Below are 57,671 nucleotides of genomic sequence, written 5' to 3'. Positions count from 1 at the left end.
CTGGCGATGTCGCGCGGGCCGCCAGGATGCCCGGGGCATCGGTCATGGGGACCAGCCGCGCGCCAAAAGTACCGCGGCCGGAGGCGGCGAGGGTAGCGTCATCGATGATGATTTCACCGGTAAGCGGGCCATTGGACCAATCTGAGATGGTTGCTGAGCCGGCGACGGCCTGGCCGGAATCGTTGCGGATGAGCGGCACCGGGCGAACCGGGGCGGTGCGGGCGAGCTCGAGGGCCTCTTGCGGCGCGCCGGGCAGGCCCCAATTGGCGGCGGCGGCCGACTCGCCCGTGGGGATGAACGCTACCTCGGCCCACAGGTTATCGGCGCGCATGAGCCGGGTGATGACGGCGTTGAGCGCCGAATCCGAGCCCGCGACGACGACGCGCAGGCGGTCCTCTAAGTAAGGCTCCTGCGGGGCGGCGGCAGGGGCGCCGAGGTGGCGGACATCGGGCTGCGCGGCGATATCGTCAAGCGAAGGCGTGGGGTCGTGGGGGAGGAGGTTGGTGGCGGCGGCATCGACAAGCGCGAGCTCCTTGCGGGAAGGAACGGCCGAAAGATCATAGGCCTCTGCGGGCAAATCAACGTCGGGGGCGCCGCAGCGGAGGAACAAAAAACGCATGCACAACATGCTACGTGGGCTATTGCGGCCAGAAAAGTGTAAGGTAAATGCGTATTTTGGCTTCAATAATGAGGAAGTGACTTAAAAGATGGCAGCGATCGTCATTGTCGGCGCCCAATGGGGCGACGAAGGCAAGGGCAAGGCTACCGATATCCTCGGCGGGAAAGTTGACTACGTAGTCAAGCCGAACGGCGGCAATAACGCCGGGCACACCGTCGTGGTCGGCGGTGAAAAATACGAGCTGAAGCTCCTGCCCGCTGGGATTCTTTCTGAAAATGCCATTCCCGTGCTGGGCAATGGTGTGGTGATTAACCTCGAGGCGCTCTTTGATGAGATTGATGGCCTGGAAGCGCGTGGGGCGAATGCCTCCCGCCTGAAGATTTCCGCGAACGCGCACCTCGTGGCTCCGTACCACCAGACCCTCGACCGCGTGCAGGAGCGTTTCCTGGGCAAGCGCGCCATCGGTACCACCGGCCGCGGCATCGGGCCGACCTATGCCGATAAGGTCGCGCGCATTGGCATCCGCGTGCAGGATGTTTTCGACGAGTCCATCCTGCGGCAGAAGGTGGAGTCCGCGCTGGAGATTAAGAACCAGATGCTGGTGAAGATGTACAACCGCAAGGCCATCGAGGCCGAGCAGATTGTGGAGTACTTCCTCAGCTACCGCGAGCGCCTGCGCCCCATGGTCATCGACGCCGAGCTCGAGCTGAACCAAGCGCTTGCCGATGGCCACAATGTACTCATGGAGGGCGGCCAGGCCACCATGTTGGACGTCGACCACGGTACCTATCCGTTTGTGACTTCCTCGAACCCGACTGCGGGTGGGGCATCGGTTGGCTCTGGCATTGGGCCGACGCGGATTAAGACCTCGTTGGGTATTATCAAGGCCTATACCACCCGCGTGGGTGCCGGCCCGTTCCCCACGGAGCTCTTTGATAAGTGGGGCGAGTATCTGCAGACCACCGGCGGCGAGGTCGGCGTGAACACCGGCCGCACGCGCCGCTGCGGTTGGTACGATTCCGTGATCGCTCGCTACGCCACGCGCGTCAATGGCTTTACGGATTACTTCCTGACCAAGCTCGATGTGCTCACCGGCATTGGGGAGATTCCTATCTGCGTGGCTTATGACGTCGACGGCAAGCGCTTCGACGAGATGCCGGTCACCCAGTCCGAGTTCCACCACGCCGAGCCGATTTATGAAACCATGCCCGCGTGGGAAGAAGACATTACGGGCTGCTCGACCTTTGAAGAGCTCCCGCAAAAGGCGCAAGACTACGTGCTGCGCCTTGAAGAGCTATCCGACTGTCGCATTTCCTATATCGGTGTTGGCCCCGGCCGCGACCAGACCATTGTGCGCCATGATGTGATGGAGGATCAGTAACCCCCAGTGTCGCTGCCGTGAGCGCGTGCCTGGCTAGGACCGCGCCGGGCCACGACAAAGTAAAGGGCGAAGTACCAGGTTGAGGTACTTCGCCCTTTTTTGATCCTCGGCAGGTGTCGAGCTTGCTCGTGGTTTTTAGTACGAGGCGGTCAGATTGTCGTAGCCGTTGATCTTGAGCGCGTTGAGCACGCGGTCTACGGCTGCCTGATCGGTATCCGGGTTATAGGTTTCCAGGAAAATTAGGTGCGCGGTGTGGTTGTCCTGGAAATTGATGTTCAGAAACTCGTGACCAAGCTCCTGCGTAGCAAGTGCGAGCTCGCGCTGCACAGCCAATTTGCCGCTCTGCAGATTCGGCGTGGATTGCTCCTCGTCGGCGCCGTTGATGATGTCTTCTTTGTCGCCGGTGATGCGGCCCTTATCGGCGTGGGCGCCCGGCTCGGGGGACTGGTCCGTGGTGGATTGTTCCGCTTCGGCCGTGTGGTGCACGTCCGGCTCAGCGAGCTGGTCCTGAGCATCGACTGGGCCGATGCTGCCTGCTAGGGGCAGCACTGCAGCCACGGCGCTTGCAATAAATGAAGGAATAGACATTTTCGGTCCTTTCTAAAAGGTAAATTTTATTGAACCGATGGAAATATTAGCACCGTGTAAGAAGGTTAACTACACGTAAAAATCGTTGTTGACATTTCCATTAAATAGATAATTAGCTGTTGCTAAATTGATTAAATGGCAGGAAGTTCCTATGGTTATCTGGCCTGCGTTGGTCTTAGCGAAAACGTGATTTCAGACATTTCCGGATTATTAAGTGAAATGTAATATATCTCGAGCATGGGTGTCGCCCAGGCCCTATTGGTGTGGAGAAAGTGAACATTCAGGGTTTTGTTCATAGAGCTGCCGAGTTTCCCGAAAGGGAATGGAGGGCGGAGTTTTTATCGCGCGCTAGAAAAGGACTAGAAAAGATGCACGACGCCTTCACAGGGTGCAAATTTAAGTGGTGTTGTCCACGTTTAACTGTGATCTGAAGAACTTTTTTGAACTTTTCTTAATTGAGTACAGTTTTCTTGACTGGACATTAGAAGAAAAACATATGCAACTGCGCGTTAGCCGGAGCTATAAGGACGCGAACATATGGTCGCACTTGAAGAACTGGCCAAACTTGAGTCTTGGGGCCGCTTTTAAGTGGCGGGTTTCACAAAATGGGGGGGCAATCGGGGATGTCCCCTGGTGTTTCGGGTCATTTTATTCCGGAGAGTGATGAACTGGCACCTAGGGTTAACGGTGTAAATGGGGTTTTTAAATGTTCTCCAAGCCTACATTTATCTATCAGATAATAATAATTAACCCGCCAACTTCATTTTCGAACAAAGGTCTATTTGGGCCGGGTTGTCTTTTTTGTTAAGCCTCTTATTGGAAGGCATCTATTGACCGCAAAGTTGTTGATTTGCCATGCTAATAAGACTTGTCTTATGCGCTATCGGTGCCCTTATTGGTACTCTGCCAAAGGAGCAATTAAAGGCTCCTCACTGATTTTATGAACCAGTGTTGCCTACTTTGGGTTCAAGATTTCATGAGTGATGTCTGTACAGCTGAAAGGCAAGCTGTCCAGATAAAAGTTGTAAGAATGCGTCCTTTTTAAGGGGAAAAGATGAGCGGAGTGTTAGGTCTATCTCGGAAGAGATGGTCCGTCTTAACCGCGGTGCTTGCTGCAATTGCGGTTATTGCGGCAATGGTCACCGTTCCGGGAGTGAAGGCGGAGGCTGCTGAGCCTACCGATTTTACGCCCAATAGTACATTGGGCAACGAACTTAAGAAGGAGGAAAAGGATCCACAGCATTTCGCCGCGGACTACTCCTGGGGTTTGCTTGTTTGGGCGGGAGAGCCAGCAGGGCCCGGCTTTAACAATGGTGGAAACAAAAATAATGATGTGGGCTGGGCGTGGTGTATTGAACCGCACGCTAAAACCCCTCTCAATACGTTCGAAGCGTATAAGAAGAAGAACGCTACGAAACTTGAGTTCGATGAGAGGTATCACGACGCCGTCATTAATCTCGGACGGAAGATGGAAGCTGCAGCTGTCCGAGGGGATAAAAAATCGGCTGCTAACTATTACGTCTACCTGTTGATGTTCCTCAATTCGCCTCAGAACCCAAAGTATCTACCTTTTAAAACGATTGTAGGGAATAGCAAAGACTATTTCCCAGGGTTTACTGGATCGCACGAAGATTTTACGGCGCTTACGGGTTATAAAATTGAGGGAACCGAAGCTATGCCGCAGCTTGTAAAAGACTCGACGGTGGAGATAGCAAAGCAGCCTGCAGATGCATTTATTACTGTTGTGCATCCGAACAACAAGCGCAATTCAAAGGCACAGTCTGTCATTCCGGTAGACCAGCCTGGTCTGCCTGATGAGCCTGACAATGGTGGTAACTCCGAAGAGCCCACGACCTCTTCTGAGGAGAATCCTTCGGACGAGACCACTCCGGAAAACCCTGGCGGGGAGACTTCTCCGAACGAAACGACTGAGAATCCTGAGCCGTCTGATTCTGAAGAGACCACTCCGAAGGACACCACCTCCGAGACGACTCCGGATAAGACGACTGATGTAGTACCTAATCCAGAACCGACTCCTACTACTAGCGAGCAGCAGAAGGATCTTGAGCCCAAGATTGAAACGGAAGCTTCCATCAAGGACGGCAACCGTGTGGAAAAGGGTGCCACGGTTATTGACACTGTGACGTATGAGGATCTTGTTCCGGGTAAGCACTACACCCTGAAGGCGAAACTGATCTCCAAGGCCGATGGCAAGACCGTACTGGGTGAAAGCTCTACGGAGCTTGTTCCGGATGAGTCTGCTGGCAAGAAGGACGTTGAGATTGTCGTTAACGACAAGGCAGATCCTGCTGTGGACTCAGCGGTTGCCTTCGAGAAGCTCGTATCTACCGAGGTAGATAAGGACGGTAAGGACACCTCTAACTCAACTGATGAGAACACGATCGCTACTCACGAAAATATCAACGATGAGAAGCAGACCGTCAACACTGAGTGGAAGCCGGAGATTCATACCAATGCTGACTTTGACAACGCTACTCAGGTAAAGGCTGGCGTTACTGTCAAGGACACCGTCGAGTACACCGACCTGGTGCCGGGTAAGGAATACACCCTGAAGGCAGAGCTGCGAAACAAGGCAGTGAATGACAAGGGTGAGCACGAGGTCGTCGGCAAGGGCGAAGCTACCTTCACCCCGGATAAGTCTGCTGGTGAGCAGGTAGTTGACATCAAGGTCAAGGACGATGTTGAGGGAGTCATTAAGGCTGCCGTCGCATTCGAGGATCTGTACTCCAAGCAGGTCGATGAGAACGGTAAGGAAACTCCGAGCTCTGATGAGGAGAAGATTGCCGAGCACCGCGACATCGAGGATGAAGCTCAGACCGTAACCTCTAAAATGAAGCCATCCATCGGCACCAAGGCTGAGAAGGCTGAGGGCGATGAGATTAAGTCTGGCACTGTCATCACCGATAAGGTCGAGTACCAGGACCTGGTCCCTGGCAAGGAATACACTCTGAATGCTGAGCTGCGTTCCAAGGTGAAGGATGAGAACGGCGACTACGCGGTAATTGGCCACGGTGAGAAGACTTTCGTACCTTCCGCTTCCAAGGGCAGCGAGGAAGTCGAGATCACTGTTGATGAAGGTGTTATCGAGACTGTTGATGAGGCAGTTGCTTTTGAGTACCTGACCTCTACCGCAGTGAACAAGGACGGCGAGGATTCCAACACTGGTAAGAAGAATGACATCGCCGACCACACCGACATCAACGATAAGGATCAGACTGTAAAGTCTGAGAAGCCTTCTGAGACTACTACCCCGCAGACCACCACTACTACCGAGGAGATTCCGGGTAAGCCTGGTGATGGTGGCGAGGGTGAGACCTCTGCGCCTTCTTCTGAGGATTCTTCTACCCCGAAGACCAGTGAGACCTGTGAGTCTGAGGAGCCGGGCGACTCGGAGAGCGAGAAGCCTTCCGAGTCTGAGGAACCGTCTTCGTCTGAGTCCAGCGAGCCTTCTGAGTCCGAGTCTGTAGAGACCACGTCCTCTGAAGCTTCCGAGACCTCTGAGTCTGATAAGCCTTCGGATTGCGAGTCGACGACTCCGAGCAAGCCGGATGAGCCAGGCGAGCCTACTGATGGCAACGACGAGAAGACCCCGAAGGTTTCCACTAATGCTGACTTCGAGGGCGACCTGCGCGAGGTTGTTGCTGGTGCCAAGGTTGTCGACCAGGTTTCCTACGAGGGTCTGGTTCCGAACAAGGAATACGCTTTGGATGCCCAGCTGATTTCCAAGGAAGACCGTAAGACCGTTCTGGGCGAGACCAAGGGCCACAAGTTCACTCCGAAGAGCGCTAATGGCACTGAGGCTGTCACTATCGTTGTCAATGAGGATGTAACTGAGCCGGTTGAGGCTGCGGTTGCTTTCGAGACGTTGACTTCCACCGAGGTGGATAAGCACGGTGAGAATAAGCCGACCGATGAGGACAACCCGAACCACGTTGGTGAGCACAAGGACATCAATGATGATGACCAGACTGTGACCTCCGAGGGCTCTGAGAAGACTCCGAAGATCACCACTAACGCTGACTTCGAAGAGGGCTCCCACGCTGTTATTGCTGGTGCCAAGATTGTCGATGAGATTACCTATGAGGGTTTGGTTCCGGGTAAGGAATACACCTTGAACGCTGAGCTGATTAACAAGCAGGACGGTATGACTGTTCTGGGCGCTGGTGACAAGACCTTTGTTCCGGAAAAGTCTGCGGGCAGCGTTGAGGTGGAGATCACTGTTGATGACGATGTGACGGAGCCGGTTGAGGCTGCGGTTGCGTTTGAGGAGTTGACCTCCATCCAGGTTGATAAGAACGGTGAGGAGACTCCGGATGTTGAGCAGCCGAATGAGATTGCTGAGCATAAGGACATCGACGATGCAGACCAGACTGTGATTTCCCACGGGGACGAGGACACGACTTCGTCTGAGGATGAGCCGTGGATTTCTACCAACGCTGATTTTGCTCACGGTTCGCATGAGGTTGTTGCCGGTGCTGAGGTTGTTGATGAGGTCAGCTATGAGGGTTTGGTTCCGGGTAAGGAATACACCTTGAACGCTGAGCTGATTAACAAGCAGGACGGTATGACTGTTCTGGGAACCGGGCACAAGACCTTTGTTCCAGAGAAATCTACAGGCAGCGTTGAGGTGGAGATCACCGTTAACGATGATGTGACGGAGCCGGTTGAGGCTGCGGTTGCGTTTGAGGAGTTGACCTCCACCCAGGTTGATAAGAACGGTGAGGAGACTCCGGATGCTGAGCAGTCGAATGAGATTGCTGAGCACAAGGACATCACTGACGAAGATCAGACGGTCGCGTCCAAGGATTCTGAGACCCCGGGCAAGCCGTCTAAGGGCAAGATTCCATGGTGGGCAATCCTGATTCCGGGCATCGGCTTGGGCAAGATCATCCATGACCGTCACCACAGCCATGACCATTCCACGGAGCAACCAAAGGAGCAGCCGAAGGATCAGTCGGAAGAGCACTCCAAGAAGCAGGACTCCGAGGGCCAGGGGGACCACAATGCTCCGGAAAGCAATGGTGAGGATAAGCCCGGCGATGCTGGTCAGCACGCTGGTAAAGAGCACCACGGCTCCGAAGCTAACGGCCACGTGCCAGGCCAGACTGGTAACCCGCTGCCATCCGATGCCGGACGTGCAGAAATTAAGTCCGTGCCATCTGGTGCTACCCAGCTCGAGTCGGGCATGCAGAGCTACATTCAGTAGCCTGCCCACGCTGGACAGCTAATAGGCAATAGCGCCTAGATGTAACACGATAAGTCCCCTTCAGGGTGTAACCGAACACGCTGGAGGGGACTTTCCATTTGAACTCAAGCGACAATTAAAAGGAGTCGGGGCAATGTCTGAGGAGACCGGCCGCAAAGACCCCATGAGCCGGGGCAAGATCATCGGATTTATCGTCTTGGTAGTAGCCGTAATTCTGGTGCTGATCCAGTTAGCGCTGTATTTAAGCAGCGATAAGGAGGGGGATGAGGGTGATGCGGGGGCATCGGCAAGCGCATCGGCAGATAAAGATGCAGGCGTTGCGGACAAGCCCGATGCTTTTGTTGATGATTCGGGCGCGCAGGAGCACGAATTCGAGCCGGCTCCGGGCGAATTCCACGGCTTCGAAGGCATGTCCGTGGGCATCGACGGAGACTACGCGGCCGTAGATCCGGTCCAGGTCACGGACCAAGGCGTGCTGCTGCCGCCACACGATGTCTCCCGCCTAGGCTGGTACTCCGCCTCGGCCGTGCCGGGTGATCCGGGCAATGTCGGTTCCAGCGTGATCACCGGCCACGTGAACTACCAAGGCCAAGGCACCGGCTTCGCGGAGAAATTCACTCGGTTGCAGGAAAACCAGGAATTCACCGTGGTCATCGATGGTGAGGAGCGCACCTTTCGCGTGACGGAAAAGCCGTACCGCCTGGCCAAGGGCGCGGATATGCCCGAGGTGGTTAACGATAGGGATGGTGTCAACCGCTTGGTCCTTATCACCTGCGGCGGCCAGTTCGTCGGTGGTGCGTTGGGCTATGAGGACAACATCATTACCGTGGCAGAGCCAGTCGATGCCCCGGTCCCACCGGAACAACCGCAGGCATAGCTTGTAGCCCTGTGGCTTAGAAGCGCCCGGCTCGAGGAAGATTTTCCCGGGCCGGGCGCTTGCGTTTGTGCACTTCACGCATGTGCGTCCAGGCTGCGGCGGGCATCTATGAAATAATTTGGGGAAGTATCTGCTGCTCGGAGCGGAATTAAAGGAGCAAAGTCATGGATATTCCAGGCAAAATCGCCGGTCATATCGGCACGCCGCTGACGGGCAATGCCACGAAGGTATTGCTGCTCGGCGCGGGCGAGTTGGGAAAGCAGCTGGCTATTTCCTTCCAGTCCCTGGGCCTTGAGGTGCACGCGGTGGATAAGTACCAGGGGGCGCCGGCGCACCAGGTTGCGCACTATAGCTATGTCGCGGATATTACTGACGCCGCGCAGGTATCGGAATTGGTGCAGCAGATTCAGCCGCACTACGTGGTGCCGGAGGTGGAAATCGTCGCGGTGGAGGCCCTGGAGCAGGTCGAGCAGTCTAGCGACGCCGTCGTCGTGCCCACGGCGCGCGCCTGCGCCCTTACCCAGGACCGCGAGCGGGTGCGCGCGGTGGCAGAAGATATTGGCCTGCCGACCTCGGCCTACCGCTTTGCCACCTCGGTAGAGGAGCTTGAAGAGGCGGCGACGGAGCTGGGGTTTCCGTGCATCGTGAAGCCGGACGTATCTACCTCGGGCAAGGGCCACATGCTGGCGCGGGATGTGGAGGACGTGCGCGAGGCGTGGGAGACGGTGCGCCGCGTGTCTTCGGATTCGCAGCGCGTGGTGGCGGAGCGCTTCGTGGATTTCGACCTGGAGGTTACGCTCTTGGCCATCCGGTCCATCGATCCGGCCACGGGCAAGTTGGCCACGTGGTTTAGCGAGCCCATTGGCCACCGCCACGAGAAGGGCGATTTGATTGAGGAGTGGCAGCCCACCGGCATGAGCGAGATTGCGCTGGAGAACGCGCGCTCGGTTGCGGCGCGCATTTCCAATGAGCTGGGCGGGCGCGGCGTGTACGGCGTGGAGCTTTTCGTCGCCGGCGATGATGTTTACTTTTCTTCGGTCTCCCCGCGGCCTTCGGATACGGCGATGCTCACTGCCTATACGCAGCGCTTTTCCCAGTTTGACCTGCACGCCCGCGCCATTTTGGGCTATCCCATCGACGCCACGTTGATAACCCCGGGCGCCAGCATGTTTTTGCACGCGCAGGAGCCGCTTGCCGATGTCGCCTTTACCGGCATCGCCTCCGCCCTCCACTATGCCGAGACGGACGTGAAGCTCTTTGGCAAGCCCGATGCCTATAAGGGCCGGCGCATGGGGCTTGTGACCACGACGGCGGAAACGGTGGAAGAGGCCCGCGACCGCGCCGCGCTGGCGGCGCACAAGGTGAGCGTGACCTCCACGCCTGGCCTGCTCGCGCAGGGCGGTGCGCGCGGCATCGACCCGCAGGCGGAAAACGTGCCCGATATCGAGGTCGTTGAATACGAGGGCGGGGTCGAGCTCGACCCCAAGCTGACCTCAGGCGTAGACGATACCGACTAGCGCGGCGCTGGTTAGCGCTGCGGGCCTGCGTGCTTGACCATCTCGTCCCACTCGACGATCTTGATGCGCTCGCGGCCGTGGGGCTCGCCGGCGGCTTGCTCGGCGGAGTTGAGGCGGTGCCAGCCGGCCCAAGTGGTCACGGCGATATCGCGGGACTCTAGGAGATCCAAGATGTCTTGCGGATCGCGCTTGGTCGCAGGCTCTAAGTCGCCGGACTTGTAGTCCGCCAGCAGCATGGTGGTGGTGTCCTTGGCATCGGATTTGGTATTGCCAATAAGCCCCACCGGGCCGCGCTTGATCCAGCCGGTGGTGTAGAGGCCGGGGAGCTTTTCGCCGTCGACATTGGCAAGCACGTGGCCGCCGTCATTGGGCATGGTGGCGGTGGTTTCGTTGAAGGGGATGCCGTCAACGGACTGCGGGTGGTAGCCCACCGCGCGGTAGACCGCCTGCACGGGCCACTCGGTGAACTTGCCGGTACCGCTCACGGAGCCATCGCCATTGAGCTGGGTGCGCTCGGTTTTGATGGCGGTGACGTGGCCGGCATCGCCAAGCACCTCTACTGGGGACTCGAAGAAGTGGATGTAGAGCTTGTGCGGGGCATCGCCTGGCTCGCGCATGGCGTAGGACTCCAGGGTCTGGCAGACCAGGTCGGTGGACTTGGCGGCGCGGCGGGCCTCTTCGGAAGCCTCGTCGTACTCGATGTCCTCCGGGCTGACGATGACCTCGATGGTGGGGGACTCATCGAGCTCCTTGAGCTCCTTTGGTGTGTACTTGGCCTGCGCTGGGCCGCGGCGGCCAAAGACGTGGACCTCCTTGGCGCGGTTTTCCTTCAGGGAAGAGTAGACGTTGTCTGGGATTTCCGTAACCAGCAGCTCGTCGGCAGTCTTGGCCAGGATGCGGGACACGTCGAGCGAAACGTTGCCCACGCCCACGACGGCGACGGACTCCGCGGACAGGTCCCAGTCGCGCTCGAAGTTGGGGTTGCCGTCATAAAAGCCCACGAATTCACCGGCGCCGTAGTTGCCCTCGAGATCCTCGCCGGGGATTCCCATTTCCTTATCGGCGGTGGCGCCGGTGGCGAAGATGATGGCGTCGTAGTAATCGCGCATCTCCGTGACGGTGATGTCCTTGCCCACTTCGATATTGCCCAGGAAGCGGATTTCTTCCTTCTCCATGATGTTGTGCAGCGACTGCACGATGCCCTTAATGCGCGGGTGATCCGGGGCGACGCCGTAGCGAATCAAACCAAAGGGCGCGGGCATCTTTTCAAAGAGATCGATCTGCACGTCCACATCGGATTTTACGAGGAGGTCAGAGGCGTAAATGCCGGCCGGTCCGGAGCCGACCACGGCGACACGCACTGGGCTAGTCATCTGTTCAGGGTGTCCTTTCTTTGGGTTTTTCTCACATTCTACGCGGTGGCCATGCATTAATTGTCACGGTGCTCACAACCCCCAGTTTAGGAGGGCGCCGGGGCGCGGAAAAGCGTCTGATTCACGTACAGTGGAGACGTCACCACGTGCTAGTAACTGTGATGTACGGCATAATGTTACGGCGCGTGTTCCAAGTGTTCCCGTGACGGCAAAGGAAAGGTAATCCGCATGTCTGCATCCCAGTCCACAGTGTTAAGCTCCATCGGCCGCGGTTTCGACGGCCTCGATATTCCCGCCTTGGCGGATAGTCTTGGCGCTGAGCTGCTCCGCTTAGAAGATTTCGACCCCACCGTGGCGGATGTTTTGGCCCACGCGCCCACCGCCACTGCCGATGCCCTCCTGGTCCAAGGCACCGGTGAGATCTCCTTCGATGCGGAGGTCGCCGCCGCGCTGGGCTTACCGCTGGTCATTATCTCCGGCGCCCCAGAGCGCGCCGCGGAGTTGGCGCAGCGCAAGGCAGAGTCCCTCGGCGCCACCGTTGCCGGCGTCTTCACCGATCTGGAGGCCGTGCCAGGTGCGTTGCAGGCCGCCGAGGAGACCGCGCCCGTCATGTCTGCGGACCTCTTCCAGAAGCAGCTCATTGACCAGGCCCGTTCCACCGGCTCCCACATCGTCCTGCCCGAGGGCGATGATGATCGCATCCTTGAAGCTGCCGATGCCCTGCTGCGCGATGAGGTCGCCCGGCTGACTATCTTGGGCAAGGAATCCGATATCCAGGCCCGCGCCAAGGAGCTGGGGCTGGATATTTCGGGCGCCGATATCATTGACCACCTGGAATCGCCGCTTGCGGAGGAATTCGCCGCGGACTTCGCGGAGCTGCGCAAGAAGAAGGGCGTGACCCTGGAGCAGGCCCGCGAGACCATGCAGGACATCTCCTACTTTGGCACCATGATGGTGCACAAGGGGCTTGCCGATGGCATGGTCTCCGGCGCCGCCCACACCACCGCCCACACCATTAAGCCGTCCTTCCAGATCATCAAGACCAAGCCGAATGCCTCGGTGGTTTCCTCCATCTTCTTGATGGTCATGCGCGGTCGCCTGTGGGCCTTCGGCGACTGCGCCGTGAACCCGAACCCCACCGCGGAACAGCTGGGCGAAATCGCCGTTGTTTCCGCGCAAACCGCGTCCCAGTTCGGCATCGACCCGCGCGTTGCCATGCTGTCCTACTCCACCGGCGCTTCCGGCACCGGCCCGGACGTCGAGCGCGCCATCGCGGCCGTCGAGGCCGCCAAGAAGCTGGATTCCTCGGTGAAGGTGGACGGCCCGCTGCAGTTCGACGCCGCCTGCGATCCGGGTGTTGCCGCAAAGAAGATGTCGGATTCCGATGTCGCCGGTAAGGCCAATGTCTTCGTCTTCCCCGATCTGGATGCCGGCAATATCGGCTATAAGACCGCGCAGCGCACCGGCGGCGCCTTGGCCGTGGGCCCCATCCTGCAGGGACTGAACAAGCCGGTCAATGATCTATCCCGCGGCGCTACCGTTCCGGACATCATCAATACCGTTGCCATTACCGCTATCCAGGCTGGAGAGAAATAAATGTCATACGTACTGGTCCTCAACTCGGGCTCCTCATCCATCAAGTTTCAGCTAGTGGACCCAACCGCTAGTGCCACGGATGATCCACTCGTATCTGGCCTGGTGGAACAGGTTGGCGAGCCGAGCGGCGCTATTACCATCAAGGTCGGCGGGGAAAAGTTCACCGAAGAACTGGAAGTTCCCGATCACTCCTTTGGCCTAAAGCGCGCCTTCGACCTGATGGATGATCATCAGGTGGGAACGAAAGACGTCGATATCATCGCCGTGGGACACCGCGTCGTGCACGGCGGCCGCCTCTTTTCGGAACCGCAGCTCATCGAGGATCAAATTGAATCGATGATCGAGGACCTCATCCCGCTGGCCCCGCTGCACAACCCGGCCAACTTGGACGGCATCCGCGTGGCGCGCAAGATCCTGCCGGATATTCCCCACGTGGCGGTCTTCGATACCGCATTCTTTAATACCTTGCCGCCGGCCGCAGCGCTTTATGCCATCAATAGCGAGGTCGCCTCCAAATACGATATCCGCCGCTACGGTTTCCACGGCACCTCCCACCAGTTCGTCTCCCAGCAGGTGCCGAAGATCTTGGACCGCGATCCGGAGCATACGCACCAGATTACGTTGCACCTGGGCAATGGCGCTTCGGCAGCAGCCATCCGCAATGGCCGTGCCATCGATACCTCGATGGGCCTTACCCCGCTGGCCGGCCTCGCCATGGGTACGCGTACCGGCGATATCGACCCAGGCATCATCTTCCACCTGGTGCGCCAGGCAGGCATGAGCATCGACGACATCGATAAGCTGCTCAATAAGCAATCCGGTGTCAAGGGCATCGCGGGCGTTAATGATTTCCGTACGTTGCGCGAGCACATCGATAAGGGCGATGAAGACGCATGGCTGGCGTATAACATCTACATCCACCAGCTGCGCCGCTTCATCGGTTCTTACATGATTGCCCTAGGCCGCGTGGACGCCATTACCTTCACTGCCGGCGTGGGCGAGAACGACACCGAGGTGCGCCAGGACGCGCTGTACAACCTGGATATGTACGGCATCGACTTTGATAAGGAGCGCAACCTCGTCCGTTCCGATGAGCCGCGGGTCATCTCCACCGATGATTCGCCCGTCAAGGTCTTGGTGGTTCCCACCAACGAGGAGCTGGCCATCGCGCAGAAGTCTGCGGAGGTCGCCGCCCAGGCGCGCGAGGCCGGCCTATTTAAGTAGGCCCTAGAAGGTGGTGATGGGCCGGACCTGGTTGGCCAAGTCCACCAGCGCATAGCGGTGGCGGCTAAACGGGGCCTGGCGGGCCAGTGCCCGCAGGGTCTCGGCCAGGCCGGTGCGCAGGCCGCGCTGGGTAAAGGCGTACTCGAAGAGATCATTCGGCGAGGACGCCCGCGAGAGATCGGCGTTGCGCAGGAAATTAAGGCCTGCGGAGATGACGGCGATCTTGATTTGGAGGAAGCGCGGCTCGTTGGTGGGGACTTCTTCGAGGCGTCGGGCAGCGCGGCGAATGCGCGATTCCGATAGATTGTGCACGATAAGCTGCAGCACGGTGGTCAGCAGCGCCATACGGAAGTGACGCGAGGCATTGGGGACCTTATCCAAGGTTGCTACGGACAGCTCCACCTGCCCTTCCGCGCGCAATTGGCGGGCAAGCCCAAAAGCGGAGGATACGGTCGTGGGGTTGGTGGCCCAGACGATGCCGTACAGGCGCATGGAATTAAACCGCAGCGCGCCCGGGTCTTGGGTGACATGCGACCAGATTTCTGGCTGGCCCTCAAAGGCGGAAGAGGGGAGATCGGCCAGGGTGGAGTAGAGGTTGGAGCAGGCGCGGGCTACGGTGGCATCGATAAGCGATGTTTCACTGTAATCAATCTGCTGCAGGATGAGCTCATTGATGGCCGCGATGGCGAGCTTGGGGGCGGCCTCGCCGGGCAATAAATCGAGGACTGTGGCGAAGTATTCCTGCGCATCGATGTAATCATCGTGCAAGAGCTCGGTGATGCCGGCGTACCACTGGTAGCGCCAGTCTTGGCCGAGGCGGTCCTCGATGGAGCCTAACCACTGGCGGGCCTCGTCGGTATAGCCCAAATCAATCATGGAACGCACCACGCCGAGGGGAATCTCGGCGGAATGCTCGTATTCCGGAGTCCGCATGGCTTGGCGCAGGGTCTCGAGGGCTTCCTGCGGCTCGGCGTAGGACGTACCTTGTAGCAGGCTGGCGCCGACATCGTCGCGGTCTACCAGGGGCGTCGGCAAGGCGGAGACGACCTCGGGTGCGGTGATTTGGATGGTGCGGTCGATGCCATCGATAAGCTGATCCGTGCGAAAGACCAAGTGCTTGGTGCCGAAGGTGGTACGTTGCGGCGAGAAAAGCGAGTGCTGGGAGGGGTACTGGCGGCCGTCGCGGATGGCGAGGACCTCGCGCAGCACGCCGTAGAGCTGGGTGCGCAGCTCCTTGATGGAGCTAAACCGGCGCTGCGGGTCGCGGTGCGTCGCGCGCAGCAGCAGGCGGTAGAGGGAGAGGAAGCGTCGCAGCTCCGGTTCCGTGGACGGGTTGGGGATGCCAGGGAGGAAGACGCCGTCCTCGCTGGGCAGCTTGAGGCATAGCGCGGCCAGGGTGCGGCCGATGGTGTAGATATCGCTGGCGATGGACGGCCCCTTGGACGCGACCTCCGGGGCCTGGAAGCCCTGGGTGCCGTAGATAAACCCGAACGCCCCGATGCCGGAGACCGCGCCCAAGTCAATGAGCTTGACCTGGTCCTCGGTGACGATGATGTTATCCGGCTTCAGGTCGTTATAGACCACGCCGCGCGAGTGCAGGTACTCCAGCGCCGGCAGGATTTCCAGGATATAGCCAATGGCAATGTCAACGGGCAGCAGCTCGTTGGGTTGCTTATTGCGCCTGCTTCTTAGCGATGGCCCGCCCACGTACTCCATGACTATGAATCCACCCGGCACGCGGTCATCGTCGATAAAATTAAAAATCTTGACGATGCCCGGGTGGGTAATGTCTGCCAGAAACTCGCGCTCCGCCTCGGCCGCGGCCGTCTCATCGGCGGACTTTTGGGCCTGCATGCCCTTGAGCACCACCACGCGCCCGGAGACGTAGTGGTCATTGGCCAGGTAAATCCAGCCCATACCGCCGTGGGCGATGACGCCGAGGATTTCGTATTGCTCCGCGACCATATCGCCCGGTTCCAGCTGCGGCGGCGGAACCTTTTTGCCCTTGATCTTCTCTTTGGGGTCGATGAGGGCGGCGGTGGGATCGGCCGGGGTGATAAACGGCAGGCGCACCATGCCATCAGCAACCGGCCGCTCGGTGCGCTGCGTGCCGCGGCGCTCGCGGAAGGTATCGATCGCCTGCCGGCGCGAGCGTTCCGAGGACTTTTCCTGGGCCGTTTTCTCATCGCGCTCGCTCTCGCGCTGAGCACGGATATTCTCTAAGTCCGCGAGCAGGCTGGAGAGGTGATCCGGGTCGATGGAACCGTCGTCGTCTTCATCGTCATCGGCGAAAGGATCAAAGGCCACCGCCGAAGTCCCCGGATCCCCGCGGTGCTCGATGGGTTCGCTCGCGAATGGGTCATACGCCACGGCCGCCGTGCCCACTCCGCCGGTATCGCCGGCGTTGCCGCTCTCGTCGGCGGTGTTTCCGTTTCGCGCACCCTGGGCCGCGGTATCCTGACCAGCCGTGCTTTGGCCTGCCGTCCTTTGTCCAGCTGTGCTTTGGCCCGCCGTGCCCTGGGCAGCAGTGCTTGGGCCAGTCGTGCTGCCGTCCGTTGTTTGCCTGCTCGTTGCCTCCGTATCCGGGAAGGCAGCGGCGGGGGCTGTGCCAGGGACCTGCGCCGCGGCGGTATCGACATCAGCTTCGCTAGTGCCATTGTCGCTAGCATCAGCGTTGTGAGTGGTGGCCGCGGTATCGGCCCCGACGTCGCGGTTGGCAGGTCTGCGGTTGGCAGCGTTGGTGCTCGCGGTGGGGGAGTCCGCGCCGGCGTTGGCAGCGGCGGTATCCGAGCCAGCGGCGGCGTTGGCGGCGTTGGCGGCGTTGGTGTCAGCGTCATCGGCTGTGCTGGCTGTGTTGGGGGAATCGGCGGCGTCGCGATCGCGGTCCTGGCTGCGGTCTGGGTTGGAGTCTTGGTCGCGGTCCCGGTCGGGGTCAGCGTCGCGGTAGGAAGCCTTGGTGGGCTGCCGGAATTGGCGCTGGGTATCGAGGTTTTCGGGCTCGAGGTATTCGAGCTCGTCTTCGCTGAAATTCGGGTTATGGTTCATGACTTATCTTCCTCGATGTATGTCCCCGACGGCAGGGTGGGCTCGTCTAGGTAAGCGCCTAGCCACCTGTCAAAGATGTCGGACCACGTCCCGTCGCGGCGGATGCGCTCTAAGGTGGAATTGACCTGGCGCAGCAGCGGGCGGGTGTCATGATCCTTGTTGGGAAGGCGCGCGGCAACGCCGTAGTTCTCGGTCTTTAAGGGCTCGCCCACGATGGAGGTATAGGAATCCTGCGCGGCCATGCCGGACAGCAGGGCATCATCAACCACCACGCCATCGGCCTGGTTGAGCTGCAGCGCCATGAGGCAATCGCCCCAGGAGCGGGTGATGAGGATATCGGACTGGGGGGCGCGCTCGCGGATGGTATCCAGCGCGGTGGACCCGCGCACCCCGCACAACCTCTTGCCATCGGCATCATCGATGGAATTCATCCCGGAGCTGGTGAGCACCAGCATGCGGGTTTGCGTGGTCATATAGGGGATGGAAAAGGCCACTTCCTTCTCGCGCTCGGGGCTAATGGTCATGGTGCGCACGATGATATCGACGGTGCCATTATCCAGCGCGGCGGTGCGGTCGGAGGATTCGACGAAGCGGAAATCCACCTTATTGGGATCGCCGAAGATATCGCGGGCAATCTCGTGTGCGATATCGACCTCGAAGCCGCGGACATCGCCGGAGGCGGCATCGCGGTAGCTCAGCAGGTTATTGGAGCGGTCTACGCCCACGATAAGGCGCCCGCGCTTGAGGATGTCCGGCACCCGCTCCTTCGCCGTTTTATCATCCGGCCGGTAGGTGCCTTTTAGATCGGTCTCGTCTTCCTTTTTGGGCGCGGTGCTACCGGCTTCCTCCACGGTGGATCCCTCCGGCAGCGGCGGGCCAGGGCTGGCATCTAGTGCTTGCTGCTCCGGCGATTCCAGCGGCGGGACGGAGCGAATATCGCAGCCGGCCAGCGCGAGGATGCTGCAGGCAGCAACGATGGCGGTAAGCGGTGCACGGTAGCGCATTAGAGGTACTCCTGCAGTCGGGGACGAATGCCCAGCCACACCGCGAAGATGGCGCACAGGGTGAGCAGGAAGACAGCGGAGGAGACCGCGGTCATGGCGGTCAGTCCGCGCTCTAAGTAGGTGCGCATGGCGATGCGCGCCTGGCCGATGAGCTCTGAAAGCTCGCTATCGAGCTCATTAAAGGACTGCGCGGCGGTGGTCTCGCCATCCTCGGGATCGGTGATGGTGGCTTGGTAGACGGCTTCGTCATAGTCGCCCTCGCTCAGCGCTTCCATGAGCTTTTCGTGCGAGTCTTGCCACTTTTCGGTGGCGGCGCGGGCGCTGTGGATGAGCTCGGGATCGTTGACCTCGACGTCATCGTCGTGCAGCGCGCTTTCATAATCCCCCAACGCCTTTTCGATGGACTCGACGGATCCAGAAAAGCGCTCGAGCGTATCTTCCTCAGAGGAGCGCAGCACCAGCGCGAGGGTTTCTGAGGTGCGCGCCTGCTGGGCCTCAATGCGCGAGGCTGTCAGCGAATCCCACGGGCGCGAGGCCGTTTCAAAGCCCTGATGGCCGGTGGACCACGTGGCCAAATTAGAAAGTGCGACCCAGAAAACGGCCAAGAAGAGCAGCACCGTTGCGGTTAAAAAGCCGCGGTTAAACCGGCGGCGGGTCTGGCGCCACAGCCACCACTGCGCCACGATGAGGAAGAAGACCGCGGCCAGCAGGCCTGATAGCGGCACCCACTGCGGCGAGGTGAGCTTTTGCTGCTCCTGGTTGACCTTTGCGGTGGTCAGCTGGAAAAGCTCAGAGGCCGCCGGCAGGATATGCTCGCGCATGAGCGAGGAGGCATTGGACATATAGGAATTAGCCACGGCATTGCCGGCGCGGTGGTTCGAGCGCGCCTTTTCAATCATCGCGGTATAAATGGGCAGCTCGCGCTGGATGAAGGTAACGAGGTCGCGCACGCGGGCATCGTCAGGCGTGGTGCCCAGCACGGATTCGGTCGCGGCGATGGAGGCGGCATCGATGGCATCGTTATAGCGCTCGCGGTTGCCCTCTGATTCCACGCCGGCCTGCACGAATCCGGTGGTCGCGATGGTATCTGCCACCGATAGGGAGCTATAGAGGTGGTGGGCCGCATTGGACATCGGCTCGGTGGTATTAAGCAGCTCGTCGAGGTCGGAGTGGCGGGCGGCGGAAGACTGGGACATCGATAAGCCGGCGGCTCCCAACGCCACCGTGAGGATCAGGGTGACGGTAAAAAGCTTGCCTGGGGTGGTGGAGGCGAAGTAATAAAACCGCCGCAGCAGGCGCGCCGGGCCCGCAAACCATTCCATGGCGCGGTGGGTGAGCCCGCTTAGGGCCGGGCGAGAGGGCGCGGTAACCTCATCCAGCCAGTGATCGCTGGGGTGAGCGTCCTCATCGCGCTCTGACTCTACCCGCACTGCCTGCTCAGTCATTCACTTAGAATAACGCCCCTAGTGTGCTGGGCGCCACCATTTACCCGCGTGTGTGGCTAGGATAGGAAATATGCATAACCCTCACAGTGGAGACGGCTGGGCGGCGGGCCCCAGTGGCATTCGCGTATGGGGAAAATTCGGTGCCGCCGGCCTCTTCCTCGTCGCCGGGCGCGAGGTGCTGCTGCAACACCGCGCCGCGTGGACCAATAACGGCAATACCTGGGGGATTCCCGGCGGGGCGCGGGACTTACAAGAAAGCCCCACCCAGGCCGCGCTGCGGGAAACGCACGAGGAATGCGCCATCGCGCCTGCCGATGTCGAGGTGCTCGACACCCAAGTAACGGCCGGGCCCTATCCACCGGCGGGGGATTTGCCGGGGGAGTGGACCTATACCACCGTGCTGGCGCGCACCCGCAGCGGCCTGCGTCTGCCCACCACCGCCAACGAGGAATCGCATGAGCTGCGCTGGGTGGGCCTAGATGAGGTGGAAAAATTACCGCTTATCGCGCCATTTCGCCACGCCTTTCCCGCCCTGCGGCGGCGGGTGGAAAAATTGAACCGGTAAGGTATCCAAAAATATGGCATTCTAGTGCTCATGATTGAAGTACAAGGACTGACTAAGGATTACGGGTCTGTCCGCGCCGTTGAGGATCTCACCTTCCAAGTAAAGCCCGGTGTGGTCACCGGCTTCTTGGGTCCCAATGGTGCCGGCAAATCCACCACCATGCGGATGATCGTGGGCTTGGACGAGCCCACGGCCGGTGAGGTCCGCGTCAACGGCAAGCACTACCACGATCTCGCGCACCCGCTGCGCGAGGTGGGCGCGCTTTTGGACGCGAAGGCGGTGCACCCCAACCGCACGGCCGCGAATCACCTGAAGTGGATGGCGGCGGCCAATGGCATTCCCGCCTCTCGCGTGGATGAGGTGCTGGGGCTGGTGGGGCTTTCCGATGTCGCCGGGAAGAAAGCCGGCGGCTTTTCCCTCGGCATGGGCCAGCGCTTGGGCCTTGCGGGCGCCCTATTGGGCGATCCGGGAATCCTCATCCTGGATGAGCCGGTCAACGGCCTAGATCCAGAAGGCATCCGTTGGGTGCGCCAGCTCGTGCGCGCGCTGGCCGCAGAAGGCCGCACCATTTTGATTTCCTCCCACCTCTTGTCCGAGATGGCCCAGACCGCGGATCACCTCGTGGTCATTGGCAAGGGGAAGATGGTTGCGGATAAGCCGACCCACGAGTTCGTCCGCGGCCACTCGCAGTCCTTGGTGTATGTGCGCTCTAACCACCTTCCGGAATTCGGGGAGGCCCTCAAGAAGGAGGGCGTTTCCTTTACCGAATCCAAGGACGAGGAGGGCCGCCCGCGGCTCGAGGTCATCAACCAGACCACCGAGTTCGTGGGCGAGCTTGCCTATTCCACCGGGGTGCCGCTGCACGAGCTCACCCTGAAAAGCGCTTCGCTGGAGGATGCGTTCATGGATCTCACCGGCGATGCCGTGCAGTATCACGCCGGCACGCCTGGCGCGCAGCCAGGCCAGCCAGGCCAGTCCGGTGGGTTCGCCCGCCCCAACGAGCAGGAGGTTTAATCCGCCATGTTGAATATCTTGAAATCCGAGTGGATTAAGCTGCGTACCACCCGCTCCTTCTGGTGGACCACCGCACTATTCCTCCTGTTTTCGTGGGGCTGGGCCGGCACCAGCGCCGCGTTGATGGAGCCGCTCGAGCCGGAGGCCATTGACATGGGCTTCCAACTTATTGAGCCCGAGTTTACCGTCGTATTCCTGGTGACCTTGGGCCTGCCTGTGCTGATGATTCAGGCCATCATGCTGGTGACCACGGAATATCGCTTCGGCACCCAAGCGATTACCTTCATGGCCTCCCCGCGGCGCGGGAGCGTGGCCGTGGCCAAGCTGGTCTTATACGCGGTCATTGCGGCCGTCCTGGCCTTCATCGGCGTGGTAGGCGCGTACCTGTTCACGGATCTGCTTGCCGATAGCTCCATTTCCGCCACCTTCGACCCCTGGAACGATGAAGTAGGCCGCGAGCAACTGTGGAAGTACCCACTGGCCGCGGCCCTCGTGGTGGCCTTTGCCCAAGGCGTCGGCATGCTCATTCGCCAGACCGCGGGTTCTGTGGCGCTGTGCCTCATCCTGTACCTAGGCGTGGACCAGATGGTCAGCATGATTCCGGTCGTGGGCGATAAGATCGGCAGCTACATGCCCTTTACCGCCTTCCAGAACTGGCTGTCTAATACCCCAGTGGATAACGCGCTGTGGACGGAGGCCGCAGGCAGCGGCGTCGTATTCTTCATCTGGGCCGCGGTGCTGTGGGCCCTTGGCGCGTTCGTGCTGCACAAGCGCGATGCCTAAACGTTGCTCCCTAGTTAGGGAGCAACGGGCGACGGGGGCGGGGTATCCCCGTCGCTGGAAAGGAATCGGGGTTGGGAGGGGCATCGGCAAGCAATGCTTATTGCAGGGCCGAAGTTAGCCGCATGACGTTATCGACGTAGCGGCGGACAAAGCCGCGCTGGTTCCACTCCTCAAGGGTGAGCTCGTGGCACACCGCGCGGTAATTGGAGGCGAGCTGGTTGAACTGGGCGAGGAGATCGCCCTTGGCCACGAGCATGGTGGTCTCATAGTTGAGGCCGAAGGAGCGCGGATCCATATTGGACGAGCCGAACATGCACAGCGGATTGAACTCCTGGTCATCTGGATCCGTGATGATGAACTTGGAGTGCAAAACATACGGGTAGGGGAATTGGTAGATATGCACCCCGGCCTCAAGCAGCGCCTGGTAATAGGAAGACTGGGCGTGGTTGACCATGAACTGGTCCGCGGTATCGGAGACATAAAGCTCCACATCCACCCCGCGGTAGCAGGCGGTGGTCACGGCCTCTAAGAGGGATTCGTCTGGCACGAAATACGGCGAGCACAGCACCAGGCGCTGCTTGGCGTGGTGTACCAGGGAGTTAAACATGCGCAGGTTGGGCTCGGTGGTATAGCCGGGGCCGGAGGGAATCATCTGCAGGTAGTTGGCGTCGACTGTTTGGGCATCGTCATACGGCAGCTCATCCAGCGGGAGGTTCTCGCCGGATTCGGTGTACCAATCCACCGCGAAGACCGCGGTCATGGCGGTGACGATGGGGCCAGATAGCTCCACCATGTAGTCGATCCAAAAGCGGTCATCGGTTTTATATTGGCGCTTGATCAGGTTGATGGAACCAATAAAGCCCACCTCGCCATCGATGATGACGAGCTTGCGGTGGTTGCGCAGATCCGGGCGGCGGAATCGGCCCTTGTGCAGCTGGATGGGCAGCATGAGGCGCCAGTCCACGCCGATTTCTGTCAGTTTGTCCCCCAACGAGGAATAGCCCTTGTACTTAAAACTGCCAATCTGATCCAGTAGCAGGCGGACCTTGACGCCGCGGGCGGTGGCGCGGGCGAGGGCTTGGAAAAATACATCCGTGACCTCGTCCCAGGACTGGATATAGACCTCGATGGAGACGTACTTTTCGGCGCGGTCCACGGCCGCGGCGATGGCGCGAATGCATTCATCGTAATCCGCATGCAGGCCCAGGTTGTGGCCAATGAGCGCAGGAAAGCCGGTTAGCTCGCGGTTGAGCTTGATGACGGATTCCACCTCGGCTGACAGGATGCCCTTGGGGTGGTCCGGGGTGCGGGCGGAAATATCCTCGAGGCGCTCATTGGCCTCTTGCTGGATGCGGTGGCGGCGCCGGTTGATATACGGCGAGCCCATGAGCAAAAACAGCGGCAGGCCGATGACAGGCAGCACCAAAATAGCCAGCAACCACGCTGTCGAATTGGAGGGCCGGCGGCCTTCTGGCACGAAGCCGACGGCGATGATCTTGATGGAATAATCAACGATAAGGAAGGCCAGCTGCCAGAAGCTGAGATCGAGCGACCAGGTCATTTAACGCACGGAATCGAAATCGGGCAGATCGAAATCTGCATGAAGCGGGCAGTGATCGGAGGTTTTTTCGCCGGCGCGCTCCTCCATGTCTACGCGGGCGCCGGTGACGTGCTTGGCCAAAGGCGGCGAGGCCAGCTGGAAATCGATGCGCATGCCCTCGTTTTTGTGAAAGCGCATCCCCTTGTAATCAAAGTAGGTATAGCGTTGGTCCTCGGTAAACCGGCGCGTGACCTCCTCGAGGCCAGCCTCCTCAAGCATCTGGAAGGCGGCGCGCTCGGGTTCGGTGACATGCGTCTTGCCGCGGAATGCCTCGATATCCCACACGTCCTCATCACGCGGGGCGATATTGAAATCGCCGGTTAAAAGCAGCTTGGATTGGGCGCGCCCCGCGGCGTAGCGGGCGAGCTGGTAGAGGAAATCCAGCTTGTAGTCGTAGTGGCGGTCTGTGATCTCGCGGCCGTTGGGGATATACAGCGACCAGATTTCTACCCCGCGGATGCGCGCACCAAGCGCCCGGGCTTCGCGGTCCTGGGGCTTTTCTGGGTCCTTGGCAAAGCCAGGCTGGTGGGGGAAGCCGGTAAAGACTTCCTCTGGTTGCTCTTTGGAAATGATGGCCACGCCATTCCATTGGTTCAGGCCATGGCAGGTGACATGGTAGCCGGCATCCTCGAAGGCCACGCGGGGGAATTTATCGTCCTTGACCTTCGTCTCTTGTAAGCACAGCACGTCGATGTCGTGCGTGTGGAGTAGGTCCAGCGCCCGCTGGGCGCGGGTGCGAACGGAGTTGATATTCCACGTGGTGATGCGCATGAATAATACAGTACCGCGCGGGCAATGGCCCGGACTAGTCCAGGCCGCGGCCGGCGGGCTAGGCGGACCAGCGCAGCGAGGGGCTAGTCGCGCAGCTGCGCGTAGATCTGGCGGTGCTGCTCGATGAAGCCCAGCTTTTCGTACAGACGAATGCCGGCGGTATTAGAAGCCAAGACATCGAGGTAGGCGTGCTTCGCGCCCTGCTCGCGCCCCCAGCGCAGCATGTGCTGGCCCAAAAGCGCTCCTAAGCCCTGGCGGCGGTGCGCGGGTGCTACCTCCACGGCGGAGTATCCCAGCCAGGCGGTGCCGTCGCCGGATTCGGTGATGGTGCCGCGGGTGATGGCGACGGTCTCGCCGTCAATAACGAGCCGCCCGAAGCCCATCGTGCCCTCGATGCGGGCGCGCAGGTACTCCAGGGCCTCGGCGGGCAGCGCCTGGCCGCGGAAGTGGTACATCTGCAGCCATGCGTCATCGGGCTGGGCATCGATGCGAAACTCCGCGCCGCTGGGGTGGGACCCCGGGGCCTCGGCGGAAAGGTCTGCGAGATCGCGCAGGACCATGACGAGGATTTCGGGTTCGGTGTGCCAGGTGGCATCGGCAAGCAGGCGCTCTGCAGGCTTGCCAATGCGCTCCGGGATAAGCAGGCACACCGGGAGATCGTGGCGGCGGTAGAACTCCGTGATTTCCGCCAGCGGCACCGGATTGAAGCCCGCGGAGGGCCCGAGAGGGACGGCGGAATTGGACCGGCCCGTCACGCCATCGCCGGCGCGCATGAGCCAGGAGCCGTCCGCGGTCCACGTGTGCTCCTTGCCGGGAAAGGCCTGGGCGGTGGCATATTCGACGGCGCGGATATCGGAATTGCGCACCATGCGCGGCGAAAGGCGCTTGATAATCTTCAGCTGCTCGGGCGCGATTTCCACGGCCTCGAGATCGGAAGGGTAGCCGCCGACCAGCTGCGGGCGGATGACCAGCGGCTCGAGGCTGAGGACATGGCCGATGACATCGCTATGCACCCCGCCGAAATCGCGCCGAGCCACGACGCGATCGCCTACCTGCACGTTATCGGAGCGAAAGATGCGGGACATGATTAATCGTCGTGCCCGAAGGGGTCTTCGTCCTCGCCCGGCATCCAGGAGTAGCCCGGCTCGGTCCAGCCATTGCGCTTAATGGCCTTCTTTGCCTGGCGCTTGTAGCGGCCGATGAGGGTGTCGGTGTAGACGTAGCCATCGAGGTGGCCGGTTTCGTGCTGCAGGCAGCGGGCGAAAAAGCCGTAGCCCTCCACGGTGATATCGTTGCCGTTCTCGTCCTTGCCGGTCACGCGCGCCCAGTCGGCGCGGCCGGTGGGAAAGCCCTCGCCCGGCACGGAGAGGCAGCCTTCGTCGTCGGAGCCGTCATCGGCAGGCATGGTCTCTGGGATCTCGGAGGTCTCCAGCACCGGGTTGATAACACACCCCTTGCGCATGCCGGCCTTATCCGCAGGCAGCTCGGTGCCATCCGGGCCTTCGGTATCGGGGCAGTGGTAGACGAAGAGCCGCTTGCCTATGCCCACCTGGTTCGCCGCCAAGCCCACGCCATGGGCGACCTCCATGGTCTCGTACATGTCCGCGATGAGCTGTTGCATCTCGGGGCTGGAAATCTCGGATTCTTCCACCGGCGTGGTGGGCTGATGAAGCACGGGCTCGCCGTGGATAACGATGGGACGAATAGTCATGTTCTACAGTTTAAGCATGAACCCCTTGTCTGACCTAGACGCCGCCATTTTGGACTTTGAGGAAACCGCCCCGCGCAGCATTGGCCGCAAGGAAGAGGCCATCCGCGCGCAGCTGGATATCTCGCCGGTGCGCTATCACCAACGGCTGAACCTGCTTCTCGATGCCCCCGCCGCCGCCGAATCCCATCCCCTCCTGGTGGCCCGGTTGAAGCGCCTGCGGGAGGAGCGCGAAAATACGCGGCGCGCCGCGCGGGGAAATACCCCACCGCGTTAGAACCTGCTACTAGTGTTACTGAAGTGACTAAAGAGAATCCGGATAATCTATACGACCAGCAATTCGACGACGCCGCCGGCGAGGCCGCCGCGGCCGATTACGGCGATGCATATTATGACGACGCCTACGAAGGTGCTTACGACGGCGATTATGACGATGAGGTAGACGGCGAGGACGTTGCTGCTGGCGCTGCCGGGGCTGGGGCCGGGGCCGCCGCGGCCAGGACCGGCGGCGGTGGGGGAGGCGCCCACGCCAAAAAGAGCGGTTTACCACTGCGCGGGCTCGCCATGGTGCTTATCGCCGTGGCCGTGATGCTTGGCCTGTGGGGCCTTTATGCCATGACCTCGGAGGACGATGATTCGACCGTCGCTTCTGATTCCGAGCAGTCGAAGTCGGACGGCTCCGCCAATGGCGGCCAAGAAGGCAACGGCGCCGGTGGTGCGGCTCCGGATGGCGCGCGCGGCGACGGTTCCCGCGACGGCAATAACCAGCCGCCTCGTGAGGGCGAGAACGCGCACCCGAACGGCGGCGCCGAGGGCGAGGCTAACCGCGACGCCAACCGCGATACCGGCGCGCGCGACCAGCACGGTGCGCGCGACCAGCACGGTGAAGGCCGCGGCGGGGAGGAAGCCCGGGCCGGCGGCAACGATGCGCCGTCCGCCGCGCGCGACCGCAATGACATTAAGGTCAGCGTTCTTAATAACTCCGGCGAATCCGATAAAGCCAAGAATGAAGCCGATGTGTTGAAGGACGGCGGCTTCAAGGTGGGCTATGTGGGCAACCTGCCAGGCGATGTCCTGACCGTGCCCAAGACCACCGTCTTCTACCCTGAGGGCGATGCCTCCGCGGAGTCCCTGGCCAAGGAAGTAGCCGCGCGCTACCAGGCAGAAGTAAAGCCCATGAATAAGGACCTGCCCAAGGAAGCTACCGAGGACGGCGCCGTTGTGGTCGCCCTCGCCGTGCCACAGGCCTAAATAAAATTCATGGAAGATTACCCGCTACCCGTTAAGCTAGACCGGTGAAGATTCCGGCAGAAGTATTCGCCCGTTCCCCCGAGCCCACGCTCGGGGTGGAATGGGAAGTCGCGCTCGTGGACCGCGACTCGCGCGATCTCGTCCCGCGCGGGGCTGAGCTGATCGATCTCGCCACTGCCGCCCACCCCGATATTCATGTGGAAAAGGAATTCCTGCAGAATACGGTGGAACTAGTCACGGGCATTTGCTCCACGGTGCCGGAAGCCATTGCGGAGCTAGAAACCTCGCTGGCGGCCGTGGAAGAAGCCGCGGATAAGCTCGGCATCGATGTGTGGGCCTCGGGCGGGCACCCGTTTACGGATTTTCGGGAAAACCCGCTGTCAGATAAACCCAGCTATCAAGAGATCATCGCTCGCACCCAGTACTGGGGAAAGCAGATGCTGCTGTGGGGCACCCACGTCCACGTGGGTATCAGCCACGAGGATCGCGTCTGGCCCATCATCAATGCGCTGATGACAAAGTACCCCCACCTCTTGGCCATCTCTGCGTGCTCGCCGGGGTGGGAAGGATTGGATACGGGTTACGCCTCCAATCGCACCATGCTGTACCAGCAGCTGCCCACCGCCGGCATGCCGTATCAATTCTTCACCTGGGGCGAGTGGCAGTCCTATATGCGGGATCAGGCTATTTCCGGGGTCATTAACCACACCGGCTCGATGCACTTCGATATCCGCCCGGCCTCGAAGTGGGGCACCGTGGAGGTCCGCGTATCCGATGCCACCTCGAACCTGCGGGAGCTATCCGCCGTCGTCGCGCTCACGCACTGCCTGGTCGTTCACTATGACCGCATGATTGATGCGGGCGAGGAGCTGCCCGTCTTGCAGCCGTGGCACGTGGCGGAAAATAAGTGGCGCGGTGCTCGCTACGGCATGGATGCCCTCGTTATTACCTCGCGCGACACGGACGAGGCCTGGGTCAAGGATGAACTGGCCCAGATGGTAGAAGAACTCACTCCCTTAGCCCGTGAGCTAGGCTGCGCGGAAGAGCTGGCCGTAGTGCACGACATCATCGACGGCGGCGCCGGATACGAACGCCAACGTCGGCTCTTCCAAGAAACCGGCAGCTGGCGCGATGTCGTCGAAGAAACCTGCCGCGAACTGCACACCTTCCGGCCGGTGCGCTAAGCAGCTGACCACTAACTAGCAAACCGATGACCGGCTCTAAGCGTGCGCGCTCAGTGACCGCACGCCTAGTGCCACACAGCAGGTAGCTGGCCGCGGTGCAGGGGTTCGCAGGTGGTTACCGCACGCCCTAGCTGCGTGCGCGGTCGCGCGCCGCTTAGCCGTTGTCTCGGGCGTGGCGGCCGCCGTAGGACGGGGGAGCCGGGATATCGGTATAGCCCTCGGTGGAAGGAAACTCGCGGGTCTCGGGGTTAAATACCGGGAACTCTGCGGTTTCATCGGGGGCAGAAGCACCCTGCGAGGTAGCGCCAGACTCAGGTGCGCCAGACGCAGGTGCACCAGCTGCGGGTACACCGGAAGCCTGGGTGCGCTGCGGCTGGGCATGCTGGGCTTGGGCATGCTGAGGCTGAGCAGCGGGCTGTGCCGCGTGCTGGCCGGCGTGGGGCTCGTCCTTGCTGGGCTGGGTGCCGGGGATGAATCCCCAGAGGGCATAAAAGGCGATGTAGAGGATGCCGGAGCCGGTGAAAAAGAGCATCGCCCAGGGCTGGAAATCCCAGTGGTTGAGCGAGCGGTTCGCGCCTTCGAGCCAGAAGGCTGCGGAGACATAGGGCAAGAGCACGATGCACATGGCCGCGAAGGAGACCAGCGCTGCAACTTGCGCGCCGATGACACCGCGCAGGCGCTTGCCCAGTGCCTGGTTGACGGAGATGAGGACCACGATGGCCAGCGGGAAGACCCAGACCCAGTGGTGGTACCAGGAAAAGGGCGAGACCAAGCACGCGCTAATGCCGGCCAAGGCCATGGCGGCGGAGTTATTCTTGTGCTTCATTGCGGTGCGCAGTGCCAGGCAGGTCAGGACGAAGACGACCGCGACGGCGGCGAGCCACATCCAGCCGCCGTCGATGCCCCACGCGCGCACCATGAGCGAGCGGATGGACTGCGCGCCCGGGTTGGTGTGTTCACCCACGCGGGAGGAATTGAAGATGGCATCGGTCCAGAACACCTCGGCGTCCGGGATGGTGACGAAACCAATCGCCACGGTCACCGCGAAGGTAAGGACGCTGATGACCGCCTGCCACCAGCGTTTTTGGAATAGGAGCACCAACCCCATGAAGGCCGGGGTGAGCTTCAAACCGGCAGCGAGGCCGATGCCAACGCCGGGCAGCGCCCACTTCTTAGGAATGAGGTCGAGGGCGACCAGGAACATCAAAAAGACGTTGATCTGGCCGTAGAACAAGGTGCCGTACATCGGCTCCACGGCCGGGGCGCACAGGACCAGCAGGATGCCAACGACCCAGGTCAACGGCGATAGTTTGAGGCCGCGCTCGTGGAAGACCATGAGGATGACGGCCAATAAGGCAAGGATGGTGCCGCCTTGCCAGAGGATGATAAGGGGGTCATCGGCAAGCGAGGAAATCCACTTGAATAGCGTGCCGGCAAAGGGCGGGTAGGTAAAAGGCAGGTTGCCAATGTAGGCGTTGTCATAGAGGTTGGCGCCATCGGCAACCTCGCCGCCGGCGAGCCAGTAAATCTTCAGATCCAACGGCACGCGCCAGATGAAGGCATTGGGACCGTCGTATTTGCTATAGCGGGAGAGGCTGAAAATAAAAAAGGCAACCAAAAGGGTGGCCAGAGTAGGCAGTCCGTATAGCTTTTTCACGGTTAAAGGTGCCTCCTATTTGCGGCGCAGCGAACGGCCGGCAGGGCGATCATTGCGCGACATCGATTCCTCGGAACCGTACAGGCCTTCACGGCGTGCAATGCGTGAGGTGCGCTGCGCGGTCACCGGGCTGGTAAACATCGCAAACAGTACCAGCAAAATAAGCATACCCAAATCACCGCGCTCGGCCATACTGAATGATTCCGCCCCGGTGATGCGGATGAACGCACCCATGATGGTGAGGATGAGCCCGGTCGTCTGCGGCTTGCTCACGGCATGCACGCGGGACATCGTGTCCTTAAAGCGCGCCAGGCCAATGGCGGCGGCGAGGATGAGCAGGCTTCCGCTAATGACGAGGATGAGCGAGAGAATATCGGCGATTAGTGACCAACTCATTGGTTATCCCTCTTCCTAAACCTGGTGACGGATACGGTGGAGATGAAGCCGAGCAGCGCGATGACCAGCATGGCCGAGACCACGGAGGTATCGAGCGACCAGCACATGTAGGTCGCCAGCGCGCACTGGAACATGGCGGTAAAACCGTCCATTCCCACCAGCCGGTCGAGGGAGTTGGGCCCTACGATAATGCGCCAGACGGTGATTAATACGGAGACCCACAGCAGGAATGCGGGAACCAGCAGGATGGCGTGATAGATCTGCGGATCCATTATGGGTGGCTCCTTTCAAAGATCTCGATCATGGAAGATTCTAGGCGGGACACGGCATCGATTTCGCGCTGGATCTGCGCCTCATCCCGGGCATCCAGGATGTGGATGGTGATCATGCGATTGGCGATGTCAATATCCGTCACCGTTCCACCCGGCTGCAGGTTATATAGCGTCACGGCAAGGGAGAGGATGAACTCATTTTCTAGGCGCATCGGCAATTCCAGGATGGCGGTCTTGGGCAGCGGCTGCGGCCTTGAGGCGAGCCAGCCCACCTTGAGGGAGGCGTAAAACAGCTCCCAGAACCAGCGGAGCATGTAGCGGAAGAATTTGCCCCACGCGACCTCGACGCCGGCAATGGGCATCGCCGGCAGCGGCAGGGCAAAGACGATGACCAGGGCGACGAGGAGGCCGCCGACCACATTGCCCACCGTGATTTCGCCCATGAGCATGCACCACATGACCGTGATCCAGACGGTAAACCACGGCCGGAAACGGTAGCGCACACCGGCAAAGCGGCTCTTAGTCATCGCGGGCCTCCTTCTTTACTGGCGTAGGGCTTTCCGATGCCCCCGATTTCCCCGGCGCATCCTTGCTCGGCGTCTCCGAACTCGGTGTCTCCGAACTCGGCGTTTCAGCGCTCGGGGTCTCCGGCGCGGCGGATTTCGGATCGTGGGCCGGGCCGGGATCCGGCAGCAGGTGGCTGCGCTCTTTGTAGGAGTCCGCGCCGCCTTCGTAGCGCTCCTTCTGGTCAAGGTGCCGGGTAGGGTTATCGGCGTTTTCGCCCAATACGGCGTACTGATAAATGGAGGTATCCTGCGCGGATTCGGCCGCGCGGGAGGTAATGCCGGAAATCGGGCCGGCGAGGAAGGTAATCGAGGTGGAGGCGATGACCAGTAGTGCGGTGGCACCCAGCATGCCGAACGGCACCCGGCCGACGTCCTGGCGGGAGGAGAACTCGACCTCATCGGTGATATCGGAAAGCGGGGCGGGGCGAGCCAGGGCGACGTTACCCTCGGGGGCATCGGCGCGGTCGCGCTGGAAGCCCTTGGCCCAGACCAGCATCATGACATAAAGAGTCAGCAGCGAGGTCACCAGTGCGCCACCGATAAGCACCCATGCCAGCCAGGAGCCTTCATTGGCGCCTGCCTGAATGAGGATGATCTTGCCCAAGAAACCAGAGAACGGCGGTACGCCGCCCAGGTTGATGGCCGGGATGAAATACAGCACGGCGATAAGCGGGGCGGAATACATCAGCGAGCCCAGGCGCCGGAGCGAGGAGGTACCGGCCTGGCGCTCGATGAGGCCGACGACCAAGAAAAGCGCGGTCTGCACCAGAATGTGGTGGATGGCGTAGAAAATGGCGCCGGATAGCCCCTGGGCGGTGCCCAAGGAGACGCCAAAGATCATATAACCGATGTGGCTGACCAGGGTAAAGGACAGCAGACGCTTAATATCGGTCTGCGCGATGGCGCCCAGGATGCCCACCAGCATGGTGGCCAGCGCCACCCACATCAGCACGGTATCGAGCCCACCATTGGTAAAGATGGACGTGCGCGCGCGGATGATCGCGTACACACCGACCTTGGTCAGCAGGCCGGCGAAGACGGCCGTCACCAGCGAGGGCGCGGTGGGGTAGGAGTCCGGCAGCCAGGCGGCTAGCGGCACCACCGCGGCCTTAATGCCAAAGGCCACGAGCAAGGTGGCGAAGATGGCGGTGCGGGTGCCCTCCGGGATGTCCTGCATGCGCTGGCCAATCTGCGCCATGTTCATGGTGCCGACGGAGGCATAGACATATGCCAGCGCCAGCAGGAAGATCATGGATGAGGCCATCGAGACCATCACATAACCCACGCCGGCGCGCACGCGGCCTGCCGATGCCCCCAAGGTCAACAGCACATACGAGGCCACAAGGAAGACCTCGAAGCCGACGTACAGGTTAAACAAGTCGCCGGCCAAAAAGGAGATATTTACGCCCATGGTCAGCAACATGTAGGTGGGCAAGAAGACCGCGACCGGTTCGTCCTTGGTGCCATCGCGCACACCCTGGGAAATGGCGTACCAGATAACGGAGAACAGCACCACAGACGAGGTAAAGAGGATCATCGTGGAGAGCCGGTCCGCTACCAACGTGATGCCCACCGGCGCATCCCAGCCGCCAATTTGCAGCGTCTGTATGCCATGGAAATCCACTATTATGATCAGGCTCGCGTTCACCGCAGCCGTAATCAGCAGGGAGAAAAAGGCGATCTGGCGCTGCACATTAGGCATGCGGGCAAAAAGCAGCGAGAGCGCCGCGGCCACGGCCGGGATGATAACCGGCAGCGGGATGAGGGCGCCGACATACGGGTACATCGCCTCGGCCGCCTGGTGGAATGGCTCAGTCATCTTCGGCTCCCTTCACTGGCTCCTCGAAGGACTCGGGGCCGAAATTATCGCCTTCCTTGGTGGCCCGCCCGGTGGCGGGGTCATTGGAGGCATCATGATCCGCGCTCGCCGCGGCATTGCCGGGCTTGGAGGCCTTGGCGGCAATCGCGGTGTCTTCGGCGTCATCTTCAATGACGTCGGCGGTGCGGTAGCGGTACTGGCGGTAGGCCAAGGTGAGGATGAAGGCCGTTAGCGCCATGGAGATGACGATGGCGGTAAGGATCATCGCTTGGGTAAGTGGATCCGCAATATCGCTGCCATAAGGCTGGGCCTCGCGGCCATCGATGGGCGGCGAGCCCGCCGGGCCACCGGCCTGCAGCATGAAGAGGTTGGCGCCATTGCCCAGCAAGAGCAGCCCGAGCAGCATCTTGGTCATGGCGCGATCGAGCAAGAGGTAGATGCCCGCAGAAACCATCACTCCGGCGGCGAGCAGGAGGAAGAGGTTGGCTTGCATTTATTTCTCCTTTCCTGCGTTGTCCCCGGAATCTGTGCCGGAGGGGCTCGTTGCGGCTGGTACCTTTTCTTGTTTCTTCTCTTGTTTTTGCGCCCTTTGGGCCTTCTGCTTGGTGCTGCGCTCCCGGTTCTTCCGCGCAAGCGAACGGGCGCGGTCGCGGGCGCGCTGCTTACGCATCTCTTCTTCCTCATCCAGCTTGGCGCCGAGCGAGCTGAGCACGTAGAGCGTGAGCCCCACGACGATGAGGTAGACGCCCAGGTCAAAGACCAGCGCCGAAGGCAGCGAGACCGCGCCGATAAGCGGGATTTCGGGCGAGGTATATCCGCTGGTAAGCGGCGGGTAGCCAAAGAACATCGGCACCACCACCGCCAGGGCGGAGAAGGTGAGGCCAGCGCCCATGGTGCGCCCGGCATCGATGGGCAGGGCCTCATCGAGCTCCGCGCGGCCACCGGCCAGGTAGCGCAGGATGAGTGCGAGTGCGGCCACAAGGCCACCGGCGAAGCCGCCGCCTGGCGCATTGTGCCCGGCGAAGAAGAAGTAGAAGGACAGCGCCATCATGGAGGGGAAGAGCACGCGGGTGGAGACATCGATCATCAGCGAGCGGTTGAGCGCCTGCTCCGATTCCGCGCCCGCGGCCAGCCAGCGCCGGCCCGTGACCTGCAGGGTAGGCCGGCGGCTGTCCCTAGAGAAGGATTGCGTGCGGTAAATCAGGGAGGCCACACCGAGCGCGGCGATGATGATCACCGTGATCTCACCAAAGGTATCCCAGGCGCGCAGGTCCACCAGCAAGACGTTGACGGCATTGGCGCCGTGGCCAATCTCCTTTGCCAGCTCCGGCATGTACTGCGAGATGGGCTCGGCCGAGCGCGCGTTGATGGCGAACATCGCCACGATGGTGACGGTCAAGCCGGTGCCGACGGAGAGCCAGGCGCGCAGGCGGCCCATCTTCGGGTCCTGCTTCCACTCGGTAGACGCCGGGATGCGGCGCAGCACCAGCATGAATAGCACCATGATGATGGTTTCCGTGAGCAGCTGGGTCAGCGCCAAGTCCGGGGCACCATGGATGGCAAAGACGAAAGACAAGGAATAGCCGGTAATGCCGACGATGATGACGGCGGACAAGCGGTTATCAGTCACCGTGGCGGCAATGGCGGCCACCATCATGATGATGGCGGCGACAATCTGCCAGGGATTTTCTGCAACCACCATGCGGATATCCGTGAGATCACCGGTAATCAGCATGGTCAGCGGCAGCACCATGAGGGTGGCGAAGATGACGGTCAGGTTGAGCTGCAACGAACCGCGCTGGGTCACGGCCGTGGTGCGCAGGGAGAGCTTGCGCAGGGTGGAGATGACCTTGTCGTAGACGGCGTCGGCATCGCCAAGCGCGGGGTACGCAAACTGCCATTGCTCCAGCACCTGGCGGCGCCAGTGGACGATGATGCCGGCCACGATGATGATGGCGGATACGCCCAAGGTCACCGACCACCCGTGCCAGAGGGCCAGGCCGTGGTGCTCGCCTGCCCCGAAGGTGGAATCGAGGTGCTGATCGATGGCCGCCGAGAGCGCCTGCGGCGCGAGGCCAAGCGCGATAGTCAGCGCGGTGAGCACGGCCGGGGCGAGCCACAGGCCCACGTTGACCTTGTGCATCGTGGCCACGGCCGCAGAGACGCCGTCCTTATCGTGCGGGAGGTTCTTGGAGGCAAACGCGCCCCACAAAAAGCGCAGGGCATAGGCCATGGTGAGGATGGAACCTGCCACATAGGCCACCAGGATCATATTGCGCGGCATGCCAATGAGCAGTCCTTCGTGCATGGTGGATTCCAGCACGGCCTCCTTGGACACAAAACCAAAGAGCGGGGGAACGCCCGCCATGGACAGGGCGGAGATTAGGGCGAGGCTGTAAAGGAAGGGCTGCCTGCGGCCGAGGCCGGATAGCTTCGTAATATCGCGCGTGCCTGAGCAGTGGTCGATGGCGCCGACCACCATGAACAGTGCAGCCTTGAAGAGCGAGTGAGCAAAGGTCAGCGCCAGGCCCGCCTGCATGGCCTCCCGGGAGCCAACCGCCACGATGGAGGTAATAAAGCCCAGCTGGGAGACCGTGCCATAGGCCAAAATGAGCTTGAGGTCCTTTTGTTTCAGCGCCATCCAGCCGCCGAGCAGCATGGTAAAGACGCCTAAGGAAATGACCACGAGGTGCCAGGTGGCGACCTCGTACATATCCGGTGCCAGGCGCGCGACCAGGTAGATTCCGGCCTTGACCATGGCCGCGGAGTGCAGGTACGCCGAGACCGGCGTCGGCGCGGCCATGGCACCCGGTAGCCAGAAGTGCGCCGGCACGATGGCGGACTTGGTCAGCGCGCCGACCAGGATGAGCACGATGGCGACGGTGACGTATGGCGTTTGGGGGAAATGATCGTAGGCGTGGATTTCGCTAAATGTCCACGCCCCGGTCTGCCGGCCGAGCAGGCAGATGCCCATCAGCATGGACAGGCCACCCAAGACCGTGACCATAAGGGCCTGCTGTGCAGCGCGGCGCGAGGAGGCGCGCTCGGCATAGTAGCTGACCAATAGGTACGACAAGAGGGAGGTGATCTCCCAGAAGACGTACATGAGCAGCAGGCTATCGGAGGTGACCAACCCAAACATGGCGGTGGCAAAGCCCACCATTTGGCCGGCGAACATGGCAAGGCGGCGCCGCGTGGAATCGAAATAACCCCAGCAATACAGCAAGACCAACGCGCCCATGCCCAGGATAATAAGGCTAAAGAGCCCGCCTAGGGCATCCATGCGCAGATCCACGGCGAGGTGCGCGGCCGGCATCCACTCGATGGTGTAATTCAGCGTGCCGCCATCGCGGAAGGTACCCCGGGCAAAGTGCGCGAGGGTCCACACGAAACCGACACCGGGAACTATTGCCAATAAACCAAAGGCTGGGCGGCCCACATTCATGATGAGCAGCGGTGCAACCACGGTGGCAACGATGAGGGCACCCAGAAGTATTAGCACGTTGGAATCTGCGCTCCTTAGGTTGTGTCAAGTTCTCAGACCCTCGGTGCCGCGGTGCGTGGGCATATGCGCCGGGAGCATATACACACCAAGACAGTTCGCACTCGGCCGAGTACGAACTGTCCCACTTGTGCAAGTAGCGTGGCCGGAAACGGGGTCAACTCGTCAAAAGTTTACCGGTTTTTCCACAACTTCGAAAGATTACTTTTCGTGCACAGTATTATATGCCGCCATTGCGCGCTTTTTTAAGCGTAGCGCTGCAAGAAAAGAGCCTCCGCGGCGGCGACGTGTTCGATCTCGGTGGGATCGACGGACTCATTGGCGGAGTGGATGGTGCACTTGGGCTCCTCCACGCCGTAGAGGGCGATTTCCGCGTTGGGGTGTGCCTCTTGCAGCTCGGTGGTCAGCGGGATGGAACCGCCCATGCCTTGGGCTGCGGTGTCCTTGCCGTAGGCCTCGGAGAGGCACTGGCCCAACAGTGCCACGGCGGGCTTTTCCGGGTCGGTAGAGAAACCGGCATTGGCCTCCACGACCTCAGCCTTGACGTGCGCGCCCCACGGGGCGTGGTTCTTCACGTGCTCGCAGACGGCCTCGCCGATGGCGCGGGCATCGGTGCCTGCTGGAACGCGCAGGTTCAGCTTGGCGGCCGCGGTAGCGGGCACGGCGTTGACGGCCTCAGCCACCGGGGTAGAGGTAAAGCCGGTTACGGAAAGGGCCGGGCGGGACCACACCATATCCGCCACCGGGGTAGCACCCTCCGGGTCCTTGGATCCCATGATCTCGGTGCCCTCGAGCAGCTGCGCATCGCCGCGGAAGGCCTCGGCCGGGTATTCCTGGCCTTGCCAGTGGGCGCTGGTATCCACGCCATCGATGGTGGTGCGGCCGTATTCATCCGTCAGCGAATCCAGCGTGCGCATGAGCGCCTTCACCGCATCCGGGGCCGCGCCGCCGAATTGGCCGGAGTGTACGGGCGCGGCCAGGGTATTGACCTCGACCTCAATCTGCGCGCCGCCGCGCAGGGAGGTGGTCAAGGTGGGTTGGCCCACGGCGGCATTGCCGGCATCCGCGATCAGGATGGCATCGGCAGCGAAAAGCTCCGGGCGGTCCTTGATGAGCTGGGACAGGCCCTCGCCGCCGCGCTCCTCGGAGCCCTCGATGAGGTACTTCAGGTTCACCTTCGTGCCGCCATTGGCTTCCAGTGCTCGCAGGGCTGCCAGGTGCATGGCCACATTGCCCTTGCAGTCCGCCGCGCCGCGGCCGTACCAGCGGGTGGTGCCCTCGGCATCGGCGCGCTCGGTCAAGGTGAACGGATCGGATTCCCAGGCCGCGCGGTCTCCGGCGGGCACGACATCGTAGTGCGAGTACAACAGGACGGTTTTAGCGCCTTCCTCGCCCTTGCGCTCGCCCAAAATGGCGGTGGAACCATCCGCGGTGGTGATGGTTTCTACCGTTGCCCCGGCCTCTTCCAGCGCGGCCTTTACCCACTGGCTTGCGCCCTGAGCCTGGTCTTCCAAACCTGGCTCATTGTGGACGGAGTTGAATGCCACGAGCTCGCTGAGCTGGCGGAAGATGGTGTCGCGGTCACTGCGTACGCTGTCAATGATATTTGTCATGCACCCCACGGTACCCTGCCGTGCGCGGGCCATAAAGTAAGCCATAAATTAAATGGAATAGGTACGCGGGGCTGCGGTGGCCTAGAATTTTCCCCATCTTCCCGCCAGGTACCTTCCGGTGGCCGACGCGAAGATGGTTGAGATTAAAAACAGTGAAGCAATACTAGAAAGGACCTGGCATGGCGTCTACGCAAGCTCCCGCCGCCGGTTCGCAGGCCAGCCTGCCCGAGTTGACCCTGCGCGGGGTCATCATCGGCGGCCTGATTACCCTCATTTTTACCGCCGCTAACGTCTACCTGGGCCTGAAGGTGGGCCTGACGTTTGCCACCTCTATTCCCGCCGCCGTGATTTCCATGGCGGTGTTGCGCCGGTTTGCCGGGCACAACATCAAAGAAAACAACATTGTGCAGACCATTGCCTCGGCCGCAGGCACGTTGTCCGCCATCATCTTCGTCCTGCCCGGCCTGGTCATGGTGGGCTATTGGCAGGGCTTCGGATTTTTCAAAACCGCAGGCGTCTGCATCATCGGCGGCGTGCTGGGCGTGATGTATTCCATCCCGCTGCGCCGCGCGCTGGTGACCGGCTCCGATCTTCCTTATCCGGAAGGCGTTGCCGCCGCGGAGGTCCTCCGGGTTGGTGATGAAAGCGGCGACGGCGCCAGTCACGGGGAGAATGCCAAGGGCTTGCGCGTTATCGTCGTCGGCGGCTTGGTCTCCGCCGCGATGGCACTATTGACCTCGATGAAGGCCGCGGCCGCTGAGGTTTCTACCTATTTCAAGCTCGGCTCCGGTGCCACCACGCTGGGCGCGAGCCTGTCCACCGCTCTCATTGGCGTCGGCCACCTGGTGGGCCTGCCGGTGGGTATTGCGATGCTGGTCGGCGTGGTCATCTCCTACTTCGTCCTGCTGCCCATCCGCACTTCCGGCGATGTGGGCTCTGCTGCCGCGCTAGCCGATGTCGTCGATCCCACCTTCGCCGATGACATCCGGTTCATCGGCGTGGGCACCATGGCCATCGCCGCTATCTGGACGCTTATCAAGATCGCAGGCCCCATCACGGTGGGCATTCGCCAGTCCTTGGCCTCATCGCGCACCCGCAAATCCGGCGGCACGGTCGATGTCACCGAGCGCGATATCCCGTTCCCGTACGTTGTGACCACGATTGTGGTGCTGATGGTGCCCATCGCGCTATTGCTCTGGGACTTCGTGCAAGGTACCGATATTCATGATCACATGGTGGTGCTCATTACCGTCTCTGTGGTCTTTACCCTGCTGGTTGGCCTAATCATTGCCTCCGTGTGCGGTTATATGGCTGGTTTGATCGGTGCCTCCAACTCGCCGATTTCCTCCATTGGCGTGATCGCGGTGCTTACTGCATCGTTAGTCATCGCGGCCGTGACCCGCGGCAGCAGCGCGGAGCCGCTCTCCCTGGTGGCCTATACGCTCTTTACCGCGGCCATCGTCTTTGGCATCGCCACCATTTCCAATGACAACCTGCAGGATTTAAAGACCGGCCAGCTGGTTGGCGCTACCCCGTGGAAACAGCAGGTGGCGCTGATCATCGGCGTGGTCTTCGGCTCCCTGGTGATCCCGCCCATCCTGCAGCTCATGCTCACCGGATTCGGTTTCCAGGGTATGGAAGGTGCCGGCGAGGATGCCCTTGCTGCCCCACAAGCCGCCCTGATGTCCTCGGTGGCCTCCGGCATTTTTGAAAACTCGCTGAACTGGAGCCTTATCTTTACCGGCATGGGGATTGGCGCCGTCCTTATTGTCGTGGATGAGTGCTTGCACAAGTTCACCTCCAAGGGGTCGCTGTCCCCACTGGCTGTTGGCATGGGCATGTATCTTCCGGCCGCGCTCACCGTCGTCATTCCCATCGGCGCCATCCTGGGTACCTTCTATAACAAGTGGGCCGCACGCCAATCCCGCCCGGATTTTGCCAAGCGCATGGGTACGCTTCTGGCCACCGGTCTCATCGTGGGCGAGTCCCTCTTCGGCGTGGTCAACGCCGCCATTATCGCCGCTTCCGGCGGGGATAGCCCGCTGGAGGTCTTTTCCGGCGGTACCTCCGCGACGGTGCTCGGCATCGTGCTATTTATCGCGGCGCTCAGCTTCATCTACCGCTGGACCGCGCGCAAGGTGCAAGCCCCTGAGCAGACCGAGACCCCTGACAAGGCCCGAGCGGACAATCGCTAGTCCCGTTTACGCGTGGCCCTCATCGGGCCACTCCTTATATATACGGATATGTACGCATGCATCTGGTGCCTCTGCGGGAGGTGCCAGATCGCTAGAGGCAAGCGCGTTGCACCTTGCAGTCGGGGTAGGAGAGTGCCAGAATAGTCGTTAGCACTCGCACAGAATGAGTGCTAGATAAATCTCCATCGTTGTGGTTGAGGTTGGTCCACACTCACCAGCCATGCCGTCGCGGGCGTCCGCAGCGAGAAAGACGTGAGTGTCGTCCTCAATAAATCCAAGGAGCACAAACACTATGGCAAAGATTATCGCTTTTGATGAAGAGGCCCGCCGCGGCCTTGAGCGCGGCCTGAATACTCTGGCTGACGCAGTCAAGGTCACCCTCGGACCTAAGGGCCGCAACGTCGTCCTGGAAAAGTCCTGGGGCGCACCGACCATTACTAATGACGGCGTTTCCATCGCTCGCGAAATCGAACTCGAGGATGCCTACGAGAAGATCGGCGCCGAGCTGGTCAAGGAAGTTGCCAAGAAGACTGATGACGTCGCCGGCGACGGCACCACCACCGCAACCGTTCTGGCACAGGCACTCGTCCGCGAAGGCCTGCGCAACGTAGCCGCTGGTTCCAACCCCATGGGCATCAAGCGCGGCATCGAGACCGCAACCAAGAAGGTTGTGGACTCCCTGCTGTCTTCCGCAAAGGAAGTAGAAACCCAAGAGCAGATCGCCACCACCGCTGGTATTTCCGCTGCAGACCCGGCAATCGGTGAGAAGATCGCTGAAGCTATGTACACCGTGGGCAACGGTTCCGTAAACAAGGATTCCGTTATCACCGTGGAAGAGTCCAATACCTTTGGCGTGGACCTCGAGGTTACTGAGGGCATGCGCTTTGATAAGGGCTACATCTCCGGCTACTTCGCCACCGATATGGAGCGCCAGGAGGCAGTCCTTGAGGACCCATACATCCTGCTGGTGTCCTCCAAGATCTCCAACATCAAGGACCTTGTCCCACTGCTGGAGAAGGTCATGCAGTCCGGCAAGCCACTGCTGATCATCGCCGAGGACGTTGAGGGCGAAGCCCTGTCCACCCTCGTGGTTAACAAAATCCGCGGCACCTTCAAGTCCGTTGCCGTGAAGGCTCCGGGCTTCGGTGATCGCCGCAAGGCCACCCTGCAGGATATGGCCATCCTGACCGGCGGCCAGGTCATCTCCGAAGAAGTTGGCCTCTCCCTCGAGACCGCCGAGCTGGAGTACTTGGGCCAAGCCCGCAAGGTTGTTGTCACCAAGGACGAGACCACCATCGTCCAGGGCGCCGGAACCCAGGAGCAGATCGACGGCCGCATCAAGCAGATCCGCGCTGAGATCGAGAACTCCGATTCCGACTACGACCGCGAGAAGCTGCAGGAGCGCTTGGCTAAGCTTTCCGGCGGCGTTGCCGTCCTCAAGGTTGGTGCCGCTACCGAGGTTGAGCTCAAGGAGCGCAAGCACCGCATCGAGGATGCCGTCCGCAACGCCAAGGCGGCTGTAGAAGAAGGCATCGTCGCCGGCGGTGGCGTTGCCCTACTGCAGGCCGCTTCCGTTCTAGATTCCATCGAGGCTGAAGGCGATGAAGCAACCGGCGTGAAGATCGTCCGCGAGGCACTGTCTGCACCGCTCAAGCAGATCGCTCACAACGCTGGCCTCGAGCCTGGCGTGGTGGCCGACAAGGTCTCCGGCCTGCCTGCCGGCGAGGGCCTCAACGCCGCCACCGGTGAGTACGTCAACCTCATGGAATCCGGCATCAATGACCCGGTTAAGGTCACCCGCTCCGCACTGCAGAACGCTGCATCCATTGCAGCACTGTTCCTGACCACCGAGGCCGTTGTGGCTGATAAGCCAGAGCCTGCCGGCTCCAACAACGCTATGCCTGACGCTGACGCTATGGGCGGCATGGGCTTCTAGGCTAAGAGCCTAGAAAGCCTGCCGTATAGCCCTTATATACGCCTCTCAGGCGATATAAGAGGTATACGTGTCAAGGCCTTAGCGGAGGCACGGTAAGTGTCAATGCGCCCCTTCAATGTGCATATACCGCACAATGGTGGGGCGCTTCGGCGTGTCTAAGGCATTCTGTGCGCTTGTCGTGTTACTGCAACGATGAAATTTCGTTGAATCGCGGCATAAACGACGAAAATGCTAGTCATTGGCGTCTTTCTTGAGTCATGACAGCTTCTTCATGGAGCGCCGAAAACTAGGTGACTGAGGCTAAATAAGTGTCCCCTTACCTGATAACATCAGCCACATACGTCACAATACCCCCCGATGTGGGTACTGGAGCGGGCGATAGGCGCAAGAAAATTTTGGCTGCGTCTACAGACATTAGAGAGTTATGTATATCGGTATTTGCACCCTCGGGTGTTACAGTGTTCACCCGAAATTAACTAAATCGCGGTGCGGGAATACTAAAACCGCAGCTCACAGCCTTGTCTGGACGTCATAAATTCCATCGCGTATCTATATAAAAAACAGGACCATTTCAGTGCAAGTCGAAAAAGGCGAAAATTTTCCGCGAAGTGGACTTGCTTTCAATCGAAGTTGTGCCAAAATATCTCTTGTGACGCCCACTGAGGGTGTCTGCAAACTGCAAACCCCTCCGGGGCAGAAAGCTTCGGACATACTTTAGGAGTTCAATTATGGATCTCTCCACCATCCAGATGCACCTGGACAACTTCGTTACCACTTGGACCCAGTGGCACAACATTGTCGAGGCTGTTCACTCCCTCGTCACCACTGGTAAGGAGAGCTTCGGTGCGGTAAGCTCCAACTTCCCGCTCTTCGCTGGTTCCAGCCACCAGAACGTATACGAATTCTAATTTAATTCTTTTTAAGGAGACACAATGCAAGAGCAACTTTCTTCCTTTGCTTCTAACCTCTACACCTTCGGTGAGGCTATCTACAAGGCGTTCGAACCGTTCTTGAACATCGCTGACGCTGCTTCCAAGCTGCTCGGCATGTTCCAGTAAGAACAGCCTTCTAAAGTGAGCTTATAAAGCTCCTGAAGTAGAATGACCTGTCCCGTTTGGGGCAGGTCATTTTTCGTTTTCTGTTTTATATACCTGTATGCAGGGGCGGCGTTGCCTTTTGGCGCGCTAGAAGCCATCGAACGGGTTACACTAAGTGCATGGCTGATATTAAAGACGACGAACTCCCTGAGATTGACCTTGCAAAGACGGACGGCTTTGTCGTCGATGGAGCGGATGAAGACGATCCGTCGCTGATCATGCCGGATGGTTCTCCCGTGGAGACGTGGCGTGAGAATTATCCTTATGACGAGCGCATGACGCGTGATGAATACGACACTATTAAGCGCTCGCTGCAGATTGAGCTTTTGAAGTGGCAGAACTGGACCAAGGAAACCGGCCAGCGCCATATCATCCTATTTGAGGGCCGCGATGCTGCTGGCAAGGGCGGTACCATCAAGCGCTTTAATGAGCACCTGAACCCGCGTGGTGCGCGCACCGTGGCTTTGGAGAAGCCTTCACCGCGCGAATCCACGTCGTGGTACTTCCAGCGCTATATCGAGCATTTCCCTGCTGCGGGAGAGATCGTCTTTTTTGACCGCTCCTGGTACAACCGCTCCGGTGTGGAACGGGTTATGGGCTTTTGCACCGAGTCCCAGCATGCGGAGTTCCTGCGCGAGGTACCCATGTTGGAAAACATGCTCTTGGGATCGGGTATCTCGTTAACCAAACTGTGGTTCTCGGTTACTAGGAAGGAACAGCGCACGCGCTTTGCCATCCGCCAGATTGATCCGGTGCGCCAGTGGAAGCTCTCGCCGATGGACCTGGCTTCCCTGGATAAGTGGGATGACTACACGCGCGCGAAGGAAGAGCAGTTCCGCTATACGGATACGGAAGAATCGCCGTGGATTACCATCAAGTCCAATGACAAGAAGCGCGCTCGTGTCAATGCGATGCGCTATGTGCTCTCGAAATTCGAGTACACCAACAAGGACCATGAATTGGTGGGGGAGCCGGACACGAACATTGTTAAGCGTGGGCGCGACCAGATTGGTGATTAGTAGCTTTAAGTCTTAGCGCCTTTTGTAGTGGGAAGATCGTGATAATCGGTCTTCCCGCTTTGCTGTGTCTATGGCCTTCACGGCTGAACCGTAGCTGTGGCGAGGGCGTGACTCATGCGGATATTTATTAGGGAATCAGCAGCCATAAATAAAAACTTCTTGAGTTACGTTCCCGGGGAAACTACTATTAGGGTGACCTAAGAGTCATCTTGCCCGTATGCGTGGCATAACCCACATCTAAGGAGTATGTACATGATAAGGAAGAAACTGTGTGTCTTGGCTACCGCGACCGCTGTATCCATGGCACCGATTGCAGTATCGGGAACGCTCACTGCCACCGCATTTGCCGGTGGCGGCGAAGCAGCCGCGGAGGCAGCGGCCGATAAGACCGACGTGCTTGGCCGTTCGACGGTGTCTGATAAGCAGATTGCCGATGAAGACGGCTACTTTGATAGCCACGATGGCGAAGGCGTGAAGATCTACTACCGCAAGCAGCTGGTAGAAAACCCGCGTGGCAATGTCGTATTGGCCCATGGCGTCTCTGAACACTCTGGGCGCTATGACTACGTGGCCAAGCGCCTGCTGGATGCCGGATACAACGTCTACCGCCTGGACCACCGTGGACACGGTAAATCTGCATCCGGCAGCACGCCGCTGGGGCACATTGATAACTTCCAGTACATCCTCAATGACTTCGACCGCGTCGTCGATATGGCCAAGGGCGAGCACCCCGATGTAAAGACCTTCCTGTTGGGTCACTCCATGGGCTCGCTGACCGTGCAGGCGTACGGTATCCGTGAACCTGGCAAGGTCGATGGCATCATCACCAATGGTGGCGGTGCACCATTGAACCTTTCCGGTAAGAAGGCAACCGGCCAGACCGTCACCCCAGAAGAAATTTCTGAGGTGCAAAAGCAGCTCGACCCCACCCTGTTCGAGCGCCTGCCGCTGGCGGATATCACCAGCTTTAACGCCAACTACGCGCAGAACCTAATCCCGCACCGCACCCACATTGGTGCGCAGTCGCCGGAGCTTTCTAAGAAGGTCATGTTGTCTAACCCGTTCACGGAGGGCATTTCCACCAGCCAGGCCGTGAAGGACGAGTACGCTACCAGCCCGCTTATCGCGCAGAAGACCAGCGCCGGTACCGCGCTGCAGCTGGGTGCTATTGCAACCTATGATGCCGTCAATGCGGACTTGTTCACCGCGCCGACGCTTATCATGCACGGCACCAAGGACGGCATTGTTCCGCCGTACTTCTCCCAGGACTGGTACAACTCCATTTCCTCTGAAGATGTGGAATACATCAACTGGGAGGGCCAGAAGCACGAGGTATTTAACGAGCCCGCCGCTGATCAGGCCCTCGATACCGTTGTGGATTGGCTGGACCGCCACGTGTAGAAGATAGCGTGTCTCGGGTTTAATAGGCCCGGCACACAATGACCTGCTTTCCCTGTCGTTGGGTTGGTACTTAGGCTTTAGCGACCTAGGGAAGGTGGGTCATTTATGATTTGTTTGAATTATTTAGACTTGCGTAGAAGGTGTCCAACTCGGTGAGAATTGCTGTTGTGGGCAGGTTTTCCGTGAGGTAAGAGGCTAAATCACGGTCCAACATCGCTGCTACATCTTGGCAGGCCTCGTGGCATTCTCTAGGCCGTAATCGAGTATCTGTGCCCGTGACAGGGATGCCGCGAAGGACTACAGACTCGTGATGCGCAACCCTATTTCTAATTTTCTTTATCTCGAGGATTTTGGAATGAACCCACTTACGGGTCAGACCGTGAGTGGAAAATTCAGGATCTTTCTTCCGAGCTACTGAATTCGCACCTGGAAAGACAGAAATTAAGGCTTGGCGGGACCAAATTCTGTCATGATCAGCATTGTTGAAAGGGGCTGGTAAGCCCGTGGAGCCTCCTGTATCGAGGATATTTGTCCAAGTTCTAAACATGGAAGCAGCAATGACCCGTCCTCCCAGCCTTTTGCTTCGTTCGGTATTCTTGGTGAAGTCTGTTGGCAGGCTATTCCATGCTTCTGTGATATTGTCTCGAACCCGTTTATCGAACCCCATCTCGAGCTTGCAATACCAATCATCTCCGTATTCGGAGCTGAGATATCCAGAAACTGAGTTACGTAATGCTACTTCGATGAAGGCTATCTCATGAAAAAGGGAAGCACTAAGGTGGCGATCGAGTTCGTAGAGCTCAAAAGCCTTATCTGTGGATCCACCAGTTTTTGTAAGGTAGGGCTCCAACCTGTTTTCTGATAACCACTCTTTTTTAATCCGTTTACTACTCATGGCTACCAACTTAAAGGCTCTTTAAAAATATTTTTGATTGAGGCGGCACGTCCGATTATACTCGGTATAGTATTCCCCTCCTCGTGGTGGTCAACCGTTCAGCGGCTTGGCTGAGGAGGGGTCTTTTGCTTACATAACTCCGGATCCAGGCGTGGGCTATCCCCACGGCTCAATGGGGTTGCCCTGCCAGGTGGCGTTGGCGGGGACGCGGTCGCCGCGCATGACCAGGGAACCGGGGCCGACGGTGCTGGATTTACCAATGAGCGAGGCGGGTAGCGCCACCGAGTGGGAGGCGAGCGTGGAGCCGGCCTCGATGGTGACGGTATCCAGGCTCATCACGCGGTCCTGGAAGAGGTGGGTCTGCACCACGGTGCCGGGCCCCACGGAGGCACCGGCGCCGACGTGGCAGAGATCGGTTTCGGGGAACCAGTAGGAATCGATCCAGGCGCCCTTGCCAATGTCCACGCCCAGCCCCCGCAGGCCCAGGTTGATCTCTCCTGTGCCGTAGGTGTGCTGGAAGAACCACGGGGCGGCGACGACCTCTACGAAGGTGTCTTGTAGCTCGTTGAGCCAGACGAAGGCGCTCCACAGCGGGTGGTCGGCCGCGCTGTGGGTGCCCACGCAGATCCACTTCACGGCGATGGTCACCGCTATGGCGATAGCGCCCATGGCCATGAGCACGAGGCCGGAAAGGGCCCAGGTGGTGGGGAAGCCGACATCGGCAAGCAGGTAATACAGCGTCCCCAGGGTGGCGGCCAACAGCATGGCAGAAAACATCGGTGCCAGCAGGCGCATGGTTTCCACAACACCGCGGGCGGCCTTGAGCTTGAAGCCGGGGTTATAGGTTAGCGCTTCAGCGGACTCGCCGGGGGCGTCGATTTGGGCGGTGACGCGGCGCATGCGCTCTGGCGGCGAGCCCCACCAGTTGGCTCCCGATTTGGTCTTCTTCGGCGTGGAAGAAAGCACGGCGACCAAGGAATTCTTGGATAGCTTGCGGCCGGGTGCGGTGATGCCTGAATTGCCCACGAAGGAGCGCTTGCCCACCTTGGTCTCCCCGGTGTGGATCCACCCGCCGCCGAGCTCGTAACCACCGATCATGGTGTCATCGGCAAGGAAGGCGCCGTCTTTGACATCGGTAAGCGCGGGGATCATCACGGCAGTGGAAATCTCCACGTTGGCGCCTATGCGCGCGCCCAAAGCGCGCAACCACCGCGGGGTCAGCTGCGAAGCATATAGCGGGAAGAGCTGCGTGCGGGCCTCATCCATGAGGCGCTCGATGGCCCAGAGGCGCCAACCGGCAGCAGAGCGCACCGGGTTCACGCCGGGCGAGATGCCGATGGACAATATGCGCACGCCCAGCCAGGTCTGCAGCATGTAGGTGGCAAAGGCCACGAGTGCCGCGAGGGGAGCGAAGAGCACCGCGCCGATGAAGCGGTTGCCGGCCGTGGAATGCAACAGCGCCAAATCCACGATGGCGCCGACAAGCACCGCGATGAGTGGCTGCGCGGCCAGGAAGAGCGAGGTTGCACCGTAAATGGCTACCCACCAGGGGCGGCGCTTTGGTGGCTTGGAGGGGAAGCGGTGCTTGGAGCGGCCCACCTTTTTGGCGGGCGAGCCGGACCAACGCTGGCCGTCCTTGATTTTCTTGCGGCCGGTAACGGTGGAACCCGCCTCCACGTGGGCGTACTTGCCCACCACGGTGCCGGGCAGCAGGGTGGAGCGCGCTCCCACGCGGGCGCCTTCCTTGATATCGATGGCACCAACGTGGAGTACGTCGCCGTCGAGCCAGTAGCCGGTGAGATCGACCTCGGGTTCCACGGCGGCGTGCTTGCCCAAGGTGAGCAGGCCCGTTACCGGCGGTAGCGAGTGTAGATCCACCCCGCGCTTCATCTTCACGCCCAAGGCGCGGGCGTAGTTATTGACCCAGGTGGCACCGGCAATCGAGCGCGAACCGGAGGCATCGGCCCACCGCTCCGCGGCCCAGATGCGCAGGTGGGTCGAACCACCGCGCGGGTAATCGCCGGGCGTGATGCCTGCGGTAATCAGGCGCGCGCCAAAGCCGCCGATGGGGATGCGGCCCAGCGGCGTGGCAAAGATGAGCACTAGCGCAATGACCAGCCACCACGGGAAGGACTGCGCCCAAGTAACGCCCAGGGCAGAGGCCACGGTCGAGCCCAGCATGAGCCAGGCTAGCCAGGTGGTCGCCGCCAGCGTCATGGCGGGGATCTGCAACAGCGTTTGGGCCACGCGGGTCTTCGCGCCCACGGGCGTGACCTCACGCAGCGGTTTTTGTTGCTCCGCTTCGGGGCGCGGTTCGGCGCCGGCGATGAGCTCTGCCAGCGAACCCAGGCGCGGGTGGTCATAGAGATCGCGCACGGCCACGGTGGGGTAGCGATCGCGGATGTGGCCCACCAGCGTCGCCGCGGCCAGGGAGGTACCGCCAAGGTCGAAGAAATCGGCGTTCTCATCCTCCACGGAGACGCCGAGGGTCTCGACCCAGAGCTCGGCGAGCCACTTCTCGGTCTCTGTCAGCGTGGTCGATTCCACGCCGACGCCGGGTAGCGGCCACGGCAGGGCCTTCTTATCCACCTTGCCGGAGGTGCGCACCGGCAGCTCATCCATCACGCAGATGCGCGGGACCAGCGCCGCGGGCATGGTTTCCGCCAGGCGTTCGTGGGCCACGCCGTGGTTAAAACCGCGCGCCTCATCTTCCAGCGAGACATACCCCACCAGCACGGATTCGCCGCCGGGGGTCTTTTGCACGGCCACAGCGGAGTTATAGACGTTATCCAACGCGGCGACGTTCGCGTCCACCTCACCCAGCTCAATGCGGCGCCCGCCAATCTTTACCTGGTCATCCACGCGGCCCACAAAATACAGGCCGTCTTCTTCCAAGCGCACGTGGTCGCCGGTGCGGTAGGCGCGCTGCCAGCCCATGGATTCCAGCGGCGCGTATTTCTCCGCATCCTTCTGCGGGTCTAGGTAGCTGGCCAGGCCCACGCCACCGATGACCAATTCGCCGGTTTCGCCTAGGGCAACGGGCTGGCCCTGCTTATCGATGACCACCAAATCCCACCCATTCAGCGGCAGCCCGATCGATACCGCGTGCCCCGGGATCATCCGTTGCGCGCAGGCGACGACGGTGGCCTCCGTGGGGCCGTAGGTATTCCACATCTCGCGCTCCTCGGTGGCCAGGCGGTCCACCAATTCCTGGGAGCAGGCCTCGCCACCGACGATGAGCAGGCGGATATTATCCAGCGCCTCCGCAGGCCACAGGCCCGCCAGGGTAGGGACCGTGGAGACGACGGTGATATCGCGGCGAATCAGCCACGGGCCGAGGTCCATGCCGGACCGCACCAAGGAACGCGGGGCTGGGACCAGGCAGCCGCCGTGGCCCCAGGCCAGCCACATCTCCTCGCAGGATGCATCGAAGGCAACGGAAAGCCCAGCCAGCACGCGGTCTTCCGGGCCAAGCGGGCCGTGGGGATGATCGATGAGGAAGAGGCTGGCCTCCGCATCCACGAAGGCGGCCGCAGAGCGGTGGCTTACGGCCACGCCCTTTGGCTTGCCCGTGGATCCGGAGGTAAAGATGATCCACGCGGTGTCCTCGGGACGAGGGGCCTCGAAGGCGTGGTCCTTATCGCCGTGGGCCTCACGGCGCGGTGATTTACGCAGGAAGCGGAAGCCCTCATCGCTAAAGAGGCCGTCGATGTCGGCCTCGCCAAAGACCATCTCCGCGCGCTCATCCGGATCGTCCGCGTCCACCGGCACGTAGGCCGCGCCGGCGGCCAGGGTGGACAAGATGGCGAGGTAAAGATCCCGCTTGCCGGAAGTCATCCGGATGCCGATGCGATCGCCCCGGCGCACGCCATTGACGTGCAGCTCCGCGGCCCACAGTTGGACCTCGTGGACGAGTTCGGCGTAGGTGATGATTTCGCCATCGTCAAGCGCGGCGGCTTCCGGGTGGATCTCCGCGGTGGTGGTAATGATGTCCCACAGCGTGCGCGGGCGCGGGGCCAGATCGCGCAGGAGGTACTGCTGCGGGACGCTAGGTCTACTACATTCTTCGGGCTCGTCCATCCTTATGCCTCGTCCTCGTCCGCGGCGATGATGGCTTTGGCCAGCTTTCGCAGGTGCTTGAGCTGCTTATTGGTGGATACGTCGAGCGCGTCATCCTCGGCGGAGGCGACGAGCTCCGCCAGGTCCTTGTGGGTCTTGGTGCCCTTCTTGGTGCACGCCACGATTTGGCGGCGGCGGTCCTTGGGATCGCGCTCGCGCTTGGCCCAGCCGCGGTCCTCGAGGGCATCAATAAGCCTCACCATATCGGAGGCGTCGATGGCCAAGGTCTCAGACAGGAAGGACTGGGAGGCGGCATCCGCCTCCACGAGGCAGGTAAGCACCCAGAATTCGCGGATTGTGGTCTGCTTGGTCTGCAGGGCTGCCTCGACGCCATCGCGGGTGCGGCGGCGCAGGCGCTCTAGCTGGAAGGATGGGGATTCGAGCAGGGAGGTGGGTATGCCGGAATTATTAGTGGAAGACATACCATCATCATAATCTCAAAAGATGGGTAAAGGCCAATTAATCGCGGATAACGGGCAGGCCATCAGCCTCCCACTGGCTGGTGCCGCCCTCGACATTAATAACATCCCAGCCCAGGGCGTGTTCCAGGTACTGGCAGACCTGCGCGCTGCGCCCGCCCGAGTGGCAGATGACATAAATATCGTGGTCCGGGTCGATTTCCTGGATACGACCCGTTATCTCACTCATGGGAATATGGGTGGCACCCTGCGCGTGCACGGTGGCCCATTCGTCGTTTTCGCGCACATCGATAAGCTGCGCGCCTGCGGGAACTTCGGTTGGCTGTACGTTTTGCATACCCCGCAGTCTACGTGCCGCGCGCTAGCCGCCGTAGGTGGCCGCGGACAGGTACTGCAAGATCGCCTTCACGCGGCGGTTATCCTCGCTGGGATCCAGGCGCAGCTTGGTAAAGATATTGGACACGTGCTTGGCCACCGCGGCATTCGAGAGCACCAGCTCGGCGGCGATATCCTTATTGGACTTCCCGCGCGACATCAGCTCCAGGACCTCGCGCTCGCGCGGGCTCAGCTCGCCCAACCCGCTGCGCCCGGAGCGCATCAGCGCCTGCGCCACCGTCGGATCGATGACCGTGCCGCCCTGGGCCACCACCTCCAGGCTGGCCAGGAAATCGCGCACCTCAGAGACGCGATCCTTAAGCAGGTACCCGGTGCCCGCATCCGGCGAATCAAACAGTGCCACCGCATACGCCGGCGCCACGTACTGCGATAGCACCATCACCGGCAGGCCCGGATAGGCGCGGCGCAGCGCCACCGCCGCCTTCAGCCCATCATCGCCCATCTCCGGAGGCATGCGCACATCCGTTATCACCACATCCGGCAACTGGGCACTCAGCTTGCCGATGACCCCCTCCAGCTCCACCGCCGTCCCCGCCCTGCCCACAACCTCGTGGCCGCGGCGCTCCAAGAGCCCGGCAAGGCCCTCGCGCAGGATCGCGGAGTCATCCGCAATCACAATCCTCAATCCACTCATGCTGATACTCCTGTCTGCCCGCGCTCCAAAAGGAGCGGAATCGTGCACCTTACCCGCGTTGGGCCTCCCTCCGGCGAGGACAGCGACATCTTCCCGCCAAAGGCTGCGAGCCGCTCGGCCATGCCGGCCAGCCCGCGCCCCGGCTCCACCTGCGCTCCGCCCGGGCCCTCATCCACAACCGAGATGCGCAGCGCCGCATCCGAGGTGATGAGCACCGAAACCGGCGCGCCCGGCGCGTGCTTGGCGGCATTGGTCAGCGCCTCGGTGCCAAAGAAATAACCGCAGGCCAGCACGCTGGCGGAAAGCCGCGGCAACGGGTGTGGGGCGTAGACGCTGACGTGGGGGCCGTGGGCGGAGGCGGCATCGGCAAGCGCGGCCACCAAACCGTGATCCTGGAGGACCTGCGGGTGAATGCCGTGCACCGTCGCGCGCAGCGAACGCAGGCCGCGATCCACGTCCTGCTTCGCGGCGGTGAGCAGCTCGGCCTCGGTGCCGGTGGCATCCAGCAGGGCCTCACCGAGCTTCATGCTGGCCGCCACCAAATATTGCTGCGCGCCATCGTGCAGATCCCGCTCGATGCGGGCGCGCTCTACCTCGTAGGCATCCGCGATCGCGCGGCGCGAGGCCGTCAGCTCCGCGATGACCCGCGCCTGCTGCTCCTCATTGCTGGTGGCCTGCTTCTTGCTGAAAATCACGCCCCCAAGCCTAATCGCGCGCGCCCCAGGCAGGGGTAAAGCTAGCACTACCCGGAAAGTATCCTTAGCGCTGTAGGAATAGCGCGCCCGGCACGGTGAAATGAACAGCATGACACAAACACTTTCCCTCCACGACATCACGAAGGACTTCGGCGGCGGCCCCGTGCTGGCCGGCATCACCCTGGACATCACCCCGGGCGAGCTCGTCGCCATCATGGGGCCCTCCGGCTCCGGCAAATCCACGCTGCTGCACTGCATGTCCGGCGTGCTCACGCCCACCGACGGCAGCGTCCGCTTCGGCGACGCGGACATCTCCACGCTTTCCGATGCCGCCCGCTCCCGCACCCGCCTCCGCCACTTCGGCTTCGTTTTCCAAGACGGCCAGCTGCTCCCGGAGCTGACCAACCTGGACAACGTCGCGCTGCCTGCGATGCTCAACGGCATGGGCCGGCGCGCGGCCCGCACGAAGGCGCTGTCACTGCTCGACCAGCTGGGGCTCGGCGACCTCGCGGACCGCCGCCCCGCCCAAGTCTCCGGCGGCCAGGCCCAGCGCGTGACCATCGCCCGCGCCCTCGTGGCCAACCCCAGCGTCATCTTTGCCGATGAACCTACCGGCGCCCTCGACCAAGCCACTGGCCACGAGGTCATGCAGATGCTGACCACCACCGTGCGCCAATCCGGCGCCAGCCTGGTCATGGTCACCCACGACCCCAAGGTGGCGGACTGGATGCAGCGCCGCGTGGAAATCCGCGACGGCATCATTCACGATGACCGCCGCCTGGGGGTGCAGCCATGAACACCGCGACCCTAGTCCTCAGCCTCCAACGCGAATCCGTCCGTGCCCGCTCCGGTGCGGGCATTGTCAGCGTGCTGGCCATCGTGAGCCTGACGCTGGGTTCTGCCATCGCCTTTCTCGTCGCCGGCGGCACCTGGATGTTCTGGCAGCGCGTTCATCACCCAGAAGACGCCGTGCCCGCCCTGCGCGCCGCCGCCGGCGAAAACCCGGAAAACTACTTCATGCCCTGGTTCGTCCTCGCGCTCATGGCCTGCGCCTTCATCGTTCCCGCACTCTTCAACCTGACCGCGCAGGCCGCCGTCCTCGGCGCCTCCGGCCGGGAACAGCGCCTGTCCACCCTCCGCCTTTTGGGCCTAAGCTCCCACCAGGTCGAGCGCATGGCCGCCGTGGAGACCGGCATCCAAGCCCTCATCGGCATCGTGCTGGGCTGGCTCATCAGCGTGCTCATCGCCCCCGTCTTCACACACGTGAAATTCCAGGACCGCCCCGTCGCCTTCGAGGAAATCATCCTGCCCTGGTGGGGATACCTCGCGGTGGCCGCAGTCCTTTTCCTCCTCGCCCTCGCCGCGGCCCTTGCTGGCATGTGGCGCGTGCGCGTCAGCCCCCTCGGCGTGGCTAAACGCCAGATGCCCGCCGCTTTCCGATGGTGGCGCCTCATCGCCTTCCTCCTCATCGTCATCGTCGGCGGTGTCCTGCTCAAAGGCCAATCCGGTACCCCCGAAATCTCCATGGTCGTCCCGCTCTTCGCGGTGATCATGAGCATCAACCTGGTCGCGCCCTACCTCCTGCAACTCGGCGCGCGCCTTTTGGCTTTGCTCCCCGGCACCGCGCACCTCGTAGCCTGCCAGCGCGTGGGCGCCAACGCCCGCCGCGCCTGGCGGCAAAGCGCGGCCATCGGCTTCTTCGGCTTCCTCGCCGGCTTCCTGATGGGCTCGCCCAATGGCACCGATGCCCTCGCCACCGCTCTGAAAGAAGAACAAGAAACGGGCATCGTGTTCCGAGACGTCTCCACCGGGGTCGTCCTGACCTTGCTCTTCGGCTTCGCGCTGACCAGCATGTCCATCTTCCTCGGCCAAGTATCGTCCGCCTTCGAGGACAAGGAACTCATCCGCTCCCTCGACCTGATGGGCGTGCCGCGCCGCTTCCAATTCCGCACGAACACCCTCGCCGTGATGGGACCCATCGTCGCGCTCAGTATCTTCGGTTTCCTCTTCGGTGCCGGCATCGCCGGCACAATGTTCTTGAGCATCGTCTGGGACGAAGGCGTCGACCTCGCCGAACGGCTCCTCATTTCCTTCAGCTTCCTCGCCGTGGGCTGGGCGGTGACCTTCCTCGCCATCGCGCTCGTCGAGCCCCTGCGCGGTCACGTTCTCCGCAGTGGCCGCCGCAAGGAATAGCCGGTTTCCTCGGGCGCGCCGGGCTGTGGTTCTGGGGTTTTGGCCTTGGCCCTGGCCCAGACTCTGGCCCGGTTGGGCCTATGCCCGGCCTTGCGCTGGTCAGCTGTTGAGCCAGCCTTGCTTCAGCGCCGCGCGCTTTCATGCCGCCACAAGCGGTGCCACTGCCAGGGAGGACGCGCAAAGGGTCGCTTATTCTTTGCCGTGGCCATTACCTGCTGCACCACGAAATCTGGGTAGTGGTCAATCGTCGTCGCGGTGAAGTGGAGGGGCTTCCAGCCGCGATGGACGGCATCGTTAAGCTTGTGCCTGTCCAACTCAAACTGGCGGCGATTTTCGCCCCGGTGGTAGGCGTAGCCATCGACCTCGATGGCGATTTTGTGCTCCTTAATCATCAGATCCCAGTGGTAGGGGCCTATTTTTATATTGTTCTGGACCGCGAAATGCGGCGCGAGGGCGCGCGTTAACTGGCGCTCCGGCACGCTATCCGTGCCGATGATCGCCCTGTCCAACGCACGCTTTACCGGCCGCGGAAACCGCTGGTAGTCCAGCTTATTCAGCTCCAGCCGGCTGACCCCATCTTTGCCGGAATAAAAGTCCTCGAGGAAGGCGACCGCATCATCCTCCGGCATCGCCTCGACCGCCTGCAGTGGATTGCATACGGTGACGCCGTCCCAGGTCAACGCGCCCTTCGGCCTGGCGCGGCGGGAGGTGAAATACTTACTCGACGGCAGCGATGAGCTGCGCAGGAATTCCAGCGGAAAGCGCAGCGGCTTCTCCACGTGCTTGAGCGCGGCCGAGTAACCGTCGAGCGCGCAATCCGGCCACTCCTCGCTCATGATGCGCGCGAGCTGGTTTGGCGTCGGCTCCTCTGACAGGCAGAAGCCGTTCGCGATCCGGACGGCGCCGTGGCGTACCGCTTGCTGAGCGGCACTTTTCCCCCGAAAAATCTCCATTTGTATCCCTCGATCCCCCGAAGCGAAGGTTGTGTGGCGCGGTTGGGCGCTTGTTTGATGCGATCTTGATGCGTTTTAACAAATAGCGGCCTCAAACCCCGCGGTTTCCGCGGCCTATTTGCAAAAACGCATCAGCTGGGCCTCAAAACAGACTTCACGGCCCTAAAACGCCGAGCTCGGCCCCGCAAAAGCGCGGGCCGAGACCTAAGAGCCCCCGAAGCCCCCGCAAACCCCGCGACCTACTTCAGGCGAGCCTTGGCCTCTTCCAAAATCTTCTCAGCCTCGGCCTTGTCGCCCCAGCCGGAGCCGGAAACTTCCTTGTTGGGCTCGAGGTCCTTGTAGTGCACGAAGAAGTGCTCGATTTCGTCCTTGATGTGCTGTTCCACATCGTCGATGTCCTGGTAGCGCTCCCAGCGCGGGTCATCGATGACGGCGAGCAGCTTGTCGTCGCCGCCGGCCTCGTCGGTCATCTTGAACACGCCGACGATGCGGGCTTCAACGATGACGCCGGGGAAAACGGGCTCGGGGAGGATGACGAGGGCGTCGAGGGGGTCGCCGTCTTCGCCAAGCGTGTGGTCGATGAAGCCGTAGTCGGCGGGGTAGGCCATTGGGGTGAACAGGTAGCGGTCCAGGTAGACCTTGCCGGACTCGTGGTCCACCTCGTACTTATTGCGGGAGCCCTTTGGGATTTCAATGGTTACTTCAACGCTCACAGCGATGTCCTCCATGTGGGATTGGGTGTTAATTACCGTCAATAGTCTAGCGCGTCGTCCATCCGCGCTAGGGTTGGTGGCGATGAAAGCTAAGAAGGTTTGGTGGTCAGTAACCGCGCTGGTGGTCACGGCGGCGGTCGGGGGCACGGCTGCGCTGGGGGTTACCATCCAGCGCGAGTACGGCGATCTTTCGCATGGCGAGGCCGAAACGGTCCAGGCCCCGGAAAATCCCCTGCAGCCGGCTAAGGCGCAGGACGTGGATTTTGCGGCGCTCAGCGCAAAGCTCGATGAGCTGGGCAAGAACGAGGATTTGGCCACCTTTGGCGGGCAGGTCATCGATAGTGAGACCGGCACGGTGGTGTGGGAGCGCGCTGCGGATAAGGCGCTGACCCCGGCTTCCTCGACGAAG

The 57,671-nt window shown here is 61.0% G+C and carries 47 protein-coding genes (2 of these 47 only partly in view); 21 read left to right on the top strand and 26 right to left on the bottom strand.

The window, feature by feature from the left end; genetic code table 11:
- Positions 1–619, bottom strand: the 5' portion of a protein-coding gene (locus CACC_RS10360) for a diacylglycerol kinase family protein (protein ID WP_035108555.1). The gene continues 197 nt to the left of window position 1, outside the view; the window shows 619 of its 816 coding nt (coding positions 1–619); it begins with the start codon at positions 617–619; its stop codon lies off the left edge, out of view.
- Between the two features lie 88 nt (positions 620–707).
- Between CACC_RS10360 and CACC_RS10355 the strand changes: the two genes are divergently transcribed.
- Positions 708–2,000 carry an adenylosuccinate synthase gene (locus CACC_RS10355; protein WP_005279420.1) on the top strand — a complete coding sequence of 431 codons (1,293 nt, stop codon included), beginning with the start codon at positions 708–710 and terminating at the stop codon, positions 1,998–2,000.
- Between the two features lie 135 nt (positions 2,001–2,135).
- On the opposite strand, the gene CACC_RS10350 is transcribed toward CACC_RS10355, so the two are convergent.
- Positions 2,136–2,588: a hypothetical protein gene (locus CACC_RS10350; RefSeq protein ID WP_005279422.1), complete on the bottom strand. Its 453-nt coding sequence runs from the start codon at positions 2,586–2,588 to the stop codon at positions 2,136–2,138.
- A gap of 1,675 nt (positions 2,589–4,263) precedes the next feature.
- Between CACC_RS10350 and CACC_RS10345 the strand changes: the two genes are divergently transcribed.
- The 3 genes from CACC_RS10345 (at position 4,264) to purT (ending at position 10,209) form a co-directional block, all read left to right on the top strand.
- Positions 4,264–7,815: a VaFE repeat-containing surface-anchored protein gene (locus CACC_RS10345; RefSeq protein ID WP_244262159.1), complete on the top strand. Its 3,552-nt coding sequence runs from the start codon at positions 4,264–4,266 to the stop codon at positions 7,813–7,815.
- 133 nt (positions 7,816–7,948) lie between these two features.
- A complete protein-coding gene (locus CACC_RS10340; RefSeq protein ID WP_005279426.1) occupies positions 7,949–8,692 on the top strand; it encodes a class F sortase in 744 nt (247 codons plus the stop codon).
- A gap of 164 nt (positions 8,693–8,856) precedes the next feature.
- The gene (purT, locus tag CACC_RS10335; RefSeq protein ID WP_005279429.1) at positions 8,857–10,209 is read left to right on the top strand and encodes a formate-dependent phosphoribosylglycinamide formyltransferase; all 1,353 of its coding nucleotides are present in this window, start codon (positions 8,857–8,859) and stop codon (positions 10,207–10,209) included.
- A gap of 11 nt (positions 10,210–10,220) precedes the next feature.
- Here purT and CACC_RS10330 read toward each other — a convergent pair whose 3' ends face one another.
- Positions 10,221–11,582, bottom strand: coding sequence for an FAD-dependent oxidoreductase (locus tag CACC_RS10330; RefSeq protein ID WP_035108528.1), 1,362 nt, complete (start codon positions 11,580–11,582; stop codon positions 10,221–10,223).
- A 228-nt stretch (positions 11,583–11,810) separates the two neighbouring features.
- Between CACC_RS10330 and pta the strand changes: the two genes are divergently transcribed.
- Together pta and CACC_RS10320 are read left to right on the top strand one after the other, a co-directional pair.
- Complete coding sequence (gene pta, locus CACC_RS10325; RefSeq protein ID WP_005279433.1) at positions 11,811–13,178, top strand: phosphate acetyltransferase; 1,368 nt, start codon at positions 11,811–11,813, stop codon at positions 13,176–13,178.
- Positions 13,179–14,402, top strand: coding sequence for an acetate kinase (locus CACC_RS10320; protein WP_005279435.1), 1,224 nt, complete (start codon positions 13,179–13,181; stop codon positions 14,400–14,402).
- A 3-nt stretch (positions 14,403–14,405) separates the two neighbouring features.
- Here CACC_RS10320 and CACC_RS10315 read toward each other — a convergent pair whose 3' ends face one another.
- Genes CACC_RS10315 through CACC_RS10305 form a run of 3 tightly spaced genes read right to left on the bottom strand, consistent with a single transcriptional unit; the run spans position 14,406 to position 19,896 of the window.
- Positions 14,406–17,447, bottom strand: a complete 3,042-nt coding sequence (locus tag CACC_RS10315; protein WP_005279436.1) for a serine/threonine protein kinase — start codon at positions 17,445–17,447, stop codon at positions 14,406–14,408.
- Complete coding sequence (locus tag CACC_RS10310) at positions 17,444–18,451, bottom strand: glutamate ABC transporter substrate-binding protein (protein WP_005279437.1); 1,008 nt, start codon at positions 18,449–18,451, stop codon at positions 17,444–17,446. The genes CACC_RS10315 and CACC_RS10310 overlap by 4 nt, the downstream gene beginning before the upstream one ends.
- A complete protein-coding gene (locus CACC_RS10305; protein ID WP_005279438.1) occupies positions 18,451–19,896 on the bottom strand; it encodes an MCP four helix bundle domain-containing protein in 1,446 nt (481 codons plus the stop codon). Before CACC_RS10305 ends, CACC_RS10310 begins: the two co-directional genes overlap by 1 nt.
- A gap of 70 nt (positions 19,897–19,966) precedes the next feature.
- On the opposite strand from CACC_RS10305, the gene CACC_RS10300 reads away from it, so the two are divergent.
- From CACC_RS10300 to CACC_RS10290, 3 genes are read left to right on the top strand one after another with little or no spacing between them, the layout of a single operon-like run.
- Positions 19,967–20,461: an NUDIX domain-containing protein gene (locus CACC_RS10300; protein WP_005279439.1), complete on the top strand. Its 495-nt coding sequence runs from the start codon at positions 19,967–19,969 to the stop codon at positions 20,459–20,461.
- A 30-nt stretch (positions 20,462–20,491) separates the two neighbouring features.
- Positions 20,492–21,475, top strand: coding sequence for an ABC transporter ATP-binding protein (locus tag CACC_RS10295; protein ID WP_005279440.1), 984 nt, complete (start codon positions 20,492–20,494; stop codon positions 21,473–21,475).
- Between the two features lie 6 nt (positions 21,476–21,481).
- Positions 21,482–22,258, top strand: a complete 777-nt coding sequence (locus CACC_RS10290; protein ID WP_005279441.1) for an ABC-2 transporter permease — start codon at positions 21,482–21,484, stop codon at positions 22,256–22,258.
- A gap of 97 nt (positions 22,259–22,355) precedes the next feature.
- On the opposite strand, the gene cls is transcribed toward CACC_RS10290, so the two are convergent.
- The 4 genes from cls to CACC_RS10270 form a co-directional block, all read right to left on the bottom strand.
- The gene (gene cls, locus CACC_RS10285; RefSeq protein ID WP_005279442.1) at positions 22,356–23,819 is read right to left on the bottom strand and encodes a cardiolipin synthase; all 1,464 of its coding nucleotides are present in this window, start codon (positions 23,817–23,819) and stop codon (positions 22,356–22,358) included.
- Entirely contained in the window at positions 23,820–24,629 is an 810-nt protein-coding gene (locus tag CACC_RS10280) for an exodeoxyribonuclease III (RefSeq protein ID WP_005279443.1), read from the bottom strand.
- An 83-nt stretch (positions 24,630–24,712) separates the two neighbouring features.
- Positions 24,713–25,714, bottom strand: a complete 1,002-nt coding sequence (locus CACC_RS10275; protein WP_005279445.1) for an N-acetylglutamate synthase, CG3035 family — start codon at positions 25,712–25,714, stop codon at positions 24,713–24,715.
- Positions 25,715–25,716: 2 nt separating this feature from the next.
- On the bottom strand, positions 25,717–26,340 hold the full coding sequence (locus CACC_RS10270) for a peptide deformylase (RefSeq protein ID WP_005279447.1): 624 nt from the start codon (positions 26,338–26,340) through the stop codon (positions 25,717–25,719).
- Between CACC_RS10270 and CACC_RS10265 the strand changes: the two genes are divergently transcribed.
- From CACC_RS10265 to CACC_RS10255, 3 genes are read left to right on the top strand one after another with little or no spacing between them, the layout of a single operon-like run.
- On the top strand, positions 26,339–26,614 hold the full coding sequence (locus CACC_RS10265; RefSeq protein WP_005279449.1) for a DUF3263 domain-containing protein: 276 nt from the start codon (positions 26,339–26,341) through the stop codon (positions 26,612–26,614). The genes CACC_RS10270 and CACC_RS10265 overlap by 2 nt on opposite strands.
- Positions 26,615–26,637: 23 nt before the next feature.
- Positions 26,638–27,588, top strand: coding sequence for a LytR C-terminal domain-containing protein (locus tag CACC_RS10260; protein WP_249852941.1), 951 nt, complete (start codon positions 26,638–26,640; stop codon positions 27,586–27,588).
- A 44-nt stretch (positions 27,589–27,632) separates the two neighbouring features.
- Complete coding sequence (locus tag CACC_RS10255; protein WP_005279454.1) at positions 27,633–28,772, top strand: glutamate--cysteine ligase; 1,140 nt, start codon at positions 27,633–27,635, stop codon at positions 28,770–28,772.
- 154 nt (positions 28,773–28,926) lie between these two features.
- On the opposite strand, the gene CACC_RS10250 is transcribed toward CACC_RS10255, so the two are convergent.
- The 8 genes from CACC_RS10250 to CACC_RS10215 all read right to left on the bottom strand — a co-directional run bounded on the left by CACC_RS10250 (position 28,927) and on the right by CACC_RS10215 (position 38,597).
- A complete protein-coding gene (locus CACC_RS10250; protein ID WP_005279456.1) occupies positions 28,927–30,429 on the bottom strand; it encodes a glycosyltransferase 87 family protein in 1,503 nt (500 codons plus the stop codon).
- Between the two features lie 15 nt (positions 30,430–30,444).
- Positions 30,445–30,825 carry a monovalent cation/H(+) antiporter subunit G gene (locus CACC_RS10245; protein WP_005279458.1) on the bottom strand — a complete coding sequence of 127 codons (381 nt, stop codon included), beginning with the start codon at positions 30,823–30,825 and terminating at the stop codon, positions 30,445–30,447.
- Positions 30,822–31,097: a monovalent cation/H+ antiporter complex subunit F gene (locus CACC_RS10240; RefSeq protein WP_005279460.1), complete on the bottom strand. Its 276-nt coding sequence runs from the start codon at positions 31,095–31,097 to the stop codon at positions 30,822–30,824. The genes CACC_RS10245 and CACC_RS10240 overlap by 4 nt, the downstream gene beginning before the upstream one ends.
- Entirely contained in the window at positions 31,097–31,624 is a 528-nt protein-coding gene (locus CACC_RS10235) for a Na+/H+ antiporter subunit E (protein ID WP_005279462.1), read from the bottom strand. Before CACC_RS10235 ends, CACC_RS10240 begins: the two co-directional genes overlap by 1 nt.
- On the bottom strand, positions 31,617–33,482 hold the full coding sequence (locus tag CACC_RS10230; RefSeq protein ID WP_005279464.1) for a Na+/H+ antiporter subunit D: 1,866 nt from the start codon (positions 33,480–33,482) through the stop codon (positions 31,617–31,619). Before CACC_RS10230 ends, CACC_RS10235 begins: the two co-directional genes overlap by 8 nt.
- Entirely contained in the window at positions 33,475–33,975 is a 501-nt protein-coding gene (locus tag CACC_RS10225; RefSeq protein ID WP_005279466.1) for a Na(+)/H(+) antiporter subunit C, read from the bottom strand. The genes CACC_RS10230 and CACC_RS10225 overlap by 8 nt, the downstream gene beginning before the upstream one ends.
- A complete protein-coding gene (locus CACC_RS10220; protein WP_005279468.1) occupies positions 33,976–36,984 on the bottom strand; it encodes a Na+/H+ antiporter subunit A in 3,009 nt (1,002 codons plus the stop codon).
- A 245-nt stretch (positions 36,985–37,229) separates the two neighbouring features.
- Positions 37,230–38,597: a dipeptidase gene (locus tag CACC_RS10215; RefSeq protein WP_035108558.1), complete on the bottom strand. Its 1,368-nt coding sequence runs from the start codon at positions 38,595–38,597 to the stop codon at positions 37,230–37,232.
- 179 nt (positions 38,598–38,776) lie between these two features.
- Between CACC_RS10215 and CACC_RS10210 the strand changes: the two genes are divergently transcribed.
- From CACC_RS10210 to CACC_RS10190, 6 genes are all read left to right on the top strand, one after another.
- Positions 38,777–40,792 (top strand): OPT family oligopeptide transporter, encoded by a 2,016-nt coding sequence (locus CACC_RS10210; protein WP_005279470.1) that lies wholly within the window; start codon positions 38,777–38,779, stop codon positions 40,790–40,792.
- A 292-nt stretch (positions 40,793–41,084) separates the two neighbouring features.
- Positions 41,085–42,728, top strand: a complete 1,644-nt coding sequence (gene groL / locus CACC_RS10205) for a chaperonin GroEL (protein WP_005279471.1) — start codon at positions 41,085–41,087, stop codon at positions 42,726–42,728.
- Between the two features lie 728 nt (positions 42,729–43,456).
- A complete protein-coding gene (locus CACC_RS10200; RefSeq protein WP_005279472.1) occupies positions 43,457–43,636 on the top strand; it encodes a hypothetical protein in 180 nt (59 codons plus the stop codon).
- 24 nt (positions 43,637–43,660) lie between these two features.
- The gene (locus CACC_RS11640; RefSeq protein ID WP_005279473.1) at positions 43,661–43,786 is read left to right on the top strand and encodes a hypothetical protein; all 126 of its coding nucleotides are present in this window, start codon (positions 43,661–43,663) and stop codon (positions 43,784–43,786) included.
- 158 nt (positions 43,787–43,944) lie between these two features.
- Entirely contained in the window at positions 43,945–44,844 is a 900-nt protein-coding gene (gene ppk2 / locus CACC_RS10195; RefSeq protein WP_005279474.1) for a polyphosphate kinase 2, read from the top strand.
- Positions 44,845–45,096: 252 nt separating this feature from the next.
- A complete protein-coding gene (locus CACC_RS10190; RefSeq protein WP_035108530.1) occupies positions 45,097–46,245 on the top strand; it encodes an alpha/beta hydrolase in 1,149 nt (382 codons plus the stop codon).
- A gap of 103 nt (positions 46,246–46,348) precedes the next feature.
- On the opposite strand, the gene CACC_RS10185 is transcribed toward CACC_RS10190, so the two are convergent.
- From CACC_RS10185 to CACC_RS10160, 6 genes are all read right to left on the bottom strand, one after another.
- Positions 46,349–47,140 (bottom strand): Abi family protein, encoded by a 792-nt coding sequence (locus tag CACC_RS10185; protein ID WP_023029258.1) that lies wholly within the window; start codon positions 47,138–47,140, stop codon positions 46,349–46,351.
- A 156-nt stretch (positions 47,141–47,296) separates the two neighbouring features.
- Positions 47,297–51,220 (bottom strand): Pls/PosA family non-ribosomal peptide synthetase, encoded by a 3,924-nt coding sequence (locus tag CACC_RS10180; RefSeq protein WP_005279476.1) that lies wholly within the window; start codon positions 51,218–51,220, stop codon positions 47,297–47,299.
- A 2-nt stretch (positions 51,221–51,222) separates the two neighbouring features.
- Positions 51,223–51,681, bottom strand: coding sequence for a MarR family winged helix-turn-helix transcriptional regulator (locus tag CACC_RS10175; protein ID WP_005279478.1), 459 nt, complete (start codon positions 51,679–51,681; stop codon positions 51,223–51,225).
- 37 nt (positions 51,682–51,718) lie between these two features.
- Positions 51,719–52,015, bottom strand: coding sequence for a rhodanese-like domain-containing protein (locus CACC_RS10170; RefSeq protein WP_005279479.1), 297 nt, complete (start codon positions 52,013–52,015; stop codon positions 51,719–51,721).
- A 24-nt stretch (positions 52,016–52,039) separates the two neighbouring features.
- Positions 52,040–52,708 carry a response regulator transcription factor gene (locus tag CACC_RS10165; RefSeq protein ID WP_005279481.1) on the bottom strand — a complete coding sequence of 223 codons (669 nt, stop codon included), beginning with the start codon at positions 52,706–52,708 and terminating at the stop codon, positions 52,040–52,042.
- Entirely contained in the window at positions 52,705–53,514 is an 810-nt protein-coding gene (locus CACC_RS10160) for a sensor histidine kinase (protein ID WP_005279483.1), read from the bottom strand. The genes CACC_RS10165 and CACC_RS10160 overlap by 4 nt, the downstream gene beginning before the upstream one ends.
- Here CACC_RS10160 and CACC_RS10155 point away from each other — a divergent pair.
- Together CACC_RS10155 and CACC_RS10150 are read left to right on the top strand one after the other, a co-directional pair.
- Positions 53,513–54,199, top strand: coding sequence for an ABC transporter ATP-binding protein (locus CACC_RS10155; protein ID WP_005279485.1), 687 nt, complete (start codon positions 53,513–53,515; stop codon positions 54,197–54,199). The two genes, CACC_RS10160 and CACC_RS10155, sit on opposite strands and share 2 nt — an antisense overlap.
- Complete coding sequence (locus tag CACC_RS10150) at positions 54,196–55,596, top strand: FtsX-like permease family protein (RefSeq protein ID WP_005279487.1); 1,401 nt, start codon at positions 54,196–54,198, stop codon at positions 55,594–55,596. The genes CACC_RS10155 and CACC_RS10150 overlap by 4 nt, the downstream gene beginning before the upstream one ends.
- Before the next feature lie 122 nt (positions 55,597–55,718).
- Here CACC_RS10150 and CACC_RS10145 read toward each other — a convergent pair whose 3' ends face one another.
- Together CACC_RS10145 and CACC_RS10140 are read right to left on the bottom strand one after the other, a co-directional pair.
- On the bottom strand, positions 55,719–56,549 hold the full coding sequence (locus CACC_RS10145) for a DUF559 domain-containing protein (protein WP_005279489.1): 831 nt from the start codon (positions 56,547–56,549) through the stop codon (positions 55,719–55,721).
- 239 nt (positions 56,550–56,788) lie between these two features.
- Positions 56,789–57,262, bottom strand: coding sequence for an inorganic diphosphatase (locus CACC_RS10140; RefSeq protein WP_035108560.1), 474 nt, complete (start codon positions 57,260–57,262; stop codon positions 56,789–56,791).
- Positions 57,263–57,344: 82 nt separating this feature from the next.
- Here CACC_RS10140 and dacB point away from each other — a divergent pair, with 82 nt between their 5' ends.
- A protein-coding gene (gene dacB, locus CACC_RS10135) for a D-alanyl-D-alanine carboxypeptidase/D-alanyl-D-alanine endopeptidase (RefSeq protein WP_035108533.1) crosses the window boundary here: on the top strand, positions 57,345–57,671 show its start. 960 nt of this gene lie beyond the right edge of the window; 327 of the gene's 1,287 nt are visible here — the first part of the coding sequence; it begins with the start codon at positions 57,345–57,347; its stop codon lies off the right edge, out of view.

Origin of the sequence: Corynebacterium accolens, from assembly GCF_023520795.1 — a bacterium.
GTDB classification, from domain to species: Bacteria; Actinomycetota; Actinomycetes; order Mycobacteriales; family Mycobacteriaceae; genus Corynebacterium; species Corynebacterium accolens.
This window is presented reverse-complemented; position numbering and strand designations above follow the sequence as displayed.

Excerpts from the sequence above, each read along its gene's own strand:
- CACC_RS10355 (WP_005279420.1), top strand. The coding sequence starts at position 708 with ATGGCAGCGATCGTCATTGTCGGCGCCCAATGGGGCGACGAAGGCAAG.
- CACC_RS10350 (WP_005279422.1), bottom strand. The coding sequence starts at position 2,588 with ATGTCTATTCCTTCATTTATTGCAAGCGCCGTGGCTGCAGTGCTGCCC.
- CACC_RS10345 (WP_244262159.1), top strand. The coding sequence starts at position 4,264 with ATGCCGCAGCTTGTAAAAGACTCGACGGTGGAGATAGCAAAGCAGCCT.
- CACC_RS10340 (WP_005279426.1), top strand. The coding sequence starts at position 7,949 with ATGTCTGAGGAGACCGGCCGCAAAGACCCCATGAGCCGGGGCAAGATC.
- purT (WP_005279429.1), top strand. The coding sequence starts at position 8,857 with ATGGATATTCCAGGCAAAATCGCCGGTCATATCGGCACGCCGCTGACG.
- CACC_RS10330 (WP_035108528.1), bottom strand. The coding sequence starts at position 11,582 with ATGACTAGCCCAGTGCGTGTCGCCGTGGTCGGCTCCGGACCGGCCGGC.
- pta (WP_005279433.1), top strand. The coding sequence starts at position 11,811 with ATGTCTGCATCCCAGTCCACAGTGTTAAGCTCCATCGGCCGCGGTTTC.
- CACC_RS10320 (WP_005279435.1), top strand. The coding sequence starts at position 13,179 with ATGTCATACGTACTGGTCCTCAACTCGGGCTCCTCATCCATCAAGTTT.
- CACC_RS10315 (WP_005279436.1), bottom strand. The coding sequence starts at position 17,447 with ATGAACCATAACCCGAATTTCAGCGAAGACGAGCTCGAATACCTCGAG.
- CACC_RS10310 (WP_005279437.1), bottom strand. The coding sequence starts at position 18,451 with ATGCGCTACCGTGCACCGCTTACCGCCATCGTTGCTGCCTGCAGCATC.
- CACC_RS10305 (WP_005279438.1), bottom strand. The coding sequence starts at position 19,896 with ATGACTGAGCAGGCAGTGCGGGTAGAGTCAGAGCGCGATGAGGACGCT.
- CACC_RS10300 (WP_005279439.1), top strand. The coding sequence starts at position 19,967 with ATGCATAACCCTCACAGTGGAGACGGCTGGGCGGCGGGCCCCAGTGGC.
- CACC_RS10295 (WP_005279440.1), top strand. The coding sequence starts at position 20,492 with ATGATTGAAGTACAAGGACTGACTAAGGATTACGGGTCTGTCCGCGCC.
- CACC_RS10290 (WP_005279441.1), top strand. The coding sequence starts at position 21,482 with ATGTTGAATATCTTGAAATCCGAGTGGATTAAGCTGCGTACCACCCGC.
- cls (WP_005279442.1), bottom strand. The coding sequence starts at position 23,819 with ATGACCTGGTCGCTCGATCTCAGCTTCTGGCAGCTGGCCTTCCTTATC.
- CACC_RS10280 (WP_005279443.1), bottom strand. The coding sequence starts at position 24,629 with ATGCGCATCACCACGTGGAATATCAACTCCGTTCGCACCCGCGCCCAG.
- CACC_RS10275 (WP_005279445.1), bottom strand. The coding sequence starts at position 25,714 with ATGTCCCGCATCTTTCGCTCCGATAACGTGCAGGTAGGCGATCGCGTC.
- CACC_RS10265 (WP_005279449.1), top strand. The coding sequence starts at position 26,339 with ATGTTCTACAGTTTAAGCATGAACCCCTTGTCTGACCTAGACGCCGCC.
- CACC_RS10270 (WP_005279447.1), bottom strand. The coding sequence starts at position 26,340 with ATGACTATTCGTCCCATCGTTATCCACGGCGAGCCCGTGCTTCATCAG.
- CACC_RS10245 (WP_005279458.1), bottom strand. The coding sequence starts at position 30,825 with ATGAGTTGGTCACTAATCGCCGATATTCTCTCGCTCATCCTCGTCATT.
- CACC_RS10240 (WP_005279460.1), bottom strand. The coding sequence starts at position 31,097 with ATGGATCCGCAGATCTATCACGCCATCCTGCTGGTTCCCGCATTCCTG.
- CACC_RS10235 (WP_005279462.1), bottom strand. The coding sequence starts at position 31,624 with ATGACTAAGAGCCGCTTTGCCGGTGTGCGCTACCGTTTCCGGCCGTGG.
- CACC_RS10230 (WP_005279464.1), bottom strand. The coding sequence starts at position 33,482 with ATGACTGAGCCATTCCACCAGGCGGCCGAGGCGATGTACCCGTATGTC.
- CACC_RS10225 (WP_005279466.1), bottom strand. The coding sequence starts at position 33,975 with ATGCAAGCCAACCTCTTCCTCCTGCTCGCCGCCGGAGTGATGGTTTCT.
- CACC_RS10215 (WP_035108558.1), bottom strand. The coding sequence starts at position 38,597 with ATGACAAATATCATTGACAGCGTACGCAGTGACCGCGACACCATCTTC.
- CACC_RS10210 (WP_005279470.1), top strand. The coding sequence starts at position 38,777 with ATGGCGTCTACGCAAGCTCCCGCCGCCGGTTCGCAGGCCAGCCTGCCC.
- groL (WP_005279471.1), top strand. The coding sequence starts at position 41,085 with ATGGCAAAGATTATCGCTTTTGATGAAGAGGCCCGCCGCGGCCTTGAG.
- CACC_RS10200 (WP_005279472.1), top strand. The coding sequence starts at position 43,457 with ATGGATCTCTCCACCATCCAGATGCACCTGGACAACTTCGTTACCACT.
- CACC_RS11640 (WP_005279473.1), top strand. The coding sequence starts at position 43,661 with ATGCAAGAGCAACTTTCTTCCTTTGCTTCTAACCTCTACACCTTCGGT.
- ppk2 (WP_005279474.1), top strand. The coding sequence starts at position 43,945 with ATGGCTGATATTAAAGACGACGAACTCCCTGAGATTGACCTTGCAAAG.
- CACC_RS10190 (WP_035108530.1), top strand. The coding sequence starts at position 45,097 with ATGATAAGGAAGAAACTGTGTGTCTTGGCTACCGCGACCGCTGTATCC.
- CACC_RS10185 (WP_023029258.1), bottom strand. The coding sequence starts at position 47,140 with ATGAGTAGTAAACGGATTAAAAAAGAGTGGTTATCAGAAAACAGGTTG.
- CACC_RS10180 (WP_005279476.1), bottom strand. The coding sequence starts at position 51,220 with ATGGACGAGCCCGAAGAATGTAGTAGACCTAGCGTCCCGCAGCAGTAC.
- CACC_RS10175 (WP_005279478.1), bottom strand. The coding sequence starts at position 51,681 with ATGTCTTCCACTAATAATTCCGGCATACCCACCTCCCTGCTCGAATCC.
- CACC_RS10170 (WP_005279479.1), bottom strand. The coding sequence starts at position 52,015 with ATGCAAAACGTACAGCCAACCGAAGTTCCCGCAGGCGCGCAGCTTATC.
- CACC_RS10165 (WP_005279481.1), bottom strand. The coding sequence starts at position 52,708 with ATGAGTGGATTGAGGATTGTGATTGCGGATGACTCCGCGATCCTGCGC.
- CACC_RS10155 (WP_005279485.1), top strand. The coding sequence starts at position 53,513 with ATGACACAAACACTTTCCCTCCACGACATCACGAAGGACTTCGGCGGC.
- CACC_RS10160 (WP_005279483.1), bottom strand. The coding sequence starts at position 53,514 with ATGCTGTTCATTTCACCGTGCCGGGCGCGCTATTCCTACAGCGCTAAG.
- CACC_RS10150 (WP_005279487.1), top strand. The coding sequence starts at position 54,196 with ATGAACACCGCGACCCTAGTCCTCAGCCTCCAACGCGAATCCGTCCGT.
- CACC_RS10145 (WP_005279489.1), bottom strand. The coding sequence starts at position 56,549 with ATGGAGATTTTTCGGGGGAAAAGTGCCGCTCAGCAAGCGGTACGCCAC.